The organism is Photorhabdus africana, from assembly GCF_035181445.1.
Lineage (GTDB): Bacteria > Pseudomonadota > Gammaproteobacteria > Enterobacterales > Enterobacteriaceae > Photorhabdus > Photorhabdus laumondii.
In genome coordinates, this window is the sequence record NZ_JAXBVE010000029.1 from 1 (window position 1) to 57,671 (window position 57,671).

35 protein-coding genes and 4 pseudogenes (1 of these 39 running past the window's edge) are annotated in these 57,671 nt (G+C 45.2%); 16 read left to right on the forward strand and 23 right to left on the reverse strand.

The window, feature by feature from the left end:
• Window positions 1-183: 183 nt before the first annotated feature.
• Window positions 184-699 (forward strand): hypothetical protein, encoded by a 516-nt coding sequence (locus tag SLS51_RS16015; protein ID WP_323839671.1) that lies wholly within the window; start codon window positions 184-186, stop codon window positions 697-699.
• A gap of 287 nt (window positions 700-986) precedes the next feature.
• Here the strand turns inward: SLS51_RS16015 and tcaC are convergent, their stop codons facing one another.
• Complete coding sequence (gene tcaC / locus SLS51_RS16020) at window positions 987-5,444, reverse strand: insecticidal toxin complex protein TcaC (protein ID WP_323839672.1); 4,458 nt, start codon at window positions 5,442-5,444, stop codon at window positions 987-989.
• A gap of 766 nt (window positions 5,445-6,210) precedes the next feature.
• Between tcaC and SLS51_RS16025 the strand changes: the two genes are divergently transcribed.
• From SLS51_RS16025 to deoD, 6 genes and pseudogenes are all read left to right on the forward strand, one after another.
• Entirely contained in the window at window positions 6,211-7,038 is an 828-nt protein-coding gene (locus tag SLS51_RS16025) for a TatD family hydrolase (protein ID WP_323839673.1), read from the forward strand.
• 398 nt (window positions 7,039-7,436) lie between these two features.
• On the forward strand, window positions 7,437-8,702 hold the full coding sequence (locus tag SLS51_RS16030) for a NupC/NupG family nucleoside CNT transporter (RefSeq protein WP_323839706.1): 1,266 nt from the start codon (window positions 7,437-7,439) through the stop codon (window positions 8,700-8,702).
• Window positions 8,703-9,028: 326 nt separating this feature from the next.
• On the forward strand, window positions 9,029-9,808 hold the full coding sequence (gene deoC, locus SLS51_RS16035) for a deoxyribose-phosphate aldolase (protein ID WP_323839674.1): 780 nt from the start codon (window positions 9,029-9,031) through the stop codon (window positions 9,806-9,808).
• 32 nt (window positions 9,809-9,840) lie between these two features.
• Window positions 9,841-9,987, forward strand: a pseudogene (locus tag SLS51_RS16040) (thymidine phosphorylase); the annotation flags it as partial.
• Window positions 9,988-10,058: 71 nt separating this feature from the next.
• Window positions 10,059-11,282 carry a phosphopentomutase gene (gene deoB, locus SLS51_RS16045; RefSeq protein ID WP_323839675.1) on the forward strand — a complete coding sequence of 408 codons (1,224 nt, stop codon included), beginning with the start codon at window positions 10,059-10,061 and terminating at the stop codon, window positions 11,280-11,282.
• 82 nt (window positions 11,283-11,364) lie between these two features.
• Window positions 11,365-12,081 carry a purine-nucleoside phosphorylase gene (gene deoD, locus SLS51_RS16050; RefSeq protein WP_323839676.1) on the forward strand — a complete coding sequence of 239 codons (717 nt, stop codon included), beginning with the start codon at window positions 11,365-11,367 and terminating at the stop codon, window positions 12,079-12,081.
• A gap of 91 nt (window positions 12,082-12,172) precedes the next feature.
• On the opposite strand, the gene SLS51_RS16055 is transcribed toward deoD, so the two are convergent.
• The 8 genes from SLS51_RS16055 to movA all read right to left on the reverse strand — a co-directional run bounded on the left by SLS51_RS16055 (window position 12,173) and on the right by movA (window position 19,219).
• Window positions 12,173-13,327 (reverse strand): trans-sulfuration enzyme family protein, encoded by a 1,155-nt coding sequence (locus SLS51_RS16055; protein WP_323839677.1) that lies wholly within the window; start codon window positions 13,325-13,327, stop codon window positions 12,173-12,175.
• 17 nt (window positions 13,328-13,344) lie between these two features.
• Window positions 13,345-14,712, reverse strand: a complete 1,368-nt coding sequence (locus tag SLS51_RS16060; RefSeq protein ID WP_323839678.1) for a pyridoxal-phosphate dependent enzyme — start codon at window positions 14,710-14,712, stop codon at window positions 13,345-13,347.
• A 329-nt stretch (window positions 14,713-15,041) separates the two neighbouring features.
• The gene (locus SLS51_RS16065; RefSeq protein ID WP_323839679.1) at window positions 15,042-15,584 is read right to left on the reverse strand and encodes a GNAT family N-acetyltransferase; all 543 of its coding nucleotides are present in this window, start codon (window positions 15,582-15,584) and stop codon (window positions 15,042-15,044) included.
• Window positions 15,545-16,774, reverse strand: coding sequence for an MATE family efflux transporter (locus SLS51_RS16070; protein ID WP_323839680.1), 1,230 nt, complete (start codon window positions 16,772-16,774; stop codon window positions 15,545-15,547). The genes SLS51_RS16065 and SLS51_RS16070 overlap by 40 nt, the downstream gene beginning before the upstream one ends.
• On the reverse strand, window positions 16,743-17,249 hold the full coding sequence (locus SLS51_RS16075) for a hypothetical protein (RefSeq protein WP_041379898.1): 507 nt from the start codon (window positions 17,247-17,249) through the stop codon (window positions 16,743-16,745). Before SLS51_RS16075 ends, SLS51_RS16070 begins: the two co-directional genes overlap by 32 nt.
• Window positions 17,224-18,003, reverse strand: coding sequence for a multinuclear nonheme iron-dependent oxidase (locus SLS51_RS16080; protein WP_323839681.1), 780 nt, complete (start codon window positions 18,001-18,003; stop codon window positions 17,224-17,226). Before SLS51_RS16080 ends, SLS51_RS16075 begins: the two co-directional genes overlap by 26 nt.
• Before the next feature lie 3 nt (window positions 18,004-18,006).
• Window positions 18,007-19,083: a multinuclear nonheme iron-dependent oxidase gene (locus SLS51_RS16085; protein ID WP_323839682.1), complete on the reverse strand. Its 1,077-nt coding sequence runs from the start codon at window positions 19,081-19,083 to the stop codon at window positions 18,007-18,009.
• A 58-nt stretch (window positions 19,084-19,141) separates the two neighbouring features.
• Window positions 19,142-19,219 (reverse strand): methanobactin-like peptide MovA, encoded by a 78-nt coding sequence (movA, locus tag SLS51_RS24695; protein WP_434086436.1) that lies wholly within the window; start codon window positions 19,217-19,219, stop codon window positions 19,142-19,144.
• A 219-nt stretch (window positions 19,220-19,438) separates the two neighbouring features.
• Between movA and SLS51_RS16090 the strand changes: the two are divergent.
• The 3 genes and pseudogenes from SLS51_RS16090 to SLS51_RS16100 form a co-directional block, all read left to right on the forward strand.
• A pseudogene (locus SLS51_RS16090) lies at window positions 19,439-19,941 on the forward strand (transposase); the annotation flags it as partial.
• Window positions 19,942-20,134: 193 nt separating this feature from the next.
• Window positions 20,135-20,779, forward strand: a complete 645-nt coding sequence (locus SLS51_RS16095; protein WP_323839683.1) for a hypothetical protein — start codon at window positions 20,135-20,137, stop codon at window positions 20,777-20,779.
• A gap of 127 nt (window positions 20,780-20,906) precedes the next feature.
• Window positions 20,907-21,170, forward strand: a pseudogene (locus SLS51_RS16100) (transposase); the annotation flags it as partial.
• Between the two features lie 1,645 nt (window positions 21,171-22,815).
• Here the strand turns inward: SLS51_RS16100 and SLS51_RS16105 are convergent.
• The 12 genes and pseudogenes from SLS51_RS16105 to SLS51_RS16155 all read right to left on the reverse strand — a co-directional run bounded on the left by SLS51_RS16105 (window position 22,816) and on the right by SLS51_RS16155 (window position 47,582).
• A complete protein-coding gene (locus SLS51_RS16105; RefSeq protein ID WP_207631934.1) occupies window positions 22,816-23,064 on the reverse strand; it encodes a hypothetical protein in 249 nt (82 codons plus the stop codon).
• A 187-nt stretch (window positions 23,065-23,251) separates the two neighbouring features.
• Window positions 23,252-23,455 carry a hypothetical protein gene (locus tag SLS51_RS16110; RefSeq protein ID WP_323839684.1) on the reverse strand — a complete coding sequence of 68 codons (204 nt, stop codon included), beginning with the start codon at window positions 23,453-23,455 and terminating at the stop codon, window positions 23,252-23,254.
• Window positions 23,456-23,459: 4 nt separating this feature from the next.
• The gene (locus tag SLS51_RS16115; RefSeq protein ID WP_165578880.1) at window positions 23,460-23,606 is read right to left on the reverse strand and encodes a hypothetical protein; all 147 of its coding nucleotides are present in this window, start codon (window positions 23,604-23,606) and stop codon (window positions 23,460-23,462) included.
• 176 nt (window positions 23,607-23,782) lie between these two features.
• Window positions 23,783-24,223 carry a DUF6392 family protein gene (locus SLS51_RS16120; RefSeq protein ID WP_228903144.1) on the reverse strand — a complete coding sequence of 147 codons (441 nt, stop codon included), beginning with the start codon at window positions 24,221-24,223 and terminating at the stop codon, window positions 23,783-23,785.
• Window positions 24,223-26,787 (reverse strand): hemagglutinin repeat-containing protein, encoded by a 2,565-nt coding sequence (locus tag SLS51_RS16125; RefSeq protein ID WP_323839685.1) that lies wholly within the window; start codon window positions 26,785-26,787, stop codon window positions 24,223-24,225. The genes SLS51_RS16120 and SLS51_RS16125 overlap by 1 nt, the downstream gene beginning before the upstream one ends.
• Before the next feature lie 184 nt (window positions 26,788-26,971).
• Window positions 26,972-27,343, reverse strand: a complete 372-nt coding sequence (locus SLS51_RS16130) for a DUF6911 family protein (protein WP_323839686.1) — start codon at window positions 27,341-27,343, stop codon at window positions 26,972-26,974.
• A gap of 1 nt (window position 27,344) precedes the next feature.
• Window positions 27,345-28,283, reverse strand: a complete 939-nt coding sequence (locus SLS51_RS24700) for a cytidine deaminase-like fold-containing protein (RefSeq protein WP_439126889.1) — start codon at window positions 28,281-28,283, stop codon at window positions 27,345-27,347.
• Window positions 28,284-28,397: 114 nt separating this feature from the next.
• Window positions 28,398-30,911, reverse strand: a pseudogene (locus SLS51_RS16135) (hemagglutinin repeat-containing protein); the annotation flags it as partial.
• A 142-nt stretch (window positions 30,912-31,053) separates the two neighbouring features.
• Entirely contained in the window at window positions 31,054-31,284 is a 231-nt protein-coding gene (locus tag SLS51_RS16140) for a hypothetical protein (protein ID WP_011144920.1), read from the reverse strand.
• On the reverse strand, window positions 31,281-44,816 hold the full coding sequence (locus tag SLS51_RS16145; protein ID WP_323839688.1) for a hemagglutinin repeat-containing protein: 13,536 nt from the start codon (window positions 44,814-44,816) through the stop codon (window positions 31,281-31,283). Before SLS51_RS16145 ends, SLS51_RS16140 begins: the two co-directional genes overlap by 4 nt.
• Before the next feature lie 59 nt (window positions 44,817-44,875).
• Window positions 44,876-46,540, reverse strand: a complete 1,665-nt coding sequence (locus SLS51_RS16150; RefSeq protein ID WP_323839689.1) for a ShlB/FhaC/HecB family hemolysin secretion/activation protein — start codon at window positions 46,538-46,540, stop codon at window positions 44,876-44,878.
• A 397-nt stretch (window positions 46,541-46,937) separates the two neighbouring features.
• Window positions 46,938-47,582: a YtjB family periplasmic protein gene (locus SLS51_RS16155; protein WP_112876412.1), complete on the reverse strand. Its 645-nt coding sequence runs from the start codon at window positions 47,580-47,582 to the stop codon at window positions 46,938-46,940.
• 115 nt (window positions 47,583-47,697) lie between these two features.
• Here SLS51_RS16155 and serB point away from each other — a divergent pair, with 115 nt between their 5' ends.
• The 4 genes from serB to SLS51_RS16175 all read left to right on the forward strand — a co-directional run bounded on the left by serB (window position 47,698) and on the right by SLS51_RS16175 (window position 52,874).
• Entirely contained in the window at window positions 47,698-48,675 is a 978-nt protein-coding gene (gene serB, locus SLS51_RS16160; protein WP_323839690.1) for a phosphoserine phosphatase, read from the forward strand.
• 146 nt (window positions 48,676-48,821) lie between these two features.
• Window positions 48,822-50,204 (forward strand): DNA repair protein RadA, encoded by a 1,383-nt coding sequence (gene radA / locus SLS51_RS16165; protein WP_323839691.1) that lies wholly within the window; start codon window positions 48,822-48,824, stop codon window positions 50,202-50,204.
• Between the two features lie 13 nt (window positions 50,205-50,217).
• Entirely contained in the window at window positions 50,218-51,453 is a 1,236-nt protein-coding gene (gene nadR / locus SLS51_RS16170; RefSeq protein WP_323839692.1) for a multifunctional transcriptional regulator/nicotinamide-nucleotide adenylyltransferase/ribosylnicotinamide kinase NadR, read from the forward strand.
• Between the two features lie 674 nt (window positions 51,454-52,127).
• Window positions 52,128-52,874: an ABC transporter ATP-binding protein gene (locus tag SLS51_RS16175; protein ID WP_323839693.1), complete on the forward strand. Its 747-nt coding sequence runs from the start codon at window positions 52,128-52,130 to the stop codon at window positions 52,872-52,874.
• 38 nt (window positions 52,875-52,912) lie between these two features.
• On the opposite strand, the gene ettA is transcribed toward SLS51_RS16175, so the two are convergent.
• Window positions 52,913-54,580, reverse strand: coding sequence for an energy-dependent translational throttle protein EttA (gene ettA / locus SLS51_RS16180; protein ID WP_323839694.1), 1,668 nt, complete (start codon window positions 54,578-54,580; stop codon window positions 52,913-52,915).
• 496 nt (window positions 54,581-55,076) lie between these two features.
• On the opposite strand from ettA, the gene sltY reads away from it, so the two are divergent.
• Both sltY and trpR read left to right on the forward strand, forming a co-directional pair.
• Window positions 55,077-56,993 carry a murein transglycosylase gene (gene sltY, locus SLS51_RS16185; protein ID WP_323839695.1) on the forward strand — a complete coding sequence of 639 codons (1,917 nt, stop codon included), beginning with the start codon at window positions 55,077-55,079 and terminating at the stop codon, window positions 56,991-56,993.
• 59 nt (window positions 56,994-57,052) lie between these two features.
• On the forward strand, window positions 57,053-57,373 hold the full coding sequence (trpR, locus tag SLS51_RS16190) for a trp operon repressor (protein WP_011144939.1): 321 nt from the start codon (window positions 57,053-57,055) through the stop codon (window positions 57,371-57,373).
• A 35-nt stretch (window positions 57,374-57,408) separates the two neighbouring features.
• Here trpR and yjjX read toward each other — a convergent pair whose 3' ends face one another.
• Window positions 57,409-57,671 carry the end of an inosine/xanthosine triphosphatase gene (yjjX, locus tag SLS51_RS16195; RefSeq protein WP_323839696.1) on the reverse strand. The gene runs 268 nt beyond the window's last position, so the window shows 263 of its 531 coding nt (coding positions 269-531); the start codon falls outside the window, past its right edge; its stop codon occupies window positions 57,409-57,411.

The window sequence follows — 57,671 nt, forward strand, 5'->3', positions numbered from 1 at the left end:
AGTAATAGATCAAAATTGGCGATTACCGTCAACCCCACCGATGTCATCAATACAAAAAACCTGTGTAAGATCACACTATTTTTAAATCAGAAATACGGTGCGGAATGACGGCTCTATGGTTTAATTTATAATACCGCGCTGAGTTATCCCAGTCTGATCAACCGACTCAGTTATATTGGTGTGATGACCTATGATTTAAGTGAAAAAGATTGTGGATTTATTGGGGGAGGTGAAACATATATTCCTTGTGACCTTCCTGGACAAGTTAAGTATTATTATGGTCAATATATTAATTGGCTTAAATCGGGCAATGAAGTTGTGACTTTCCATGTCAAACTGAAAGGAGCACGTAATTACGCACAGGCATCAGTTCAACCGCAAAAATTATTGGTTTTGCCGCCGATTACGGTTGGATTTGAAGTTGGTAGACCCGCAACCGGTAATTTACCGCTGACGAAGAGTGCTCTCAACAGCATATTAGATGGTACGATCAAATATGGTAAAACGGGTCTGATAATGTGGGATCTATTTAAGAATGAACGTTATGACGGTAGTCACTGGAAAGATGAGTGGGCAACACCTAATGATCTTTTGTCTACAGCTTGCAAAAAAATAGGGCTGACAGGAGAGCATTATAATTGTGATAGTTCTGTCCCGACACCTGATCCTGTTCCGGCTTTTATTAAGAAAGAACATTGACGTTGATATTTCATTTTTAATTCTGCAAGTATATACCCTATGGATTTCAAGATGCATCGCGACGGCAAGGGAACGAATCCCCGGGAGCATAGATAACTATGTGACCGGGGTGAGTGAGTGCAGCCAACAAAGAGGCAACTTGAAAGATGACGGGTATATATGTGGGTTTCCTTTAAAGGTGATTTGCATTATCAAAACGGTGGAACTTATCGGAAATGCCAAATCTTCAAAGTTGATAGATATTGCCCCGCAATATGCCGCGGGGCAACAGATAAAAATAGGTAAAACTATGGGTTTCTTGATGCTGTATCGTTTTCATCCTCACTGACGATAAACCACGGAGTGTACTGTTTTTCTCGCAAATATTTCTTAGCGGTGATGACTTTATATTCCCGTCCCAGTGGATCATAAAGGTGGGTATCGGCAAACAGGTCATCTCGTGCGCTGTCATCACTAACATAGCGCCAGTCATTCAGAAAATAGGGTTGATAAGTGCGCACAGGTTGGCCTTTGTCGTCATATTCTGTGCGACCGGAAACAGCCCATCGGGTGTCTGTAGCGGCACTGACCAGAGAGCCATTTGCATCCACAACCAGCCCACCGTCCTCTTTACGTTGCCAGGCATCACCGGGCTCATGACGGACTGAACTCTGGAGTAACCGGCCAAAACCGTCACTAAAACTCACGGTCTGTTGGTGCTGTTGTTGCGGATCGTTATCGTAGCGGTCAGTGGTGATCCCCAGTACATGTGGCGGTAAACGGGGAATACTTGCCAATAGCGAGATGAGTTGAATCGTTAGGTTCTGATGGCCTATTCCCCGTTTCCCGCCTAGCGCACACACTTTTCCATCTTCGGTAACCATATGAGCGGCACGCAGTTGCGCCCATAGCGCTTCTGCTTCTTCTGGTGACGGAGAAAGCTGGGACAAAGATAACGGCGGCATCCAGCTATCAACGGCATAGACTAAACATTGGGCAACAGGGAGTACTCCTGTTAACGCTAGCGCTTTATCTACGGAGTCCGGTGGTGTAAAGGGCTGGTTGGAATAGCCTGTGGCCTGCTCTGCCTCTGTGCCCCAGAAGCGGCTGGTGGTCACGCGACCTAGCGCGTCCAGTGTCACAATATGTTGATTATCATTAATATCTGTCAGTTGTACCGGCGTAAGGAAACGATAATCGTAACGGGCTTGCGTCGTTAATCCAGCGGCATCCTGAGTCTGTATTATTACACAATGATGGGTATCCCAGGTCAGTGAGGTTTTTCCTGTCAGCAACGAGTTACGCTGAGTTTGAGGCCGCCAGAACTGCGTGGCGTCACCGTAATCGGTATAGCCTTGCCGTGCCACCCATACCGGGCTTTCTGATCCGGTATTAAACAACCGCGCGACTTGCTGGTAACCGGCCTGTATCAGTGTGGTATTCAACTCTTGTTCTTCAATCACCCCTTCATACGCCTGTAATGAGGTATCGTCCATCATGGCGGTTTCTTGAAATGCGACCAAAGCCTGTAACGTGGGCTTTTCTAGTGCGACTTCCGATTGACCGGTGGTATAAAACGTCTGTTGTTGCCCCAGATAAACGGCTGCTTTTTCATCTGCTAGCAGGCCATCGGCTTTCAGCAAGACTTCAAGAGAAATCCCTTCGGCCGGAATTTTGGTTCGGTCATAAGTATAAACATCACGGCGTTGTGCATTTGGTAAACCTAATCGCCAGTTTTCTCCGTCAGTCAGGTGATGCCAGCTATTTTTTTGCCTCACCAGACGTAATTGTTGCTGCTGGTCATCATAGCTGCTGTCGAATAGTGTTTCCGGCAGGGTTGGCGGGTAGGGGCTTTCTGCCGGTTTTTCGCGGCGAGGCCAGGCAATATCGACACTTTGCAGTGATTGACCAAAGATATCGTGTTGCAGCCAGATACTTTGGCTGAGCTGTGGATCACTGATGATACGTTCATAGTGGTAGCTGCGATTTTCAATGGCGGTAGCCCAGGCAGATAATTCGGTTTCTTTATCTACGGCAATAGAGCGTACCTGATAGCGTGATTCACTGACGGTATAAGGCACTGTTTGATTATCTGTTCCGTCCAGGCCGTAGAGCTCGGTGCGTAGCAGTTGGCCTTTAAGTGCCCGTGTTAGCCAGCTACGTTGTGTCTCATTAGGAGTGAATGCTTGATCTGTCTGGTTGGTGTTATCCCAAACGGTATAACGGGTTTCAAATCCGCTATAAGCCTGAGTATCTGCCTGCCAATATTCCGTGGCTAATTGGCTGTCTACTTCATCTATCCCGGTGGCAAACCAGCTAATACTCAATGACGGTGCCGCCTGTTCGGGGGCGGTGCCGTGAGAAAATGTTGTGGTATCTGTCTGTTTGACGCAACCAAATCCTCTGAATTCCCGCTCTTTACCATCCCAGACACCGTGGCTGTAGCTGACTTCACTCGTGAGCCGGTTACCACTGATTTCATCCTGAATTTCGGTATGCCACAGCAAATGCATTGGAAACGGCAGGTAACAAGCCGGGGATTTGCCTGCTTTGGTGAGTTGTAATTTCTCATCCAACCAGAATTGCGCGGAGCTACGATAATGTAGAGTGTGATGTGCACCCCGGTTATTATTCATCACATTTAGTAACCAAGGTTTGGTTAGCGATAAATCACAACGCCAGTGATGTGGCGCCATATGTGGCACCGTCAGGATCAGACTGGCTATCCCTAATCCTTGAACATCGGCGACTTGGAGTTGACTGGTATTGTCAAATTGCACGCCTTCGGGCAAAGCTAATGTCAGCGGGGCATCAAACTGATTACCACTTTGGTTGAGATAAATGAGCAAAGAGCCGGATTGCGCATAGATAATGTCAGTGGTGCCGGAGCCGTCGATATCCGCCAAAAATAGCCGTTCGGGATTGAAGCTAGTTGCGGGCTGGTTAAATCCTGGCAGGGTCAGTGGTTGACCGAAACGGCCATGTCCCAGATTAGGCCAACAAGTGACGCGATTAGCCCTGATTTCCACTAGATGCTGTTGACCGGAACCGAGCATATCGCTGAAAGCCACCAGTTTGCGGGCGTCGGTTCCCGTGACGGGCAGAGTGATACCTGTGGATTGGGGAACATCTTGTCCTTTACGCCAGCCGTTTCGCTGGTTGGCGTACAGACGCACGCTTTTCGGCCCGATCAACACTAAATCGGATAAGCCTGCCCCGGTAAGGTCAGCGAACTGGATGCTTGGGTGAAAATATTCCACTGGCAAGGCATTGATTGGCGTAAAGTGCGTCCATTTTCCATCGGGTTGCTGGCTATGGTATCCGCGAATACCGGAGGCAGTGATTACCCAATCCAGTTGGCCGTCTCCGTTGATATCCATCAATGAGGCATTATCCTGCAAACTGGGTAGGGTAGGCAGTGGGGCGATTTTGTCGTAAGTGACGGCATTACTGTTTCCGCCTTCCTGACGTTGCGGCGCTTTATACCACCAAGCGCCGCGCTCTTGGTACAACATACCCGGCAAACCTTCTCCCCGTAGATCAACCAATTGGTAACGTTGCTGCGAGTTAAAATTATCTAGTGCATCAAAACGTTGCCATGTTGGCATTTTTTCTAGGTCGAACCGCTGCCAGGCCAACTCTAATGGTGGCAGAGTGATTGGGCTGCCGTCCGGTTCGTGACTCAATTGGCGGGCGGCAATCAATGTGGTGACGCTGGCATTTCTATCGTAATCCAGTATTAAGCGTCCAACCAGTTCCGGCGTGTCATTGGTACCGGCTTCTCCGGCCATGAGCGCGGTACGGTGAAACATCAGTACTTGTTGACATAAGCGGCGAGTACGCACTTCAAAACCGTATTCATAGCGAGAGAAGATATCCTGGCGTACAGGCCATTGTGCTGTACCTGCATCCCATTTCGGCACGGTATGAAGTGAAGTATCGCGCTCACCGTGGTCAAAGACCAGATGACACAGCCACTCTTCCGGTGTCGGAGGTGTGTTATCCAGTACGAACAGGCTGGCTTGTGGTTTGATGTTACCGTAGTTCACCTGTACCAGATAGCGCTGTGCGGTAGCATTGGGGTGAGCGGTTTTTTCATTGTCGTCACAGTGGGTTTCATCTTCGGCTCGGTATTGATAGCTGACATGTTCACCGGTTGGTGTCACGGTTTCTTCCAGCAACCACTGGGCGATTTGTTGATCATTTTGCGGATTTGCCAGACAGGCCTGTGCGGTTTTCCCTAAGATGTGCAGTTGGCCGTCCGGTGACGATATCAACCAGAAAACGCGACCTTCTTGACCGGAGGCAGGTTGCCAGTATTCGATTTTACTGAAATCCACGATCTGGCGGGCTTGATAGCGGGTCACGGTATAGGAGATTGGCAAAGTCACGCTTTGCAGCGTCTTAACGTCTTGACGGATATCTGGTTGCCCTTGGTTATTCAGGGCAATATTCATGACTTCGCCTTGTGGAGATAAGAACGTGTCGTCATTACCGTATTGTGGAATGCCATGTTGGGTACGTCGGCTGATAGTCATGACGCCACATTGCCAGCCGATACCGAAAGGCCCGTTACCTGCACTGCTGCTGTAAAGCAGCGATAATCCAGGCGCAGCCCCTCTGCTGGTCGAAAGGGGCAATGGCAGAGATAGAGTGGCCATTCCATCAGGGCCAGCAGCACTTAGCGCTTCTCCCATGCCATTGATAGCTCCGCCACCTTTGGGAAGTGACAGCGTTGTAATCGATACTTCTGGTGAATCCTGCATAAAAGTACTCCTTAATAACAGGCCCCTGATAGGGAGGGACCTGTGATCGACAAAGAAAAAAAATTTATGCGTCTCGAATGATGTAATTCAGATGCACAATGATGTCACTCAGATTGGCAACTAGCGCGTTTTGATAACCAGTGTCAAGCAGCGGCTGTTCGGATGTACCTGATAAAAATGATATTTTATTATTTTGCATAACAGTCACCATTGCATGGCTTAGAATTAGAACATCTTGGAAGGTTAGTTTCGAAAAGCGAGCTAGCTTTCTTGGTGTTACAATTCATAAATATTCCTTTTATTTCTATTTGTTTATTGCTGGTTCAATTAAGGTGATACAGAGATAAACAAAACGACCAGTATGAGAAATTTCATCCAATGTGCTGATAGCAAAAGTGTTATAAAAATGAAAAATAATTTATGATAATAGGCTAGTTCATCATTTATCTTAAGTATTTAGAATTATTTTCACTATTTGGTAAGGGTTGCTAATTGATGGAGACATGACTTTATAGCGTGGAAGCTTATTATGTTAAGCTCAATTTTTATTAATGTAGGAATAAAAAATTAATTTAATCACAGCGGTAAATAAACCCGTAACAGTTTCAACCTGAAAATAATCCAGGGCATTTCTGGTCTTCTGCCGAGTGACGGCTCCCTGCCCTATCGGCATAGGTATCTACACAACTTTCGTCAAAAATGGTATTGATATTCAGTATGCCCTCAATTTTTCTATCGTCAGAACAGATAAATAACGGATAGTTTCATGTTTATTGATACTCACTGCCATTTTGATTTCCCTCCGTTTCGTGATGATGAACAGCAGAGCCTGCAACGGGCGGCACAGGTTGGCGTGGATAGAATTATTGTCCCTGCTATTAGTAGCGCAAATTTGCAACAGGTATCTGAATTGGCTCGTTCTTATCCTGCGATTTATGCTGCATTGGGTTTGCATCCTCTGTATATCGATCAACATCAGGAAGCGCACCTTGCGGATCTGGAACAATTTCTAAAACAGAAACACGAAAAGTGGGTAGCGGTTGGGGAGATTGGGCTCGATCTCTATATGACTGAACCCCAATTTGAAAAACAGAAAGCGTTCTTGGGCGCTCAATTACGGTTAGCAAAGCAATATGAATTGCCGGTTATCCTTCATTCCCGAAAAAGCCATGATCAACTGGCAGCGATCCTAAGAAGAATTAACCTTCCCCGTACCGGTGTAGTACACGGATTTGCGGGTAGCTTATCGCAGGCGGAGGCTTTTATCGGTTTGGGATATTACATTGGGGTAGGGGGAACCATTACTTATGAAAGAGCGCAGAAAACACGTCGCGTAATGGCTGAACTCCCGTTAACGTCTCTGGTGCTGGAAACCGATGCTCCAGATATGCCGCTTTTCGGTTTTCAGGGAGAACCTAACCGGCCGGAAAAAATTGCCGGAGTTTTTGCTTCGTTATGTGAGCTCCGCCGCGAAGCTCCTGATGAGATTGCTCGCCAACTTTATCATAACAGTATTGAGTTATTTGGATTAGTTATACCCTATGGATTTCAAGATGCATCGCGGCGGCAAGGGAGCGAATCCCCGGGAGCATAGAGAACGATGTGACCGGGGTGAGTGAGTGCAGCCAACAAAGAAGCAACTTGAAAGATGACGGGTATAGATGTGAATATTATGGCAGAGTTGTTGTCTGAGAATTATAACCGCTACACTTTAGCTGCGCTTACCTGATAATTATTTCTTAATTGTTGATTATTTTGCCATTCCAAGATTCAATTATCTATTGAAGATTATTTCCGCAAATTTGTGTGATTCACATCACGTTTATCATTTTTTTATTGCTTTTTTCAGTAGATATTTGTGATGTCAATAGCTTGTTCATTCCGATGACTGAGTATAATCAGCGCCGACTCATCGTCAGTGAACGATTTACGTTCAACTGGCATATTTAATTTATTATTAAGTGAACAGGGATTCTTCCAATGCAACTCTTTATGAGCCTGGTCGGGATGGTAGTGCTGATCTTGATCGCAGTACTCTTTTCCAGTAATTATCGCGCTATTAAACTCCGTACTGTCCTTGGTGCCTTTTTGATTCAGATCGCTATCGGTGCTTTTGTACTTTATGTTCCCGCAGGTAAGAAAATATTAATGGGTATGTCTGAGGGAGTTTCTAGTGTTATCCAGTTTGGTCAACAAGGAATGGATTTTATTTTTGGTGGATTAGTTTCCCCCAAAATGTTTGAACTGTTTGGTGGTGGGGGATTTGTTTTCGCCCTGCGTGTACTGCCTATTATTGTTTTCTTCTCTTCATTGATTGCTGTGTTGTACTACATTGGTGTTATGCAGCTAGTTATCAAAGTATTGGGTGGTGGTCTGCAAAAGATTCTCGGAACTTCACGTACAGAATCTTTGTCTGCAACAGCGAATATTTTCGTGGGCCAAACTGAGGCGCCGCTGGTTGTTCGTCCTTATATTGCTACCATGACTCAATCTGAACTGTTTGCGGTAATGAGTGGTGGTCTGGCATCCGTTGCGGGTTCGGTACTGGCGGGTTATGCATCAATGGGTGTTCCTTTGGAATATCTGATTGCGGCTTCCTTTATGGCGGCGCCAGGTGGCCTGTTGTTCGCGAAATTGATGGTGCCTGAAACTGAAAAACCACGCGATACTGTTGATGCGATGTCACTGGTCGCTGAAGAGGAACGTCCTGCTAACATTATTGATGCAGCCGCCTCTGGTGCTGCTTCTGGTATGCAATTGGCATTGAACGTCGGGGCAATGTTATTGGCGTTTGTTGCCCTGATTGCATTGTTAAATGGTATTCTCGGTGGAATCGGTGGTTGGTTTAATTATCCACAACTTTCTCTTGAACTGGTGTTGGGGTGGGTCTTCGCGCCAATTGCTTACCTGATTGGTGTTCCGTGGAGTGAAGCAACGGTAGCCGGTTCTTTCATCGGTCAAAAAATAGTTGTGAACGAATTTGTTGCTTTTATGAATTTCGGTGCTTATTTGAAACCGGATGATGTGGTTGTGGCAGCGGGCTTGCAGGTGCTGTCAGATCATACTAAAGCAATTATCTCCTTCGCATTGTGTGGTTTTGCTAACCTTGCTTCCGTTGCTATCCTGCTAGGGGGTCTGGGCGGTATGGCTCCGAACCGCCGCGGAGATGTTGCTCGTTTGGGGATGAAAGCCATTATCGCAGGCACATTATCCAACTTAATGAGTGCAACTATCGCAGGCTTCTTCCTGGTTCTGTAACGTTGTTGAAATTAGGCAGGTGGGATAATCCCGCCTGCAATCTATTTTCCTACCGGTTTATCTTTAATTCGTGATGAAGAAGCAGCGTCTTTATACTCTTTATACTCTATTGTTTGTTGGACGTGAGTTATACCCGTCATCTTTCAAGTTGCCTCTTTGTTGGCTGCACTCACTCACCCCGGTCACATCGTTCTCTATGCTCCCGGGGATTCGCTCCCTTGCCGCCGCAATGCATCTTGAAATCCATAGGGTATATATTTTTTGTCGTGTATTATTTGGTGATAATCTAGCAGAAGCTAGCCGCGATAATAACGTTGGAGAGTTTTATGACCGATTTAACCGCAGCAGCGCAGCGTGCGCTGAGTTTGATGGATTTAACGACACTCAATGATAACGATACCGATGAAAAAGTGACGGCACTTTGTCATCAGGCGAAAAGCCTCGCGGGCAATACTGCGGCTATCTGTATCTACCCTCGTTTTATTCCTCTGGCACGTAAAGTATTACGTGAACAGGGCACACCTGAAATCCGCATTGCAACCGTGACAAACTTCCCACATGGTAATGACGATATTGACATCGCTTTAGCTGAAACCCAAGCGGCTATTGCTTATGGCGCTGATGAGGTCGATGTGGTTTTCCCATACCGTGCATTGATGGCCGGTAATGAACAAGTCGGTTTTGAGATGGTAAAAGCGTGTAAAGCCGCCTGTGCAGAAGCGGATGTGCTGCTAAAAGTTATTATTGAAACTGGTGAACTGAAAGAGGCATCTCTGATCCGTAAGGCATCTGAAATTTCAATCAACGCGGGTGCTGATTTTATCAAAACGTCTACGGGTAAAGTGCCGGTTAACGCGACATTGGCAAGTGCTGAAATCATGATGAAGGTGATTCATGAAATGGGCGTGGGTGAAACGGTTGGCTTCAAACCGGCTGGTGGCGTGCGTACCGCTGAAGAGGCTGCACAATATCTGGCATTAGCTGATCATATCATGGGTGACAAATGGGCTGATGCCCGTCATTTTCGTTTTGGGGCTTCCAGTTTGTTGGGCAGTTTGCTAACCACTCTGGGGCATCAGAATCAAGAGCAAAGCAGCAATTATTGATAATCGAGTACCGCATCAATCAGTGCGTAACGCTAGGGATGTCTGTAGTTTCCCTTGGGGGAGGGTGCCGTAAGGCAACAGATCGCATTGATTATCGTGTGGGGCTGAGCAATATCGTTGCTCTGGGTACAGAAGCCAAGCCAGCCACACCGATGGTTTATCGCCAAATTGGCGAATAATAACCATACTTATTATTAGATAATGGCGGCATTTTCGCATGGTTAGGGTGATTTGACGCAGGAGAAAATTTATGAAACGAACATTCATCATGGTATTGGATTCTTTTGGCATTGGCGCCAGTGAAGATGCCGAAAAATTTGGTGATAAAGGATCTAACACCTTGGGGCACATTGCAGAAGCGTGTGCTCGTGGTGATGCTGATGTCGGTCGCAAAGGGCCTCTGTATTTGCCGAACTTAAGCCGTTTAGGGTTGGGTAAAGCGGCTGAGGCGTCCTGTGGAACTTTCCCTGTCGGTTTAGATAAAGACGCGGACATTATTGGTGCTTACGCTTACGCCAGTGAACTCTCTTCCGGTAAAGATACACCGTCAGGTCACTGGGAAATTGCCGGTGTTCCGGTGCTGTTTGACTGGGGTTACTTCAAAGATGAAGAAAACAGCTTTCCGCAGGCATTGTTGGATAAACTGGTAGAACGCGCAAATCTGCCAGGTTATCTCGGTAACTGCCACTCTTCGGGTACGGTTATTCTGGATAAGCTGGGTGAAGAGCATATGAAAACGGGTAAACCGATTTTCTATACCTCTGCTGACTCAGTATTCCAGATTGCTTGCCACGAAGAGAGTTTCGGTTTAGATCGTCTGTACGAACTGTGCGAAATCGCCCGTGAAGAACTGACTGATGGCGGTTACAACATTGGTCGGGTGATTGCGCGTCCATTTGTTGGAGACAAAGCGGGTAATTTCCAGCGTACCGGTAATCGTCACGACATAGCTGTAGAGCCACCTGCTCCCACCATACTGAAAAAATTGGTCGATGAGAAAAATGGCGAAGTCGTTTCTATCGGTAAAATTGCCGATATCTATGCAAACGTCGGCATTACACAAAAAGTGAAAGCGACCGGCATTGATGCACTGTTTGATGCAACGCTGGTGGAAATGGAAAAAGCGGGTGACAACACCATCGTATTCACTAACTTTGTCGATTTCGACTCTTCTTATGGTCATCGTCGTGATGTCCCGGGTTATGCGGCGGCATTGGAACTGTTTGACCGTCGTCTGCCTGAAATGCTGAAACGAGTGAAAGATGATGACATTTTAATCCTGACTGCCGACCACGGTTGTGATCCAACCTGGTCTGGTACTGACCACACTCGTGAGCACATTCCGGTGCTGATTTATGGACCAAAAGTGCAACCTGGTTCATTGGGTCACCGTGAAACTTTTGCTGATATTGGACAGACAGTCGCTAAATATTTTGAACTGTCGCCAATGGATTATGGCAAATCAATGCTCTGACCCCACTTATTTGGCTGCTTTTCTTTTAGGCAGCCATATATCACTAAAATAACCATTAAATAAAAAAATAAGGAATTTAATTATGGCCACGCCTCATATTAATGCTGAGATGGGTGATTTTGCAGACGTTGTTCTGATGCCAGGCGATCCATTACGTGCGAAATATATTGCTGAAACTTTTCTGGAAAATGTGCGGCAGGTAAACGACGTGCGCGGTATGTTGGGGTTTACCGGTACTTATAAAGGCCGCCCAATTTCTGTGATGGGGCATGGTATGGGTATTCCATCCTGCTCTATCTATGCGAAAGAGCTGATCACCGATTTTGGCGTTAAAGTCCTTATCCGGGTAGGTTCCTGTGGCTCAGTACGTCAAGATGTTCAATTGCGTGATGTGATTATTGGCATGGGGGCATGTACTGATTCCAAAGTTAACCGTATACGTTTTAAAGATCACGATTTTGCGGCGATTGCTGATTTCGATCTGGTCCGTAACGCTGTTGATGCGGCTAAAGCAAAAAACATCAATGTGCGCGTAGGTAACATCTTCTCGGTTGAGCTGTTCTATACCCCTGATCCACAACTGTTCGATGTAATGGAACAATATGGCATTCTGGGCGTAGAAATGGAAGCTGCGGGTTTTTACGGTGTTGCGGCTGAATATGATGCAAAAGCACTGACTATCTGTACCGTTTCTGACCACATCCGCACTCATGAAAAACTGACCGCCGAGGAACGCCAGACGACTTTCAATGAAATGATTGAAATCGCACTGGAATCCGTTCTGTTGGGTGATAAATAATCCCGGTTCTACATTTGCTTTTGATGGCATAAAAAGAGCCACTTTTGATTTAAATGCCAGCCAGTTGAAAGAATTGGCTGGCATTGCGCTTTTATTGAGTGGCTTTTTCCAACGCTTGAGCCAAATCGGCGATAAGATCCTCTGTATCCTCTATACCCACGGAAATGCGTATCAACTGTGGTGTGATCCCGGAAGCAAGGCGTTTTTCTAATGGAATAGACGCGTGAGTCATACTAAATGGTTGGCTGATCAGACTCTCCACCCCGCCTAGGCTTTCTGCCAGTGTCAATAGTTTTAGCTCTTGAATTAACCGGCGGGCATAATCATCATCACCTTTTAAGTGAACAGAAATCATACCACCAAAGCCCTTCATTTGACGTTTCGCCAGTTCATGTTGTGGATGAGAAGCGAGGCCGGGATAGAAGACGGTTTCGATCTGAGGCTGTTGCTCCAACCAATGTGCGATCTTTGATGCACTATCGATGTGGCGCTGCATACGTAGGGCAAGTGTCCGCATTCCGCGCAGCACCAGGAAACTACTAAAGGGATCGAGCACGCCACCGACAGAGTTTTGCAGAAAACCAAGTTTTTCTGCTAGTTCTGCATTTTTTCCGACGACGGCCAGTCCTGCGATCACATCAGAGTGGCCGTTTAAATATTTAGTGGCGGAGTGCACGACGATATCAAATCCCAAATCAACTGGGCGTTGGAGATATGGTGAAGCGAAAGTGTTATCTGCAACACTAATAATACTGTGACGTTGCGCTATTTGTGCGATAGCCGTCAGATCTGCCAGTTTCAGCAACGGATTGGTAGGAGTCTCCACCCAAATCATTTTTGTGTCGGGACGAATGGCTGCTTCAAGGCCGGAAATATCATTGGCTTCCACGTAAGTGACACGCAAACCGGCGGTGCGGCTACGTACTTTTTCGAGTAGCCGGTAGGTACCACCGTACAGATCATCGACTGCCACCAAATGGCTATCTTTATCCAAGAGTTCTAGCACTGTGGAACTGGCGGCCAGTCCTGAACTAAAAGCGTAGCCTCGGCTACCATTTTCCAGTTCGGCTATCGCGCTTTCCAGAGCATCACGTGTCGGATTGCCACTGCGGGAATATTCATAACCAGTGTGTTGGCCGGGGGCTGATTGGGCGTAAGTTGATGTTGCATAAATTGCTGGCATTACCGCACCCGTGTGATCTGGTGTGTAGCCAGCGTGAACAGTTTTAGTATCGAACTTGGTCATAAAGTCACTCCTAAAAATCAATTAAGTTGCTGACGCCATGCGTTCAGCACATCTGTGCGAGTTACCAGCCCAAGAAAACGGCCATTATCGACGATCAGCGCCACATGTCCGGCGTCGAAAGTTGTCATCAATTGTTGTAAAGAAGCGTTCTTATCCAGTGTTTTCACTTGATGAGTCATGGCGTGGCTAACGGGCAGGCTAAAATTATGTGGATCAGCTTGCACGGTGTGCATCAAATCCCACTCATCGATAATGCCAACGACTTGCTCTCCTTTCAGCACCGGTAATTGTGAAATCTCATATAATCGCATGCGGGTATGCGCGGTTTTCAACGTATCTTCTGGCGATATAAAAACCGTAGCGCCATCCTGATAGCGGTAAGTAATATAATCGCTGAGATCATGCTGTTGCACACGTGATTGGAATCCCTGTTCCAGCATCCAATAATCGTTAAACATTTTTGACAGATACTTGTTTCCGCTGTCACACGCTAGCGTAACCACACGTTTGGGGGTGGTTTGCGCACGGCAGTAGCGCAGTGCGGCGGCGAGCAAGGTTCCGCTGGAAGAGCCCGCCAGCACACCTTCCTTTAGCAACAGATCACGGGCACTGGAGAAAGCTTCTGCATCACTGACACGGTATGCGTGGTGCACTCGACTAAAATTGCCCAGAGGAGGGACAAAATCTTCGCCGATGCCTTCCACCTGCCAACTCCCGGCCTCACCATATTTGCCGTGTTCGATATAGTCCACCAAAATAGAACCATTTGGGTCTGCCAGAACAAACTCAGTTTCCGGCGCAACTTGAGCGAAATAGTGGCTCAAACCGCCAAGAGTACCACCGGACCCGACACCGATCACCACGGCATCGACATTGTGGTCCATTTGCTGCCAGATTTCCGGTCCGGTAGTGGTCGTGTGCGCTGCTGAATTAGCCGGATTATTGAACTGATCGATATAATAAGCACCGGGGATCTCTTGCGCCAGACGTAGGGCATAATCTTGATAGTACTCTGGATGACCTTTACTGACATCAGAACGAGTAAGACGTACATCGGTACCCAGAGCACGCAGATGAAACACCTTCTCTCGGCTCATCTTATCTGGAACAACCAGAATCAATTTATAACCTTTCAAGGCAGCGACCAGTGCCAACCCGATGCCGGTATTACCAGCAGTAGCTTCGATAATTGTCCCACCAGATTGAAGTAGCCCCTGCTCTTCCGCCTGCTCGATCATAGAAAGAGCAACGCGATCTTTAATAGATCCGCCGGGATTTTGATTCTCCAGCTTAATAAATAATTGACATGGACCGGTATTCAGATGCGTTAACTCCAGCAATGGGGTATTACCAATCATATCGAGAACAGAGCGTGATGTGGTCATATCATATCCAGATAATCCGTTGTATTCAGATAGTTATGGAGGATAACGCTGTATATGTATTTGTTTGAAAGAATGAATAGCAACCATATATATCCAAAAAGAATATATTAGTTTTGTTTTAGATGTTAAGACGTATAGACGTTTAGATTTCCTAATTTATTAAAGTGTGAGGTATACCCGTTATCCTTCAAGTTGCCTCTTTGTTGGCTACACTCGCTCACCCCGGTCACATAGTTTGCTATGCTCCCGGAGATTCACTCCCTTGCCGTCGCGATGCATCTTGAAATCCATAGGGTATATTGTTCCTTCCACAAAAAATCTTAGCTTAATCACCGGTTGTTTGCCACATTGTCTATTACTGTTTCAGATATTCCTTTAGTCATATAGTATTCATCTATCAGTTCACCATTTATAAATAGTGAGCTAGTTCTGATACCAGAAAAAATAAAACCTGATGACAAATACAGCTTTATTGCCAATGTGTTTTTTATTGCAACGGTTAATTCAAGTCTACTAACTCCATTTTTCCGTGACCAATCTTGCGCTTTGTTGAGTAGGGTTCTTGCTATGCCTTTATTTCTATATTCTTTTTTTACTCCAAGAACAATAGAACCCAGATGCCTGTTCCTATTGAACACCCCTCTAGATATAACAATAAAGCCAACAATGTTTTTGCTATCTTCGCATATTAACATTTGCCTGTCTTTTCCGAATCCTTTTATTATATCCGTTTGTTCTTCAACACTTGTTTTTCTTTCTTCCGGCTCAAGCAACATAAATTCCGATGTGTTATCCAAATCATTAAAAAAAACAATGAGATTGTTTGCATCTTCTACGTTAACTTCTCTAAAAATAAAGATTTCTTTTTCCATAGCGAGTACCATATTAATGAGATTAGCGTATACAGTATATTACTGCATACAAAAGTCAATAAGATTTCGAATGATGTCGGGCTAATTAATGTAGAGGTGACTACAAGTACGGTGGTAATGGGAATCACCTTAAGATATACAGATTTTGAATTTGGTGATTTGCTCCTTATTCTGTTAATAATAGATACGGAAATCAAGTCAAAGAATATGACTAATGCACAAGTTATTATATCTATTGTTTCTGTTAGCGTATTGAATACCATCAAACTGATTAATGGTGAGACGGTTGAAAAGATAATAAGGTAAAATAAGTTGGTACCTATAGCTATATTTAAAAAATTGTTTTCATCACTTCTGTAATTTGCAGCCAATGAAATAACAGCAGAAAAGCCCGTGACAAATAGATAATTCATAACCCCCATGTAAACAAATAACTTTGATAATTCTATGTTTGAAATTAATGTCGATACAAACCTTATTAAAATAGACATCAATATTACTAATGATGTAGATGTTAAAGCCTCATTTATTCCTATATTCACAATATCCTTAATGTAAGGTAAGTCAACTTTTTTCCATTTTATAAATTTTATTAATGGGATTGACGATGAGATGGCCATGTATGCCCTTGAGATACTGATAGCAAGAGCAATAGAAAATATTAAATCACCAGTAAATAAGTATAATGCAATCAGGGCGAATACATTTGTTAATATACTGAATGAGTTGACTTTTACCATGTACCTTTCTTGTTTTGTAGACTCTAGAATTGCGCAGTTAACAGAATATATACATAATGGTATAATTCCGATTGATAGTATCCATGCTATTTTTTTCGTTACTGTATGGTCACTGTAATAATGTATTGATACCACAGATATTAGAGTTATTAATAAGCCTATTACAGTCCCTGTTATTAGAAGCCAAGTGTAGTTTTCGTAAGTGTAGTTTTTATTTTTAATGTCTGATTTTATATTAATGCCGATGAAAAAGGTACATGAAGCAACAACAAATATCTGAACCAACTGTGATGATAGTAAAAAAAATCCGGCATCGTCTGTAGACAATTGATATATTAGTGCGGTAATAATAAGTTGCATTGCCATGTTTAACATTCTACTCTTAAACATTGTTATCGATGGCAATATAATACCCTTGTCAAATATATATAATTTCTTTTCTTCCATCATGATGTCCATTATCCATAATATCAATCTTAGCTATGTATAACTTTCTTGCAATTGACGCTTTTTTTGACTTTTTTGCTATAAACTTATATCCTTCTTTAATCTTGGAGTATATTATTATCTCTTCTTTCTCGCTTTTATCAAAATAAGTCCATTGGCTTGCTGAGAAGATTAATAAATCATTCATCATCTCATCTGTAAGGTGCTTTTTACTTTCATGTCTGAAAGATAAAAAGTATGCAAATATTCTCCAATCGAGATGATATTTCCTTTTGTTTGCCCAACGTATAAATTCTTCTACTTCTTCAAAAGAAACTTCAGCTTTAGATCTGCTCAGAGGGTTGTTTAGTACATTAGTTATGTTATAAATCATGAGCTTAGATAGAGAGTCTGATTTGTTTTTTGGTAGTTCTAATGCGGATTCTCCAGTTACAACATAAGAGTAACAATTTCTATTGTCTGCATAATTCGATGTCATTAATCCAGTCTCCTAATACAAAATTATCATCTCTTTCAACAGATAGTGATGTAAGATTGTCCTTACTTTCTGTTCCCAATTTATTAAAATACTTTAATGAAAGATTAGATATTCTATCTGCATGAGTGTCAACCAAAAAACTAGGGCGTAATGATGTTTCTGCATAACCACCAATGTGAAGATGGTTCATTTCTATATCAAGCCATTCTTCAAATGGGGTTCCCGTGTTTTCTTGTGCAATTACAGCATTTGATATGTCAAACAAAAGTCCATTACCGCATTTTTTTGTCATTTCTTTAAAAAAATCTGGTTGTAGCTTGGCGTTTTCATCAAGTATTGAAGGGAAGTTTTCTAAATAAATTTTTTCGCCAATTATATCTTGCCAAAGGCTTACTGAATCGAAGTATTTATCTTTTTCAGAAGAGTAATCTATTTCACCCATTGTTGGTAAAGGATAGCTATTATGATAAAAAATACCAACATGATCAGATATATATATGGGGTTTAGTTCTTTTTGGAGTAATCTTATTCTTTTCCCTATACTCTCTAAATCTTGTTTGCTTCTGTGCATATATTTAGAGTTCATGATATGAAACGCTATCGGTAATCCTTTGCTTATGCCAAGTATTGAGTCAGGAGTGCACTGCAAAAAGTTATCTATTAATATCTCTATGAAATCGACCTTTCTTAATGATATTATCTCCTTTAGAACGCTTAGTTCTCTATTTTCCGACCAATTGGTTCCTATTTTCATGATTCACCTATTCACAAAACTTTCGAATGATTTTAAATAATGAACTGAATTTATAGTTTCATCTTCCTCTTCTTTTGTTAGGCATAGGTTTACTTCACTTTCTTCTATACTTAATATCCAACTAGATATAAGCGACTCAATGTTTTCCGACTTAGCGATTTCAATTTCCTTCTTGTTTTTTATGGCTGCTAGCAGAGTTTTTGATAGGTATGATTTCGCATAATTGCTCATGTTGGTATTTGAGGGTTTACTTGTTTCTTTATTTTTTAATAATATTGAATTCAACTTTTCAAAGTCATTATTATAACCAGATAAGTTCTTTAACCAAGAATTTTCTGTGTGCTCAATATTTATATAGCAATTTTCTTTGATTAATTTACTGGAAACTATTTTCTCAAAAGAATCCCAAACAATATGATGAACTCTCTCTGAATGTCCATCATGAAATGCCTCATCCTTTCCCTCAATTATTCTTGATAGATGAACTTCGACTACATTATCCCAATTTATCATTCCAATAAATATAAGAGGATCAACTTTTGCATTTACTGAATTGATGATTAGATGAGCTAGGTCAACTATTTGTTTAGAATTACTTTCTTTACTTATGTAATTCGCGCTTATTATCGCGTTAGAGATCTCACTTGGTTCACCAGAATAAAAGTTTGAATTTTCTATCCATGTATCTATCTGATATGTGTGAGAAACCCTTTTTAAGAAATTTATAGCATTTCTTTCTTTCCTTTTACTTCTTTCATAATGGGGAGTAAAACCATACTTACCAATGTTATCTTTTCTACTTCCACACAAATGAAAACCAATGCTAATTGTTTTTTCCGTGTTGATTATTCGTGGCATAATGTTATTAATATAGTTACAGCCTGATTGAATATCTTCTGTTATTGCACTTCTGGCGATGTGAAGAGAGAGTTTTCCATTGTATCTTTCGAATGGAGTTATTTTTTCTGCAACTGATAAAATATTGTATGCAGTAATCCCTAATTCTATCATCGATACTTTACTCGGTATGTGTATTTCACCGCTAAGAAAATTAGGATTAAAACCACATGCTATTCTCATGTCTGCTTCCTTATGTAGAACATGGCCAACCAAATTGGTTAGCCATACGCCAATATTTTTATTTATTGTATGAACCGCAGGTCATTTCTTTATCTTCAACTTCGACCTCAATTTCAACAGATGTTTTCTTTTGCATGTTTATATCCTCGATTTAATTTTAAAAATGACTTTTCATAAAGTCACCTCACTATATAATTTATAATATTCACAGTGTCTTTTTATTTTCTTTTTAATTGTGATTTATATCACAATAAATGTTAATGATATGTTGCGGTCAGGTTATTGACAAAGTTATGATTTTTCAACCCGCAATTTGCTTTAATTAAGCTCCGTTCACCAAACGGGGTTTGCGGCCATGTTAAGAACACCCCCTCTCCAGACTTTCTCACCAGAAACGCTCTTGTTTGACGAGCTGGCCCTTAAAAATCATTTGGTCCGTCAAGTCGATGCCGTCATTGATTTCGAATTTATCCGCGAATTAGTAGTCCCATTGTATTGCCACAATAATGGCTGACCGGCTATCGATCCAGTTATGTTGCTCAAGATGATGTTACTGGACTATTTTTATTTGGTATTTCCAGTGAACGCTGTCTGGTACAGGAAATTCAGGTTAATGTGGCTTACCACTGGTTTCTGCGCCTCGGACTGACAGAGAAGGTCCCCGATTCCTCAACCCTGAGTCAGAAATGTCGTCGTCGTTTCAGTCACAGCGAGGTCTTCCGGCAAATTTTTTACAACATTGTTGAGTAAGCGATTGCCAAGAGATTGGTCGGTGGACGGGTACTCTGTACTGACAGCATCTGTCTGAAAACCAGTGTCAATCTGCACAAATCAAGGAACGAACAGCGAGCTGTGCCCCTGTACCTATTAAAGCAGTATCATGGGCACCATTAGGCCCGTTTTTGTGGGTTGCTGAAAGTGAAAATACAATGCCTTTTGGTAGCAACAGTTCAAAATATCAAGCAGATAGAGTTGCTGATCGCAAGGCTTTATTATTTTTATCTGTGGATGGGGGAATATTCAGTGTAGCAGGGTCCAAAATGGCATTTGGGTGAGTGCTCAGACCAGCTTAGTGAGAAAAAATGGACACAGCATTTTTCATAATGAAAAAAACAAACCTCATTATTTTGAATGGGGTTTGCCAGCGGTCTGTAAAGCAGTTCACTTTTTTTATCTTTCCGACCAGGAATATGACATAAAAGGATTTATTGATAAATTTGAAGAAAATAGCAAATTTTTATGCAATGTTTTTTCTGCGATTGTGGGATTGCATATTAAAAGAATTTTTCTAAAAGAGCTTGAAGAGAATTATGAAATAGAACCTGAATTTTATAATTCACGAATTTATTTATCGGCAAAAAAACGTAGTAATATAATTGATGCTTTTGAAACAGTTTTGCCCTATTACTTAGCGCCTAAACAGAATAGTCAGTATGAACATATTTATCTTCAACCAAGGGGAGATGATTTATTGTATTTTGTATCACCATGCAATTCACCTAATCAAACGATTGCAAAAGAGAACTTAATTTACAATATTCTGACTATGGATAAAGAGGGAAAACAGATAAATGCGATGGAACAAAATATCACATCTATTTTCCTACGTTCTTTTACCAACGATATATTAAGGTTAAGGGAGGTCAGTAAAAGCTCTTTATTTGAGAAAATAGCTAAGATATACATTGAAAACTAGGTGGAAATTAAAAGATTTTCTCTGAAAAAGCGGAAGGATTATACTGGCGGCACCGAGGCCATGCTAAAAGTCACGGTGCCATCTTTTCCTTCGAAAGGGTACTCCCGCCGACATAAAGCTGGAGAGGAATAATTGGCAAAAGTAGAAACGCAAAATCCAGAGCATACATGCCCGTATCGCAATATCCGCAAAGATTACCTTCATAAAGTCACGATGACTATCAGCGAAAACCACCAGCGAAAACCACGCCATGATCGTCATTGAGGACTTAAAGGTGAAAAACCTGTCAAAATCAGCGGCGGGGATGGTTGAACACCCCGGGCGCCACGTCAGGGCAAAATCCGGATTAAATCGCGCGATACTGGATCAGAGCTGGTATGAAATGCGCCGCCATTAGGGGAAAAAACATAATGAACGATTTTCAAGAGGTCAATTAACTCTTGAAAAAACCTTAGTGTTTACGTATCCCTGAACTGATTCAAAACATTTAACAGGATTAACCGGATTTTAAAAATCATTTAAAAAATAGACTTTGATCTTAATGCCATTATTTGATCTGTTACCTTCTATGGTTTTAAACCTGAAAAATAAAATAAAGAATAAACTGAATGCAAATTTAATGAAAATGGGGAAGATAAATAGGGGATATAAAACGTAAATACCATTTATTAAATCTTTTCTAGTGATAATAAAATCCTTTTTATCGTTGATGAGTCAGCTAAGGGGTAAAAACAGGTACTCCATTAATGCCAGATTTTTAAAAGGTATAGAGTGATTAAAAACGGCCTATTTACGGCCATAATCATTTGAAAATACGAGTGCGGATAGATTAAAATATTTATATAACATTTTGATTTAACATAATAAATGCTACTTTTTAGCAGGATAGTTAATGACATTTAATCGAAATTTATTAACCATTAATGGCAAGTTAAAAAGCAATCAGCACGATAGAGAAAGTTTTTTAATGAACTGAAAGTGAGATGTTTTCTCACCGTCATTTTAAGGCGTAAGCTATAAAAATAATGCAATAAAAAAGAGATAAAACGGTTAATCTGGTCGGATTTAAGCTTTTTAAAAAAAGAGGGGTTATCGGAGAAAACATCAAGGGATATCTTTAATATCGTCAGGCTATTTACCGACTTATTGATAAAAACCACTCAGGATTACCAGTAAAACAGAGCCAGTAAAAATAAAATGTAGAAAGGATGAAAATAACGGTTAAAACCTTATGCCGATTAAAACCAGAGATTAAAAAAATGATTTTTAATAGTAGTTTAGAAGCTGTCTATCATAAATCTTTCAGTGAAAAATAAGAAAAAAATTGGTTTTGCTAATGTTTATGTTTCTGGAAAAGAGGGAATATGATCATATGAGTAATTTAATCAAACAATCTATTTTCCCAAAGGAGCAGACTTTAATAATTTTTTTAAATGGTATAAATTTTTCCATAAAACCAGTTAAATAATCTGTCATAAAAAAGTTCAAGTGAATGATTTAACAGAATACGAATCTGGTTAATTACAGTGTTATTATTTTTCATTTATTATGTAAAACTGTAAAATACGCTGGATTAAACGGCTTTACACTGTTTTAATCAGTTTAGTCTACGATTTGATTTAAACTATGCTGCTTTTTATGTCTTTAATGTGATCTGGGATTAAAATCAGTTAATACCGTTACTTTCAAAACTATTTTCGTGCTCTGTTAACGCTTAAGTACTTGTCAAATTGTATCACTTTTCTGGCTGATTAATCTGCTAGGCTTTTTACCCTTGCTAGTGTAATGAGGTATTATTCGATATTGAAAAAATTATCAACCGATAAATATGCTATCTTAAATGTTCGGTGATGCGACAATATGATGTATTTTAAATAGGTTTTTCAGCAACGTGAGATCCCAGCTAAAAATTAAATGGCCTGAATCTGGTGGAGTTACTGACTCAGGTATCATTAGCCGCTTAGTGTAAACTGTCCAGCTTTATTGGGCACTTCATATTGGTTGGGAGCCCATTTAAATTTGCTATAAATTGTATATTATCTGCAATCTGTTATATCTATTTTTATATTCTCTCCATCAGAGATATTCCGTATTTGCAGAGCAAAATTAGCTTTAATTCTCATGGCTTCAAATGATCGCGATAGATAAAGATTCTCCAACTCATATTTTCCTCCTGCAACGAAGGGAATTTTTGGTATTAAATGATAACCAGATTGAATAGGTCCATTAATTTTTTGCCAGGAATGCGCTAAAGAACACCCTGTTAGGACTTCGTAATCTTCCAATATAATTCCACGCCATTCATTTATGCTTTCAGCCAATTTATCAAATAAAGCTGTTTCAGGATCGAATGCATAGATACAATCATCTTTTAAACAAAACTGATTTCCAAAGATGTCTTCTGCAAAAAAAGAGCGTTTTTAACCATATCGTCATATGAATTAATCCATAGTTCACTGTTATTCTAGCCTATTAGGCCGATTTTTTCGCCCACTTTTTCATATGGAAAAACTTGTAAGGCTGACTTAAACCCATAAAATCCATTTTTTTCTTTAATAGATAACTTAATTCATCTACTAATGATGGCCCATAAACAGAAGCAATGTATTTTTCTGGCTTAATAGAAGAAATGTCATTACTACAAATAGATAATAACTTGTCAGTTAAAGGCCGCATTTTTTTATTTCTCCGTCTGACATACAAAAGGGTATCTTTCCACACAGGATAAGGCACTGGTGATATCCCGGTCTGCCAGTGTAGAAACGTGGTCATGGCCTTGAATTTTCCCGCCGAGGTTGGTGATGTCCTGCTGGGTGGTTAAATCCACTTTACCACCCTGAATAGAGCGTAAGCATCTAGTTATCGTATCTGGCTGTAGAAAGATAATATAGAGCAATTTTGCATTTAAACTTGAGCAAATATTTACTGTAATTCTTTATACAGAGCTTTCCCCTACTTATTGGGTGTCCAACTTTCGGGGAGGGCATATGATCGGGATTAATGTTATTTCAGCATTAGAGAAAGCTTACTTATGAAGTTGTTTTTATTGAATTCAATATGTAATACGTAATTATCTCTTACATATTTTATCCATCGGTTAATGTATCCCAACAGCATATCTGGTTTGCCTCCTCCGCTTGAAGTTGGTGTTCCCATGATTTCAATAAATTCGGACTCTTTTCCCTTTAGCTCTATACCTTCTGGTAGCTCGCCGATATAACCAGTAAAGCCTTCACTAGGTTCTATAAAGAAAGTAATTTGATCTATAATATTATTCTCTAGCAAAAGTAAAATTCCTGAACTATAAAAAGAATAATAAATCCTTTCTCCTAAAATATCAGGGGAAACATCAGGCATCTCATTAATTTCTTGAATTAATAAAACAAAACGACGATCGAGCTTCGAGCACCCAAGCAAAGCTATAATTTCTTGTAATTTCAACATTATTTCATTACTCCTTTACTTCGATTACGTTCTACGATCTGTCGTACCGCATCATCAACTAATTTAGGGTCATAACCACGTTCTATCATATTACGTCTCAAAGCTTCGGTATCACGGCATACAGCACCACAAAGATCCTGTGCGTCTTTCTGAACTTGAGCTGGAGTATTTTTACCTCCATAAGTCGGGCTGGCTTTATGTGCATCCCGTGGAATTTCAACGGCCGTTGCATTTTGATATAAAGTTTTTTCCTCTGCGGGGGTTAGTTTTCTTCCCAACTCATTTTCTTTTGCTTTTCTAAGTGCTGCAAATGACGGAATATGATCATGCTCTAGTCCATCCCCCACGACTGCACAAGATTTTAATTCCTTGTAGGAGTTAACGTTGAGCACCTTAACAGCCTGGATCTCATCATTGGCTTTGTTAATTAACTTAGAGGCTTCGGCAACATCCCCTTTCACTAAGGCTTTTTCTGCCGCTTTAATGGCTTTGCCTGCGGCATCACCTGCAACAGGCACTAAACCGACAACTGCCGCTAGATAGTCTATCGCACTCTGGGCTTCTGCAAAACTCTTGATATCACCAGCAATCGGAACGAAGTCAATTCCGAAAGAAGTCGCTCCTTTAAAGAGTTCTGCCCGGTAGGCATCTATTTTGGCCGAACAAGCATCAGAGCTAAGCCCCGCACAGTGCTGTACCTTAAGCTCGGCCTCTGCCGTTTCAATCTGTTTTAATGCCTTTTGGTATTTGTCAGCTTGTGATTCGCCAGATAACTGACGTTCGACAATATCACTTAGTGCATTATTCTCCACCGCATTCTTCCCGGCCTGGGCACCGGTGACGGCGCTGCCGGTGGAGTCACCAGCAATGCCGCCGGCCAGACCCGCGGCCAAAGTAGAAAGAGTGCTGATGGTCTGTTTTTCCTCTTCACTTAAGTCGCTGACTTTAGCATTTTCGCCGTGAATATGCTTCATCAGTTCTCGGGCAGCCAGTTCACCGCCCGCCGCGCCTGCCGCACCCGCCAGCGCATTGTTACCACTGACTTCGGCGGCCACTGCCCCCAGAATGGCATGGGCCAGAGTATTGGTGACGACATCGACCTTGTGAGTTTCTGGGTCGGTAGTCAGGTCTTTAATCACCCCGGCCAGATAAGGAGAAGCGCCACCTGCCAGCGCCTGACCGATATTTCCGCCCGCGAGTCCCTGAATGGCCGCGGTAGCCGCCTGTAAAGCGGTGTGGTATTTCCCACCGGTGCCCAGACCAGACTCATTCAATGCCGCGTTATAGGCGGTCTTGTAAATCTGGTCTTTAATGAGCGCCGGGGTGATGTCGGTTTTACCTTTATCCTTTAGTACTTTTATGGCTGCTTCTCTATCCGGGTCACTGATGTTCTCCAGTTTGGCGTTGGCCGCTTTGGTGGCGATAATGGCCCCTTCGGTGCCGGCGATATCAATCACCTGCGCACTGATTTCGCCAATCAGTTGGGCCTGTTTCAGCCGTTGCTGCTCTTTCTCTTTGTCAAAGATAGGGCTGAGAGCATTATTGGCGTGGTCGGTATCCCGGCTCAGGGTGGTGACATCCTGTTGCTGGTTGTCTTTATCCCGGATAATCAGGGCACCGTCACTGACCGCGGCGTGAGTGGTGCTTTGGTCATGGCCTTCCCGGTTAGCGCCGCCCAGGGTGTTGGCTGCCAGATTACTGAGGAACATGCCGCCGACTGAACCGCCGGTGCTGATACTCACGCTATGGTGCTCGGTTTTAAAATCCGCTTTGTTTTTGATATCGCCAAAGCCCAGCGTGCCGGTATCGAGGGTGTTTTTGTCTTTATCTGCGGTACTGGCAATGACTGCGCCGTCAAGCTGGGTGTGTTCACCCACTTTTACCTGATAGCCGCCTTTGCCGGCAAACAGTCCGGTTTGTTCCTGTACGGAGTCAAAGTTGCTGTGGATTTTGTCGCGGCTGGCGCTGAGGTTCAATGAACCGCCTGGTTGTGGACCGAGAGTAACACTGACACCGGCACTGGCGTTCTGCTGCTTCATATCGTAGCGGTTGCTGTCCTGCTCGCTGCTGAGTGTCAGGTGGCGTTTGACGTCGGCAGTAATCTGTTCGCCGCTGACCTGAGCGCCTTTGAGCGTCGCATCCCGGCCGGCGTTGAGGGTGACGGTTTGTCCTGCATCCAGCGTAGTTTCGTTATGGCTGACGCCGTTGCCACTTTCACGGCCTTTGCCGCGGTTGGTGCTGGCGGAGAGATTGATTCCCGTGCCCCCCGGTCCGGCAGTGAAACCGACGCCCAGTGAGCCACCGCGACTGCTGTTTTTGCCGGTGGTCTGTTCGGTGTTCTGGCTGGATGAGAGCTGGATATCCCGGCTGGCATTGAGTTGCAGGTCTTTACCCGCCTGCAATTGACCGCCCTGAATGCGGATATCGCCGTGCTGGTCTGGTGTGCCGGAAGCGGTGAGGGTGAGATTATCCCCGGTCGTCAGGCTGCTGCCCTGTTGAGTGGTCTGGTGCTGTTTCAGTTCTGACCGGGAGGACTGGCTGCCGTAGGAGAGGTTGACGCCCACCAGATTATTGTTGGCTTTGTCGCCACCGCCTTTAGCGTCGGCCAGACGAGCAGCCTGGACTGCCTGTATCCCATTAAGAGCGGCTTTGGTTTCATGTAATGATTTGAATTAATTTAACATTATCCTGCCGGATTAATGCTGGAGGTAAAAATAACCCCGGTTTTGGAATGGCCGGGGTGGTCGCTTAATTTAGAAGTTCTTTTGATACATTGCCAGTATCAAAAAATTCTTTGAATACTTTAACAACAAAATCGAAATCTTTTGTGAGTTGGCGAGCAGGCCAATAATCACCTAAGATATTAATTTTTTGATCTGGTCCTTCTGGGTCCCAATAAGAACGAACATTATATTCATCTTCCACTATTTCACCTAATGTGAGCAAATAGTCTCCTTCCTCAGTTCTTACCTGTAACTCAGTTTCATTATGGATGACACTTAATACTAATACTCCTGATTTACCTTTTAAATTTAATAGAATCTTCTCGACATCCAGCCAAATAGGAAATTTTGTTTTCCCCCCTTTCCCATTTAAAATCCACTTGATAGAAAAATTCATTTTAATTTTTCTCCTTTATCGATTTCATTCCAGGAACCCAGTATAGTGTGCTGCCTGATTTTTCTTCATATATTGTAAGTGATTTTAGCCCAGCTTTATCAGCCATTGCTGCAATATCTCCCTTACAGTAACCACAGATATAATCTCTCGTTACTTTCAGCTCCATATCTCGGCCCATAGTTAAGCCATTCTCATAAGCTTGCTGTATGGCTCCAACCTCGGCATGCGCTGTTGCCATATTTCTATTAGGGAGATCTTTATTAGGCCGTTTTTCTATTTTGGCTTGTATCCGACCATTAATCAGAGTAGGGCGACTTTGATCACCAAGATAGTAATCTGGCCGATTCCCCTGATTGGTATCAGTAAATTTTTTCCCGGTTTCTTTATCAGTTAACTCTGCTGTGACCTTAGGAATGGAGGTATGAGTTTTTTTATCTAAAACTCTACTGCTTTCCTGAATTGTGAGTTTATCTGGTGAGACGATTCCTTCTGTCGGCTTGGTTATGGCTTTATTACCGGCAACACCTCCAAATATAGCCAGTGAACCCAGACTCATATTTGCTACGCCACTACCATATTTGCCGTCAATAACCTGCCCAATACCCGTACCCGCCTGATATGAACCTCCGGCAACAATGCTTCCCCGAATAAGTGTTCCTGGTGTGCCGGGTAATATCGTTAATGCATCCGTTCCGAGAGCAGCTTGTCCTGAATGTACGCTGTACGTTTTCAAATAGCTTAATGCTTCATTATAGGCTTTCGCATCTGCGGCAGCCGCAACAAATGCTCCCCCGTTAACTAAATTCTGAATTGCAGCCGCAGCTTTTTTTCCTGGGAAACCATATTCTGTCTGCAATTCATAGCCATATTGATTGAGCAAAACAGACAGCTCCTGTTTTCCTTTCTCATCTAATGTACCTTTGCGATATTTGTCTAACATCACATTACTGGCTTTGTCTTCATTGGTGAGTCTGACGATATTTTGTGAAGCTTCCAGGAGGTTTTTACCTGCCTTTTGGTCGTCAAGGGCTTTGATCAATGCATCATTCTTTTTGACAGTCAGGAAGTTGTTCTCCACTGCATTCTTCCCGGCCTGGGCACCGGTGACGGCGCTGCCGGTGGAGTCACCGGCAATGCCGCCTGCCAGCCCGGCCGCCAAAGTAGAAAGAGTGCTGATGGTCTGTTTTTCCTCTTCACTTAAGTCACTGACTTTAGCATTTTCGCCGTGAATATGCTTCATCAGTTCCCGGGCAGCCAGTTCACCGCCCGCCGCGCCTGCCGCACCCGCCAGCGCATTGTTACCACTGACTTCGGCGGCCACTGCCCCCAGAATGGCATGGGCCAGAGTATTGGTGACGACATCGACCTTGTGAGTTTCTGGGTCGGTGGTCAGGTCTTTAATCACCCCGGCCAGATAAGGAGAAGCGCCGCCTGCCAGTGCCTGACCGATATTTCCGCCCGCGAGTCCCTGAATGGCCGCGGTAGCCGCCTGTAAAGCGGTGTGGTATTTCCCACCGGTGCCCAGACCAGACTCATTCAATGCCGCGTTATAGGCGGTCTTGTAAATCTGGTCTTTAATAAGCGCCGGGGTGATGTCGGTTTTACCTTTATCTTTCAGTACTTTTATGGCCGCTTCTCTATCCGGGTCACTGATGTTCTCCAGTTTGGCGTTGGCCGCTTTGGTGGCGATAATGGCCCCTTCGGTACTGGCGATATCAATCACCTGCGCACTGATTTCGCCAATCAGTTGGGCCTGTTTAAGCCGTTGCTGTTCTTTCTCTTTGTCAAAGATAGGGCTGAGAGCATTATTGGCGTGGTCGGTATCCCGGCTCAGGGCGGTGATATCCTGTTGCTGGTTGTCTTTATCCCGGATAATCAGGGTGCCGTCACTGACCGCGGCGTGAGTGGTGCTTTGGTCATGGCCTTCCCGGTTAGCGCCGCCCAGGGTGTTGGCTGCCAGATTACTGAGGAACATGCCGCCGACTGAACCGCCGGTGCTGATACTCACGCTATGGTGCTCGGTTTTAAAATCCGCTTTGTTTTTGATATCGCCAAAGCCCAGCGTGCCGGTATCGAGGGTGTTTTTGTCTTTGTCTGCGGTACTGGCAATGACTGCGCCGTCAAGCTGGGTGTGTTCCCCCACTTTGACTTGATAGCCGCCTTTACCGGCGAACAGTCCGGTTTGTTCCTGTACGGAGTCAAAGTTGCTGTGGATTTTGTCGCGGCTGGCGCTGAGGTTCAATGAACCGCCCGGTTGTGGACCGAGAGTAACACTGACACCGGCACTGACGTTCTGCTGCTTCATATCGTAGCGGTTGCTGTCCTGCTCGCTGCTGAGCGTCAGGTGGCGTTTGACGTCGGCGGTAATCTGTTCGCCGCTGACCTGAGCGCCTTTGAGCATTGCATCCCGGCTGGCGTTGAGGGTGACGGTTTGCCCCGCATCCAGTGTAGTTTCATTATGGCTGACGCCGTTGCCACTTTCACTGCCTTTACCACGGTTAGTGCTGGCGGAGAGATTGATTCCCGTGCCCCCCGGTCCGGCAGTGAAACCGACGCCCAGTGAGCCACCGCGACTGCTGTTTTTGCCGGTGGTCTGTTCGGTGTTCTGGCTGGATGAGAGCTGGATATCCCGGCTGGCATTGAGTTGCAGGTCTTTACCCGCCTGCAATTGACCGCCCTGAATGCGGATATCGCCGTGCTGGTCCGGTGTGCCGGATGCGGTGAGGGTGAGATTATCCCCGGTCATCAGGCTGCTGCCCTGTTGAGTGGTCTGGTGCTGTTTCAGCTCTGACCGGGAGGACTGGCGGCCGTAGGAGAGGTTGACGCCCACCAGATTGTTGTTGGCTTTGTCGCCACCGCCTTTAGCGTCGGCCAGACGGGCAGCCTGGACTGCCTGTACCCCGCTAAGGGCGGCCTTGGTGCCCTGTAAGGCTTTGATACGGCTGTCACTTTCATTGTTAGCGGCTTGAACCGTTTGAACGGCGGAATTCAGGGCCCCGCCTGCGGTGCCGGACAGCGCCACGGTCAGGCCGCTTTGTTTCTGTTCGGTTTTGGTGATAGCGGTGTGGCTGTTTTCCGCACTGGTGATGTGAATGTTTTGGCCGGAAAGTTGCGTATCGCGGCCCGCCACGACATCACTGCCGTGAAGGTTGAGCTGTTTTCCGGCGCTGAATGTTACATTGCCCTGGCTGCTGCCGACCGTGCTGCCTTTGTTGAGGTTGCTGTCGATATCGGTAGTGGATTTTTGGCTGGCTTTGCCGACGGAGAAGCCGATACCGCCGGTCCCCATCAGACCGGATTTTTTCTCTTGCTTGAAGTGCGTTTCATGACGGGCTTCATCAGCGGTGGTGATGGTGAGTTGATTGCCTGCGGCCAGATTAACATCCTGAGTGCCTGCCACGTTACTGCCGATGATGTTGAGGTCATTTCCGGTTTGTAGGGTTACGCGGTCGCCGCTGAGCGTGGTGCTTTGTGCCCGGCGTTCATGCACTTCGTCGTGGGTTTCGACGGAGGATTTGGAGAGTAAGCCTTTACTGGTCTGTTTGCTGTGTTCTGTCAGGTCTGATGAAACGATGTCCGCTTAAATGTGAGCAAACACTTGCTGTAATTCTTCATGCAGAACTTCCCCCTATTTGTTGGGTGTCCAACTTTCGGGGGGTAGTTCACTTTAGTTGGGATCTTTTTAACATTATGACGACATTAAACTTTTCCTAAAATCTTTTATGTTGAAGATAATTTATCAAACAAATAACACCACCTAGGAATATCCCCATAACAACACCTATTCCAATAGCCTCAACAATATCTTTATAACCGATGAAAAACACGCCAGTTTCAAAATAAAGAACAAATTTAACTAACAGTTTTACCGCCATGACCGTGATGAACACACCTATGCTCTGAACTAAAGACCAATATAAAAAATAGATTATAAATTTCATTTTTTATCCTTAGAGCTTAACTCATCCATGATTACTTTATTTGCAGTTTCAGAACCAACAGCTCCTACTGCACTACCAACAATGCCAGGAGCAGGGGATACTAACGGTGGTGCAGATATCGAAGGATTGATTAAATTGAATCTTTCTTTAAATCCATTTGACCAAGGATTCATTTTATTATCCAAATAGTTAGTAGTTCCCTTTGTCACTCCATAACCTACTGATGATCCTACAAACGCGCCTCCCATTGGTAACCACGGAGAATTTCCATCAATTACGCTAGAAACACCTGCTCCTAATGTATTAGTCGCAGCAGTACCCCAATACCCCATTCCTGCCGTTGCACCGCCTGTAATCAAAGATGTCCCGAAACTGGTATAGCTAAAGTTTTCTTGAGGATTGTTGTAGATGTTGTAACCTTGCATTCCTAGGTTGGCTAAGCCTGTAGTACCTACACCTATAGCTCTGTTTGCAATAGTCGTACTTCCAATCCAATTAGTAACAGCAGGTGTAGCCGTTTTAGCTAATGTCGGTAAGGCTAGAGAAATTGTTGCAATTACTGCCCGTGGGATATTATTGCTTTTCTGCAATGTATCGTAATTATCAATTACTGGACTAATCTGGTTAAGGCTATATTCTGTTAATTTTGTACAGTCAGCGTCACAATTTGGTGATTGAATAAGCTTGATCAACTCTTCCTGTTGTTTCATCAGATAATCTTTTGAAATCTTAGTTTCAATAGCTTTCTGTTGCTGATCTTGATCAGCTTTACTAGCAACCTCAATTAAACGATTCTTTTCTTCATCAGTAGATGATGCTTTATATTTTTCCAACCATGAGGTGATCTGACCTGCCTTCAGGAAATTGTTCTCAATCGCATTCTTCCCGGCCTGGGCCCCGGTGACGGCGCTGTCGGTGGAGTCACCGGCAATGCCGCCGGCCAGTCCCGCGGCCAGGGTGGAGAGGGTGCTGATGGTCTGTTTTTCTTCTTCACTTAAGTCACTGACTTTAGCATTTTCGCCGTGAATATGCTTCATCAGTTCCCGGGCAGCCAGTTCACCGCCTGCCGCTCCTGCCGCACCCGCCAGCGCATTGTTGCCACTGACTTCGGCGGCCACGGCCCCCAGAATGGCATGGGCCAGGGTATTGGTGACGACATCGACTTGATGGGTTTTCGGGTCGGTAGTCAGGTCTTTAATCACCCCGGCCAGGTAAGGGGAAGCGCCGCCTGCCAGTGCCTGACCAATATTTCCGCCCGCGAGTCCCTGAATAGCCGCGGTAGCCGCCTGTAAAGCCGTGTGGTATTTCCCACCGGTGCCCAGACCAGACTCATTCAATGCCGCGTTATAGGCAGTCTTGTAAATCTGGTCTTTAATAAGCGCCGGGGTGATGTCGGTTTTACCTTTATCCTTCAGTACTTTTATAGCCGCTTCTCTATCCGGGTCACTGATGTTCTCCAGTTTGGCGTGGGCTGCTTTGGTGGCGATAATGGCCCCTTCGGTGCCGGCGATATCAATCACCTGCGCACTGATTTCGCCAATCAGTTGGGCCTGTTTCAGCCGTTGCTGCTCTTTCTCTTTGTCAAAGATAGGGCTGAGAGCATTGTTAGCATGGTCGGTATCCCGGCTGAGGGTGGTGACATCCTGTTGCTGGTGGTCTTTATCCCGAATAATCAGGGTGCCGTCACTGACCGCGGCGTGAGTGGTGCTTTGGGCGTGGCCTTCCCGGTTAGCGCCGCCCAGGGTATTGGCCGCCAGATTACTGAGGAACATGCCGCCGGCTGAGCCACCTGTGCTGATACTCGCACTATGGTGTTCGGTTTTAAAATCCGCTTTGTTTTTGATATCGCCAAAGCCCAGCGTGCCGGTATCGAGGGTGTTTTTGTCTTTGTCTGCGGTACTGGCAATGACTGCGCCGTCAAGCTGGGTGTGTTCACCCACTTTTACCTGATAGCCGCCTTTGCCGGCAAACAGTCCGGTTTGTTCCTGTACGGAGTCAAAGTTGCTGTGGATTTTGTCGCGGCTGGCGCTGAGGTTCAATGAACCGCCCGGTTGTGGACCGAGAGTAACACTGACACCGGCACTGGCGTTCTGCTGCTTCATATCGTAGCGGTTGCTGTCCTGCTCGCTACTGAGCGTCAGGTGGCGTTTGACGTCGGCGGTAATCTGTTCGCCGCTGACCTGAGCGCCTTTGAGCGAGGCATCCCGGCCGGCGTTGAGGGTGACGGTTTGTCCTGCATCCAGCGTAGTTTCGTTATGGCTGACGCCGTTGCCGCTTTCACGGCCTTTGCCGTGGTTAACACTGGCGGAGAGGTTGATACCCGTGCCCCCCGGTCCGGCAGTGAAACCGACGCCCAGTGAGCCACCGCGACTGCTGTTTTTGCCGGTGGTCTGTTCGGTGTTCTGGCTGGATGAGAGCTGGATATCCCGGCTGGCATTGAGTTGCAGGTCTTTACCCGCCTGCAACTGGCCGCCCTGAATGCGGATATCGCCGTGCTGGTCTGATGTCCCGGAAGCGGTGAGGGTGAGATTATCCCCGGTCATCAGGCTGCTGCCCTGTTGAGTGGTCTGGTGCTGTTTCAGTTCTGACCGGGAGGACTGGCTGCCGTAGGAGAGGCTGACACCCACCAGGTTGTTGTTGGCTTTGTCGTCACCACCTTTAGCGTCGGCCAGACGGGCTGCCTGGACAGCTTGTACCCCGCTAAGGGCGGCTTTGGTGCCTTGTAAGGCTTTGATACGGCTGTCACTTTCATTGTTGGCGGTTTGAACCGTTTGAACGGCGGAATTCAGGGCCCCGCCTGCGGTGCCGGACAGCGCCACGGTCAGGCCGCTTTGTTTCTGTTCGGTTTTGGTGATAGCGGTGTGGCTGTTTTCCGCACTGGTGATGTGAATGTTTTGGCCGGAAAGTTGCGTATCGCGGCCCGCCACGACATCACTGCCGTGAAGGTTGAGCTGTTTTCCGGCGCTGAATGTTACATTGCCCTGGCTGCTGCCGACCGTGCTGCCTTTGTTGAGGTTGCTGTCGATATCGGTAGTGGATTTTTGGCTGGCTTTGCCGACGGAGAAGCCGATACCGCCGGTCCCCATCAGACCGGATTTTTTCTCTTGTTTGAAGTGCGTTTCATGACGGGCTTCATCCGCGGTAGTGATGGTGAGCTGATTGCCTGCGGCCAGATGAACATCCTGAGTGCCTGCCACGTTACTGCCGATGATGTTGAGGTCATTTCCGGCCTGTACAGTCACGCGGTCACCGCTGAGCGTGGTGCTCTGTGCCCGGCGTTCATGCACCTCATCGTGGGTTTCGACGGAGGATTTGGAGAGTAAGCCTTTACTGGTCTGTTTGCTGTGTTCTGTCAGGTCTGATGAAGCGGTACCGGCATTCAGGGTGATGTTGTTCCCGGCCTGAGCGGTAAGTTGTTGACCGGCGTTCACGTTAGCCGCGGTAGCATTGAGGTTATTGCCCGCTCTCAGCGCCAGGTTCCCGGCGGTGGTTATCTGGCTACCGACGTCATGTTGTTGTGTCAGATGGCGATAGTTGTCGCTCCCCCAGTCACTGTTTTCTGTGCGATGGATACGCAGGGTATCCAGAGTCAGGTCGAGGCCCGCTGTTATCTCTGTCTGACCGTCTTTGCCCGCATTTTCCACGTCACTGGCAGTGAGATGGATGTTGTTGAGGGCTTTCAGCGACAAAGTACCGTTGTCATTCTGGACATAAATGCCCGCTGGCCGATCCTGCCAGCGGTCAGCACCTGCTCCGCGCAGGGTAGAGGCACTGGTGATATCCCGATCTGCCTGTGCAGAAACGCGGTCACGGCCCCGAATTTGTCCGCCGAGGTTGGTGATGTCCTGCCGGGCGGTTAAATCCACTTTGCCGCTTTGGATAAAGCCGCTGTTGGTCAGATTGCTGGCTGCCAGTTGGGTGACTTCACGTCCGCTGATGGTGCCGCTGTTGGTAATATCTCTTCGGCTATTTATTGTCACGTTTTTACCGGAGAGTAGAGCACCGTCACCGGTCAGATCGCCTTTATTCACGCGAGCGTAGACCTGTGGCACGGTCACGGTCTGTTTTGTGCCATCTGCCAGAGTCACGGTCCGGTTGGTCAGCCAGATAATGTCTGAGGTGAGCAGCGCCATCTGCGATGGGCTCAAGGCGATACCGGGGGTGAGTTGTTGCTGTTTGCTGAAGGCAACGCCAGCTTCCATTAACGCTTTGAACTGAGTTTCATCATTGTGGTGACCCGCCAGATAACGCTGGCCGGTCAGTTGGGTGATTTGATCACGCACCAGGCGCTGTTCGTAGAACCCATCTCCCAGGCGTTTGTGTGCCAGTACCGGGTCGTGGGTTAACTGTTGTTGCATGTAATCCGTGCCTAGCCACTTTTTATATTGGGTGAATTTAGGGTCGGTCTCCACTAAATAATGGCTGTCACTGCCCGGCTGTACGACAAACAGGCTGTTGTCCGGCAGGCGGGTATCTGGAGCAACGATACGGATAAGAGGTTCGACGCTTTGACCTTGGACGGTATCAGACGGTAGCGTTAGTTCAAATTGTTGGCCTGTTGGTAACACCAGCGGGCGCTCATCTAATGGACCACTGTTGGGTAGGGTGACCGTCACCGGGGGGAGTACCCGTTCAGTTTGTTGAACGGGTGGAAGTACCGGGTGTTCAGTGAGTGCATCTCTGTTTGGTAGTACTACTGCTCCGGACGATAATACCTGCTCAGTCTGTTGACCTGTAGGTGAAAGTATTGGGTGTTCAGTGAGTGCATCTCGGCTTGGTAGTGCCACTGCGCCGGACGATAATATCTGCTCAGTCTGTTGGCTCGTAGGTGAAAGTATTGGGCGATCAGTCGGTATGTCCCTGTTCGGTAGTGTGATGGCGTTGATAGTGGCATTGGTGAACGTAACTTCACCGGCTTCCGCCATTCTTGAGGTCAGATTAATCCCGGTTGGTGTACTTTGAACACGGCTTGTCTGCCTGTCACCTATTGTTATGCCGGTAGAGTTTGGACGAGTGTTGCCCTGCCAGGCTAGGGCTTTCAGGTCAATGGTTTCGGTTATCGGTGCTGGGTTATAGTCGTCCCAGTCTTTTCCTTGGGAGGTTTTGGTTCCTCTGAATCGACGTTTTTTCTTTTTGGCATACCAACGGATTTCGCTACCTTCATCCGTAATGATACGTTCACCTTTGGTGGCGTTATTGTGTAGCTCGTCAATATCACCCCCGAGTATTCCACCTGCTACGATCTGACTGTCGTCATTGGTCAGCATCGCGCTATTGATGGTCATATTACCCCCAGACAAAATTTTACCTGGATCACTCTCTTTTATCTGGGTTTCATTGATGGTACGGGTATATCGGTACTCGTAAAATTCCTCACTTCCGCTGCCATCCGGCATGACGGCTCTGTGCACGCCGTATTTGTTGCGACGGGAAGTATTCACTTGTGACCAGTCATAGCGGGTAGTGTGGCCGCTCAATACGGCTTCATGACGCTGGGATTTTTCTGTTTCGACGATATGGGTGACCAAACCGTTGTTGGTATTTTTGATAATAGCGGCATCAATCTTTAGGTTACCCCCGGCCTCAATGGTTGCCGCGTGATTGCTGAGTCGGCCAGCTTGACTAGTCGCAGCCAGGTTCTCATCCAGTTGTCCACCAATGCGCATGTCACCCACGCTGTAAATCAGGGCATGGTTACGGTTGTTGAGGGTTCCGGTGCTGATATCTAATCGATCTCGGGCGGCAATGACGGCGGCTTTATCATCTTTTGCTGTGTTATTGAGAGTGTCAGTCTTGAGCGCTATTTGGTCACCGTAAATACGTCCGGTTCCGGTGTTGTCCAGTACTTTGGTGGTGAGATGGGTCAGTTCGCCGTCAATGAGCCCGGTGTTGGTCAGCGTGTTTCGGACGTTGACTTCGGTTTGCTTGGCTCTGATTTCCGCAGCTTGGGTGTTGGTGAGATTTAGGGCTTCCAGGTACGCCTGTTCGGCTTTAATTTTGCTGTCATTGATAATGTTGCCGTCGGTTTCCAGAGACAGCTTGCCATCGGCGGCGATGTTACCGGTGTTGTGGAAGTCTTGTTTTAATTTCACCTCTATATCGCCCTGCGATAAGATTTGGCCGTCACCGCTCAAGGCGTTGGCTTTAATTTTGACCTTTTCACTCCCAGTCAGTGTGCCTTGCTGGTTATTCACCGTCAGTTTCTGGGTTTTATCTTCGATGGTGAGTTGTTTTCCACCGGAGATTAGCCCTTGTTCGTTTTTCAGAGACTGATTAATGATAGCTTGCAGGCGGTTGGCTCCCTGTAATGTTCCCTGGGTGTTATCTATCTGTTGAGCTTCAATTATCAGGTCTTGGGCTTCGGTACCCTGGTCAGGGTGATGAGTCTCCCGGTTAATGAGTTCCGCTGTTTTTAGTGTCAGTTGTTGGTCACTGTGGATAAGGCCGCCAGTATTGTTCGTTTGTTTCGGCGCGTTAATCGTCGCGTTACCTATGGCTTTGACCTGTCCGCGGCGGTTGTCGAGCTGTAGGGTATTCAGGTTCATGGTGTCTGTTGACAGCAGCTTACCGTCTTGGTTATCCGTATCGGCTTGCCCGGTGTCGATGGTGAGTTTTTTACCCTGAATGTGTCCGTGTTGGTTATTCAGTTTGCCACTGGTCACGGTGGTGTTGTCATCGCCAATAATACGGCCATGCTGGTTGTCCAGTAGCTGCCCATTTGTGTCAATATTGACGGTTTTTGCTGACTTCAATGAGCCATTGCTGTTGGTAAGCGTCTGGCTATGAATCTCCAGTCCACTGTTACCAGCAATCAGTCCTTTTTTATTGGTGAGGGTTGTACTGGTAATCTTAGTTTTGCCATCCGCGGCGATAAAGCTAGCGTCGTTGTTTAATTCTCCGATATCCAGTGTCAAATCTCCGCGAGCAGAGAATTCGCCTGATTTATCTTTGTCGCCGGTGTTATTCAGGCGTTGGCCTTGAGTGTTGAGATTCAGGTTGCCATCAGAATGGACCTTGCCTTGTTGGTTATTAAATGCTTGGGTAATCAGCTTTATCTGTTGGGTGCCAACAATGGTGTCTTGAGTATTATCTACGTTTGCGATTTTGCGATTGGTAATTGTACCAGCCTGATTATGTAAATCACCGCTGGTAATTAATATTTCGTCCTGGCTGCGGATACCGCCCCGATCACCACTGTTTTTATTAGTTAGTGAATGGCCGTGCGTATTGATAGTGAGTTTGCTTGCGGATTGCAACAGGCCGCCGCTGTTATCAGTTTGGTTCACTGATAATGTTAGAGCATCTTTTTCGCTGATGAGGGTTCCGCCTTGGTTTTTCAGTTCACCCGCAGTCACTGTCGTTGCTCCTGTACCGATGATAGCACCATCCTGATTGTCGATTTCACCGGTAGTCAGGGCCATCGTTCCTTTACTGATAACGCCTCTGGTATCGCCGCTTTTGGCGGTGGTCAGTTTTTTTCCGTGAGTATCTATCGTCATGTTGCCGTCAGACTTTATTAGTCCACCGGTACTGTCTAACTTGCCGCTGTCGAGTTGTAGGTTTTTCCTACTGACTATGGTGCCAGTTAGGTTGCTTAATGTTTGTTGATGAGAATTGATGTGAGTTTCATCGCCACGGATATATCCGAAATCATTGATGAGTTCACCTGTAATCAGTTTTAGGCTATCCAGTGCGAGGATTCCGTTAAGTTCTCCGCTATCGGTATTCGTCAGTTTCTGCTGTTGGGTATCCAGTTTCAGACTGGCTGAGGATTGTATCAGCCCACGTTGGTTGTTGACGGCTTGTGTTGTCAGATCAGCTTTTCCTTTCGAGAGGATTTTACCGTCAGTGTTATCAATTTCACCGGCTTTTAGGGTTAGGTCACTGTCGCTGCGTATGCCGAGGTCATCCCCGCTTTGCGTATTAGTCAGCTTTTGGCCGTGGGTGTTAAGAGAAAGGGTTGTTTTGGATTGCAGCAAACCACTTGTGTTATTCAGTTCACCGGTATTCATGGTGAGTTGTTGATTCTGGCTGACTATTTTACCGCTGGTATTATCAACGGTTCCTGTTGATGTCACGTGGAGTTGTTTATCGGCGATGACTCTTCCCTGTTGGTTATCGATAGCGCCCGCAGTTATTGTCAACTCTCCCTGGCTTGTTATCCCCTGTTTAGGTTGGCTGTTGCGGTTGGTTATTTTGCCTTGTTTCCCATCTAGAGTCAGGTTTTTATCCGCATGGATCCAGCCAGCTTCATTATTGATGCCTTGAGCAGTCAGTTTGACATTGCCTGCACTAATTATGCCCCCGGTCTTGCCACTGTTGAGGTTAGTCAGTAGCTCACCTTGTGTATCGAGTGTCAGATCACCTGCTGATTTCAACAGGCCGCCGCTGTTATCGGTTTTTTTCACGGTCAATGTGAGCGAGCCGGTTTCACTGGCAAGGGTTCCGCCTTGGTTTTTCAGTTCACTGCCGGTAACGGTGGTTGTTCCTGTACCTTTGATAAAACCATCTTGGTTGTCGATCTCGCCAGTGGTAAGGGTCATTGTCCCTTTACTGAAAACACCACCGGTTTTGCCGCTTTTGGCGGTGGTTAGTTTTTCCCCGTGCGTGTTCAGTGTCATATCGCCGGTAGACTCTATTCGTCCGCCGGTACTGTTGAGTTCTCCACTGTCGAGCTGTAGGTTTTTCTTACTGAATATGGTGCCAGCCAAGTTGTTTAGTGCTTGCTGATGAGTGTTAATGTGGGTTTCGTTACCACGAATATCGCCGCGGTCATTGATCAGTTTGCCGGTAGTCAGTTCCAAGGTATCTTCTGCGATGATCCCGTTTTTACCGCTATCGGTGTTGGTGAGTTCATGCTGTTGGGTATCCAGTTTCAGACTGGCTGAGGATTGTATCAGCCCACGTTGGTTGTTGACGGCTTGTGTCGTCAGATCGGCTTTTCCTTTCGAGAGGATTTTACCGTCAGTGTTGTTGAGGTTTTGGCTGGTTAGCGTGGTTTTGCCTTGTGAGTCTATCTTGCCAGCGGTGTTATCAATTTCACCGGCTTCCAGAGTCAGGTCACTGTCGCTGCGTATGCCGAGGTCATCCCCGCTTTGCGTATTAGTCAGCTTTTGGCCGTGGGTGTTAAGATAAAGGGTTGTTTTGGATTGCAGCAAACCACTTGTGTTATTCAGTTCACCGGTATTCATGGTGAGTTGTTGATTCTGGCTGACTATTTTACCGCTGGTATTATCAACGGCTCCTGTTGATGTCACGTTGAGCTGCTTATCGGCGATGACTCTTCCCTGTTGGTTATCGATAGCGCCCGCGGTTATTGCCAACTCTCCCTGGCTTGAGATCCCCTGTTTAGGCTGGCTGTTGCGGTTGGTTATTTTGCCTTGTTGCCCATCTAGAGTCAGGTTTTTATCCGCATGGATCCAGCCCGCGTCATTATTGATGCCTTGAGCGGTCAGCTTGACATTGCCTGCACCGATGATGCCTCCGGTCTTGCCGCTGTTGAGGTTAGTCAGTAGTTCACCTTGTGTATCGAGTGTCAGATCACCCTTGGATTTCAACAGGCCGCCGCTGTTATCGGTTTTTTTCACGGTCAATGTGAGTGCGCTGGTTTCACTGGCGAGGGTCCCGCCTTGGTTTTTCAGCTCACCGCCGGTAACGGTGGTTGTTCCTGTACCGATAATCACACCGTCTTGGTTGTCAATATCGTCAGTGGTCAGCGTCATATCACCGGTAGACTCTATTCTCCCGCCGGTACTGTTAAGTTCTCCGCTATCGAGTTTTAGGTTTTTCTTACTGGCTATGGTGCCGGCCACGTTGTTTAGTGCTTGATGATGAGTGTTAATGTGGGTTTCACCACCACGGATAGATCCGTGGTCATTGATCAGTTTACCGGTAGTCAGTTCCAGGGCATCTTCTGCGACGATCCCGCCATTTTTACCGCTATCGGTGTTAGTGAGTTCATGCTGTTGTGTATCTAATTTCAAACGGGTTGCGGATTGTATCTGTCCACGTTGGTTGTTGACCGCTTGTGTTGTCAGATCGGCTTTTTTCCGTGAGAGGATTTTACCGCCGGTGTTGTTGAGGTTTTGGCTAGTTAGCGAGGTTTCACCTTGCGCATCTATTACGCCAGCGGTGTTATCAATTTCACCGGCTTCCAGCTTCAGATCACTGCCGCTGCGGATACCGCGTTTTTCTCCGCTCTGTGCGTTAGTCAGTTTCTGGCCTTGGGTGTTGAGCGACAGGGCTGTGCCGGATTTCAACAAGCCACCGGTGTTGTCAACTATCCCGGATGTTACGGTGAGTCGTTTATCAGCTTCTACAGATCCTTGATGGTTATCAATAGCACTTGCCGTCAGCGTCAAGTCTCCTGAGCTACGAATACCTTGATTAGGCTGGCTGTTGCTATTGGTTATGGTTCCTTTCTGCCCGTCAAGGATCAGGTTTTTACCCGCATGGATTAGGCCCGCATCGTTGTTAACGCCTTGGGTCGTCAGCTTCATGTTGCCTATGCTGATGATGCCCCGGTCTTTGCCGCTGTTGGTGTTGGTTAGCAGCCCACTTTTCGTATCCAGTGTCAGATCACCCGCGGATTGCAGTAGTCCACCGCTGTTGTCAGTGTTGTTTACCGTTAATGTCAGGGGACCGGTTTTGCTGACAAGTTTTCCTCGTTGGTTGTGGAGTTCTCCACCCGTTATCGTTGTCGTTCCTGTACCCGTGATGGTGCCATCGTGGTTGTCTATCTCGCCTGTTTTTAAGGTGAGCGCTCCCTTACTGGTCACGCCACCCGTGTCACTGCTTTTAGCGGTGGTGAGCTTTTTCCCGTGGGTGTCTAATGTCATGTCGCCATCAGATTTTATTTGTCCACTGGTACTGTCGAGCTCTCCACTGTCAAGTTGCAGATTTTTCTTGCTCTCTATGGTGCCTTTTTGGTTGCTTAGCCGTTGTTCATGGGTATCGATGTGAATGCCATGACCAAGGATAACGCCCGCATTATTAGTCAGGTCACCGCTGGAAATGCGTAATGAGTCTTTGGCAATGATACCGCCAGTTTTGCCACTGTCGGTATTGGTCAGGGCTTGGTTTTGGGTATCCAACAACAGGCTTGACTCTGATTGGATCTGTCCACGAGTGTTATCTAATGCTTGTGTGGTCAGTTCCGCCATCTGTTGTGATAAGAGTTGACCGTCGGTATTGTCAACGTTACCGGCGTTAAGGGTGGTTTTTCCTTTAGCGGAAATAATGCCGGCGGTGTTGTTGATATCACCTGTACGGAGTTCCAGATTACCGCTGCTTAATATGCCTTTTTTGTTTTTGTCATCACTTTTGGCGTTAGTCAGTCTCTGTCCATGAGTATTGACTATCATGTCACTGCCAGATTGTAACAAACCAGACGTGTTATCCAGCTCACCGCTGTTTAGGGTGAGTTTTTCTTTGGCAATAACTTGTCCTGCGGTGTTGGTGAATTTATCTCCTTTGGTTTGGCTGTCTATCTGCTGAGCCAGTAATGATCCTTGATGGTTATTCAACGCCTGACTTTTTGTTGTGAGCTTTGTTTTGGCTTCGATTCGTCCGTCAACGTTTTCAATGTTTTTCGCAATGATCAGTTCTGTGCTGCCACCGGTTGCAGCGATTTTACCTTTACTGTTATCCAAGGTGGTGGCATCGATTTTCAGGTTGCCATTACCTTTAATCTCGCCATCTTGGTTATTCAGCGTCTTGGCAGTGAGGGACATCTTATCTTTGCCATTCTGCTGCATTACTCCACTCTGATGGCTTAATGTGTCTGTTTTTATTGTAATCTTGTCGGCGGTAGTGACTGCTTTTTTGTTTAGTTGCAGGTTGTGGGCTTGTATATCCAGCTCGCCATTGGAGAGTAGTTTGCCTCCGTCACCTATCCACTGATGGGTGTTGAGTGACAGTTTACCTTTGCCGGCGAGTTGAATTGTCCCTCCTTCCGTGTTGTCCGCTTTCTTGTGGACGGTTAGGTTCAGGTCATTCCCGTTATTGGCGATTTTTCCATGATGGTTGTCCAGCGTTCCTGTGGTGATAGCCAGTCGTTTTCCTTCATTGAGAATGGTTCCGCTTTGGTTATTCAGTGTTTGGGTGTTCAGTACCAGCTCGCCGTTGCCGGTTTGATTAATTTTTCCCTGATTGTTGGATAAGGCTGGAGTCGTTAAGTTGATTTCTCGTGCTACCAGTGTGCCGCCGTCGTTGTTAAATTGGCCTGGTGTTTTAGCTGTAAAGCTGTCAGCGGTGACTGTAGCGTTGGCGGTGCTAACCTCTTGCTGACTGGCAGTGAGTTGAATGTTGTTAGCAGAAGTTTGGCTGCCGCTGAGATCAATCTTTTTACTCTGTACTGCCAGAGTATTGGTTGCCAGATTTTTTCCATTGGCCTGAATGTGCTGTTTGGCGGTCAGTGTCAGCGATCCGGGCAGCGTGGCTTTTCCTTTATTATCAATACCGGCGGATAGGGTGCTGCCGCTGGCGCTTTGTATCGACTCCGCTTTGATTATGGTATTGCTTCGTGCGGCAATGGTGCCACTATTCTCAATTAGTCCATCAACTGTGAGGCGAACTTCACCGGCGGTTGCTCCGATGTGGCCGGCGTTACGTACCCCTACACCAAATTCGGTACCCACCAGCATGATTTTATTGGCGTACATGCCACCGAGTGCGGCTACGTCCAGCGTAAATGAGGGATTCTTGCTGCGGTCAGCAGTTTTTTTCTCAATATTCTGGTGAGCTGCATCAACGATATTACGTCCGGTGGTGATTTTTAGATCTTTCGCGTGCAGTTTGCCGTTGATGACCACCGAGCGGGCAATAATTTCGGTGTAATTTTGTTGTGAGCTGTCCAGTCCCAGCCCTTCTATGCGGACTTCTCCCCGGTCAATATCAAAGCCTTTCAGTCGGCCTTGTTCCATCATGGCCTGTCCTGTGGTGAGTGTTGCGCGATGGGCGTTAATGAATCCGCAGCCGTTGCAAGTGATGCCCGCCGGGTTGGCAATAATAACGTTGGCTTTTTGTCCGGCGACTTCTATCCAGCCATTAAGTTTACTGGCGTTAATACTGTTCACTTCATTGAGAATGATTTTGGCTTCTGCTTTGGCAAGCCAAGGATTGCCTGCCACCATACCGCCCAGTTGAGTTTGGACAGCATTGTGACTGTTGTTAAGGATGACGCCTCGTTTATCGATATCGAATTGGCTGTAGGTATTACGCGAGATACCTGCGGCGTTAGGGGTTTGAATATCGATTTGTGGCGTACCGTTTGCACTGTTCAGGATAGTCGGTTGCTGATTACCCGGTGCTTGTCCGTCGGCCACAATATTGGCTTGCGCTGTTAGGGAGATGCAGCCGGTTGCCAATAACAAACTCAGTCGTAACGCTGTTAACCGGCAAAGGCATTGTGGTGATTGCCGACGACTGCGGCGGCGTACCGTACTACCTTGCCCAGAGGTGGCAATATCAGCCACGACCATCAGCATGTTCCGGGCTTTGTTAAAGATAATACGATACAGATGCTTGTTCATTGTTTTTCTCCACTAACACTTTTTATCTGCGATAACTTTGGCTGCGTTGTTATTTTGAATTAGTACTGCCAGTACAAACTGAATCCGGTTGTGACTGATGAGGTTTGAAAGCCATCCGGTTTGGATAACGGGATACCAGCAAACAGGTCATAGCTCACGCCTTTGAGACTGCCGCGACAGCCCAGAACGCCACCCGCCAGATGTTTTCCCAGTCGCTGCTCATTCCCCGGCCCGCCAATTTCGCCATAATCCATGCCCATATACAGGGATTGACCATTCAGTGGCGTTTGCCATTCCAGTTCGTTACGGCTGTACCAACCATGATCTCCATTCAGTGTGCGTTCGCCGTCAAATCCGCGTACGGTCCAGCGGTTGCCAATTGAAAATTGATCCTGTGGCGTTAACGTTCTGGCGCTTATTTGACGCAGGTACTGGGTTTTGTAGATGAATGGCTGAGAAAATAGGGTAAATGGCGCAGAAAGTGCCGCAGAAAACTGGGTTGTTTTAAGTAAGGCAGTGGCTTCACCGCGGACCTCTTCTGGTGCGGGTTGTGCCCCAAACCAGCGAGTTCCTCGCTGGTAAGTCACTCCGGCATCCAAGGTGGCACTACCGATGTAGTGACGATGAGATAATCCTAATTTCCAGCCAGCCGTTTCTCGGCGCTGTACGTCGATTTCCAGGTCATTAATGAAACTTTTGGATGTGCGACGATAAATTTCGCCGTTAACCGAGGTTTTTTGACTGGCGTTACGATGCAAGATCCGGCTGAGTTGGACATTCAGATTTTTGCTTTCGCCGCTGTATTTGTCGTCTTTAGTTGGCCTGGCTACCTTTTGGTTGTAATCGTAATTACTGGCAGTGATGCCTGCCATCCAGTATCCCACTGGTAGGGAGTAATGGATGGTGTAGTTTTTGCTGCTGCGACCAGAAGGAGAGCGAATATCGCGCCCACCGGAGATATAAAATAGATCACTCAACGCAAGAGGATTATCCAGATATAAAGTTAATCCGCCTTGGTAACGCCCGGTACTTTTAGAACCCGAATCGTCCAGATAGCTAGCGAGTCGCCAATGTCTTGATTGACGCCAGTTCAGCACGATATCGCTTTCGCCTAACTGTTCATTCGGTACAATTTCCATGTCGGCTTGAACAGTAGGAAAACGTTGTAAATTTTCTAATCCTTGCTCAATATCCCGTAAGTCAAGTAGCGCTCCTTCGCGGGGAGGAAATGTGGTTATCCGTTGAATATAATTGCCACTTTCAGCGGTATAGCGAATATGCCCAATTTTGCCCGGTATGATCATGAGTTTTAAGGTCTTGGAATTAAGATTCTGACTGGGCGCTAATACTCGGCTAGTGACATAGCCATGATTAATTAACCGGTTTTGTATCCGAGTCATTAATATATTAATCCCCTGAGTGCCCAGACATTGGTTTTCTCCCTGTTGGGATAAACGCTTTAAAGGTAACCAGTGAGGAAAATGTTCCGTGCCTTCAAGAACGACTCGCGTAATGGGAAAGCAGGGCGTATCGACGGGAAATTTAGAAGGTACTGCTGTTTCAGGAACAGACAGACGAATATCCGCTGGTGGCGGCGCTAATTGGGCTTCCAGTGCTTTCTGTCGTTCTTGTTGATGAATGAGTTGCTGATCTGATATTTCGGCGGCTTTAACATCGGTAGTAACAATAAGAAAGCTAGTAAAAATAATAACCTTTTTTTTCATTATTCTTTGGCATCCCGCATGCGTCATATAATTTTTGGGGCGCTATTAGTCATTAATTTGACTTAATAATCAATATGTGGATTTACCTAGTGATATGATTGAAAAATATGGCTTGTTTTAAATTTATAATAAAAACAAATAGATATATTTTTGTTAGAAAATGATCAGGAGTGAAAAATACGTTGTTAATTAATGAGTTATGTAACTAACGTCAGGTATTTTTAATTTAATTCTATATATTGATAAATATGTGATATATGTCACTAAGAATATTATTATGTAATTAAGGTTAAAGTAACATAATAAACTATTACTTTAGTTATTAAATAATGGGATGGTAGAAATAATCGCATTTATTGGTTTCGATACCAAAATGATTGAGTAAGAAATTTTCGCTTTATTTCTCTTCTTCTTCATTTGCACTTGATTTACTGTTGGCTGTCAGTAAATAAGGTGATTGTTGCCATCGACTTGGCGTTAATTGCAATAGGTTATGTGCCAGAATAAAACCAATTGCTAAAGCGAGTAAGATCATGATCCGAAGTAAGTTAGTCGTGTTATCCACCTGTTTGGACTCAGTTGCCAATTTGTGGGTATCCAGCGTCAGGCGCAGAAAGCCTTTGGGTTCATCTTTTCCTGGGATGGGGACGACTATCTGGTAGTTAAAATAGCTGCCCGCTTTTTTACCATCCAAAGACAGACGATCCCGCACGGATACGTTCTCCCCGCTATGAGCAACCTGTGTCCCATTGTTAAGATAAACACTGGCATCAAGTATGCGGCTGTTTGTCGTCAGATGATGCAAATTAGCCAGTATCCGCTCATTATTAAGATCTTTGCTGCCACTCTCCATATAATCAGATAAGCTGAATGCGACTTGTTTTGCCAAGGTTTTTGCCAATTCCTCAAATTGATCCATCTGGGCTTGTTGGTGAGAACGGCTAAAATAAGAAACGCCCTGCATTAGAAATACTAATAAAGCAATGCAAATCAAGATAATAGCTGTTTTATGCAGTCGGAATTTTAATTTAGCTTTGATCATCGTTATCTCTTCCAAGCTTTGGTCAACGCAATGTTGCCAGATGCAGTACAGAGAGGATAGTTTGAAGCGCAATTTTTTGCTGTCAAATCATGTGGGATTACAGGAGTAGGGATTAATGTCTAATAACCTGGCTTATCACTATTTGCCGGAGGAGGTCCATAAGTGGCCGGGATTACCACTTTCGTTAAGTGGTGACGAAGTGATGCCGTTGGATTACCGAGCGGGTGACAGTGGTTGGTTGATATATGGCCGTGGCCTGGATAAACAACGTATTAGTAATTTTCAACATCGGCTTGGCGCTGCTATTGTCATCGTTTCTTCATGGCGTATTGATGATTATCAGGTAGTACGTATTGCCGGAAATTTGACTGCTCGTATTAAACGGCTGGCTGATGAGTGTCGGTTAGATGTGGTTCCTTTGGGGCAGATCCCTCGGTTGCGGTCACCAGGTTTGCTGGTGATGGATATGGATTCAACGGCAATTCAAATTGAATGTATTGATGAAATAGCTCGTTTGGCTGGCGTAGGTGACAAAGTGGCCGAAATTACCGAACGGGCAATGCAAGGAGAGCTGGATTTTTCTGATAGTCTGCGGGAGCGAGTTGCTCAGTTGGCAGGGGCTGATGCTGATATTCTGCGACAGGTTGTAGAAAATTTACCACTTATGCCGGGGCTGACCAGTCTGGTGCGTAAGTTACAATCCTTTGATTGGCATGTGGCCATCGCATCGGGTGGTTTTACCTATTTTGCTGACCATTTGCGCCAGAATTTACGTTTGGTGGCTGCGGTAGCCAATCAGTTAGAAGTCAAAAATAGTCAGTTGACAGGTAAGGTTATAGGACCGGTTGTTGATGCTAAATATAAGGCTGCTACATTGATGAAACTGGCAAAAAAACTGGATATCCCATTGGAGCAAACTGTCGCCATTGGTGACGGCGCTAATGACTTGAAGATGATCCGCAAAGCAGGGTTAGGTATTGCTTACCATGCCAAGCCGAAAGTTTATGCACAGTCGAAAGTGACCATCCGTCATGCTGATCTCATGGGAGTATTGTGTGTGTTAAGTGGTGGTCTCAAACACGAAGAGCGTTAATATACCCTATGGATTTCAAGATGCATCGCGACGGCAAGGGAGCGAATCCCTGGGAGCATAGCAAACTATGTGACTGGGGTGAGTGAGTGCAGCCAACAAAGAGGCAACTTGAAAGATGACGGGTATAGAGTTTTTAGGAGTGCAGAGTGGCTAAAGCAGCAAAGCGGGCATTTGTCTGTAATGAGTGTGGGGCGGATTATCCGCGCTGGCAGGGGCAATGTAGTGCGTGTCATGCTTGGAATACCATTACGGAGGTGCGCTTAGCCGCAGCACCTTCCTCCCGTAATGACCGGTTCAGTGGTTATGCGGGAGATGCTGGTGTCAGCAGGGTTCAGAAATTATCAGAGATCAGTCTGGAAGAACTTCCTCGTTTTTCTACCGGATTTAAAGAGTTCGATCGGGTGCTTGGCGGTGGTGTTGTTCCCGGTAGCGCGATTCTGATTGGCGGTAATCCGGGAGCAGGGAAAAGTACCTTATTGTTGCAGACGATGTGTCAGTTGTCTGCACAGATGAAAACTTTATATGTCACTGGGGAAGAGTCGTTACAGCAGGTGGCAATGCGTGCGCACCGGTTGGGATTGCCGACTGATAATCTGAATATGTTGTCAGAAACCAGTATTGAACAAATTTGTTTGATTGCGGAGCAGGAGCAACCAAAGTTGATGGTGATTGACTCCATTCAAGTGATGCATATGGCGGATATTCAATCTTCGCCGGGGAGTGTCGCTCAGGTCAGAGAGACTGCCGCTTATCTTACTCGGTTTGCTAAGACTCGTGGTGTTGCCATTGTTATGGTTGGTCATGTGACCAAAGATGGCTCGTTGGCGGGTCCGAAAGTGTTGGAACACTGTATTGATTGCTCAGTGATGCTTGATGGTGAAGCGGATTCCCGTTTTCGCACTTTACGTAGCCATAAAAATCGGTTTGGAGCCGTTAATGAGCTTGGCGTATTCGCCATGACCGAACAGGGATTGCGCGAGGTTAGTAACCCATCAGCGATTTTCTTGAGCCGTGGTGATGAAGTTACCGCTGGCAGTTCTGTCATGGTGGTGTGGGAAGGGACTCGTCCTCTGTTGGTCGAGATTCAAGCGCTGGTGGATCATTCTATGATGACCAATCCACGACGGGTGGCTGTGGGTTTGGAGCAAAACCGGTTGGCTATTCTGTTGGCTGTCCTTCATCGTCATGGTGGTTTGCAAATGTCCGATCAGGATGTGTTTGTGAATGTGGTGGGTGGAGTTAAAGTTGCGGAAACTAGCGCGGATCTCGCTTTACTGCTCTCTTTAGTCTCCAGTTTTCGGGATCGGCCGTTACCCCGTGATTTGGTTGTATTTGGAGAGGTGGGGCTAGCAGGGGAAATCCGTCCTGTGCCCAGTGGACAGGAGCGCATATCCGAAGCCGCTAAACATGGTTTTAAACGGGCGATAGTGCCTTATGCCAATATGCCAAAAAAAGCGTTGCCAGAGATGCAAGTTTTTGGTGTGAAAAAGTTGGCGGATGCGTTATCTGTTATGGAAGATTTTGATTAAACAGGGAGGAGATATGGGCCAATTTGACTACCTTAAAGAAGCGATTAAACAGACAGGTTATACGTTGCAACAGGTTGCTGATGCAAGTGGTATGACCAAAGGTTATCTCAGCCAATTAATTAATGACAAAATTAAAAGTCCCAGCGCCCAAAAACTGGCTGCTCTCCATCACTATCTGAGGTTGCAATATCCTGTGCAAAATAAAACTGTTGGAGTGATATTCGGCAAATTCTATCCATTGCATACTGGGCATATCTATCTGATTCAACGTGCCTGTAGTCAGGTGGATGAGTTGCATATTATCCTTTGTCATGATGAGCCTAGAGATCGGGAGCTGTTTATGAGCAGTTCCATGTCTCAGCAACCCACGGTGAGTGATCGCTTGCGCTGGTTGCTTCAAACATTTAAGTATCAGAAAAATATTCATATTCACTCTTTTGATGAACAGGGAATTGAACCCTATCCACATGGTTGGGATGTGTGGAGTGACGGCATGAAAGCCTTTATGTCAAAGAAAGGCATTAATCCAACTTATATATATTCCAGCGAAACTCAGGATTTTCCCCGATATAAAGAGCATTTAGGAATTGAGACAATTCTTATCGATCCACAACGTTCGTTTATGAAAATCAGTGGTCGGCATATTCGCCAGGACCCATTCCGTCATTGGGAATATATTCCTACGGAAGTGAAACCTTTCTTTGTTCGTACCGTAGCGATTCTTGGTGGAGAGTCCAGTGGTAAATCTACGTTAGTTAACAAATTGGCAAATATTTTTAATACGACAAGTGCTTGGGAATATGGTCGTGATTATGTTTTTTCTCATTTGGGGGGAGATGAGATGGCGCTACAATATTCGGACTATGACAAGATTGCATTGGGACAAGCCCAATATATTGATTTTTCTGTAAAATATGCAAACAAGGTTACATTTATCGATACCGATTTTGTCACTACCCAAGCATTCTGCAAGCGATATGAAGGACGTGAACACCCGTTTGTTCAGGCATTAATTGATGAATACCGATTTGATTTGGTCATTCTACTGGAAAACAACACCCCTTGGGTTGCTGACGGTTTGCGTAGCCTTGGCAACGAGCAGGATCGTAAAGAGTTCCAGCAATTGCTGGAGGATATGCTGAAAAGTAATAATATTGAATATGTCAATGTGGATTCACCCGATTATGATCAGCGTTTCCTACGTTGTATTGAACTCATTCAGCAACTTTTAGCGGCTAATCCTAAATGATAGGTCAATTGAATCGTTTATAACTAGATTCATATATAATATTTTATATGATAAATTAGTAAATATATATCTAATCACAATATGTATTGTGGCTGGATATTTTTATTTCCTGTAAGTAATAAAATATATAACGGCTATTAATATTTTTGATACTTCTATTGATTATTTATTTCTTGAATAAAGTCAAAATTAATAATTAAATACTTCCCAGTTGATTTTTAAATAAAAGTTTTTGTGTTTTTGATTAGTTGGGGAATAAGAGAATCTTGATTTTTTATTAATAATTTAATGTTCGAAGTATCATTGTTATTATGGTAATTAAATATTAATTTTAACATGTTGTTATGATATTAAGGTGTTTTTATCTATAAAAAATTATTTGTCTGATGTTATTTTTTTATTTGTACTAACAAGATAATGGTTTGTTGCTAATGAGTGGTTGATAGGGATGGGCTGATCTTGTTTAGTAAAATTTTGATTTTAGCATACAGATAGTCATTTGAAATAGTCACTAGTAGAAATATTGATATACTTTCAATTGAGATATTTCTTATATGATTTTCCCTCGTTTGTGTAATCTTATAATGATGAATATCTGTATTTTTACGGATTGCTCTGGCTGTAAGAGTTACTGATAATGCCAGATTTCTTACACTATTAATTATGCTGAGATAATGAATTTGAATCAAATCGCTACGATTGAAGCCATTGATATTTCATATGGTTTTTCGAACAGTAAAGCTAACCAGAAAATGATTTCAGACATCACTCTTTCTATTTTTCCAGGTGAATTTACTTTGATTAATGGGGATCTCTGTTCAGGAAAAAGTACTTTGCTGGCAATGATTTCTGGGTTATTGCCTCTCGATGGAGGAAAAATATTAATTGCTGATAATGAGCTGGGAAGGCTGAATAACTTCGAGTTAGATAGATTCCATTTGATAAATTGTGGTTTTATCTTTCAAAGAATTAATTTATCTAATGAACTTACGGTCTTGGATAATTTGCTATTATCTCTCTCTTGTGGAATCACGACTTCTCATCAGGAAGCAATAGTCAGGGCAACTAAGGCACTCAATATTGTTGGCCTGAAACACAAGAAAGATATATATCCCAAGGAATTGCGTGATAATGAAAAACAACGGCTGGCAATAGCCTGTGCCATTGTGAAAAGCCCTCGGTATTTGTTTGCTGACGAGCCAACCCGTCATCTTAATAATTATGAATGCCAAACAGCTATTGATATCTTAAGTTTTATTGCTCATCACCAAAGAGGTACGGTTGTTGTGGCTTCACAGGATAATAGGCTTATTAAACATGCAGATCGTATTATTACTTTGAAAGAAGGAAAGATTATCCATGATACGTATCTTACACATAGCATAATGAATAAGACTATGAGTTTATATCTAAATAATTGAGCGGAAAACGGCCTGTTACCAGGCCATTTTCAATATGATTATTTGCTGATTCTCTTATATTTAATGCGATGCGGTTCCAGTGCTGCTGCTCCGAGAGTCCGCTTCTTATAGTCTTCGTATTCACTAAAGTTACCTTCAAAGAAAGTGACTTCACCTTCATCTTGATAATCAATGATGTGGGTTGCGATACGATCAAGGAACCAACGATCATGGGAAATAACCATTGCACACCCTGGGAACTCCAGCAAGGCGTTTTCCAGTGCGCGCAAAGTTTCAATGTCCAGATCGTTGGTTGGTTCATCGAGCAACAGCATGTTACCGCCGACTTGCAGCAGTTTAGCCAAATGCAGCCGTCCTCTTTCACCACCAGACAATTCACCGACACGTTTACCTTGATCAACACCTTTGAAGTTAAAACGGCCAACATAGGCGCGACTCGGTAGCTCAAAGTTACCGATACGCATGATATCCTGGCCGCCGGAGATCTCTTCCCAAACGGTTTTCTTATCATCCATGTTGTCACGGAACTGATCGACAGAAGCGAGTTTGACGGTTTCACCTAACGTGATGGTGCCGGAATCGGGTTGTTCTTGGTTGGAGATCATACGGAACAGGGTAGATTTACCTGCACCGTTAGGCCCGATAATCCCAACAATCGCCCCTTTGGGCAGAGAGAAGTTCAGATTATCAATCAGAACTTTATCGCCATAGGATTTGGTTAGATTTTCCACTTCCAAAACTTTGTCGCCCAAGCGTGGCCCAGGTGGAATGAACAGTTCGCTGGTTTCGTTACGTTTCTGGTATTCAACGCTATTTAATTCTTCAAAACGGGCCAGACGCGCTTTACCTTTTGCCTGACGGCCTTTCGGATTTTGGCGAACCCATTCCAGCTCTTTCTCAATGGATTTACGGCGTGCGGCTTCTGTTGCGGCTTCTTGAGCCAGACGAGCATCTTTCTGTTCCAGCCATGAAGAGTAGTTACCTTCCCACGGAATGCCTTCACCGCGGTCAAGTTCCAGAATCCAGCCAGCAACGTTATCAAGGAAGTAACGGTCGTGGGTAATTGCAACAACGGTACCTTCGTAATCGTGCAGGAAGCGTTCCAGCCAAGCGACAGATTCGGCGTCAAGGTGGTTAGTGGGTTCGTCCAGTAGCAGCATGTCGGGTTTTTCCAGCAGTAAGCGGCAGAGTGCCACACGGCGGCGTTCCCCTCCAGATAGGTGCTCGATTTTTGCATCCCACGGCGGCAGACGCAGGGCATCAGCGGCGCGTTCAAGCTGGTTATCAAGGTTATGACCATCGTGGGATTGAATAATCGCTTCCAGTTCACCTTGTTCTTTAGCCAGTTTGTCAAAATCAGCGTCAGGATCAGCATAGGCTGCGTAGACTTCATCCAAACGAGTCAGCGCGTGTTTTACCTCGCTAACCGCTTCTTCCACTGCTTCGCGGACAGTGTGCTCAAGGTTTAATTTAGGCTCCTGCGGTAGATAGCCAATTTTAATTCCTGGCTGTGGGCGAGCTTCTCCTTCGATATCTTTATCGATGCCGGCCATAATGCGCAATAAGGTAGACTTACCGGCGCCATTAAGACCAAGAACCCCAATTTTTGCTCCCGGAAAGAAACTCAAGGAGATATTTTTCAGAATATGGCGCTTCGGGGGAACAATTTTACCAACCCGATGCATGGTGTAGACATATTGAGCCACGTTGCTATAAGCCTCGCTATCTCTGATGGTGATAATGCCTGTGTTGCGAAGCAAGTCGCATGGACAGGGCGCGTTGATACCTGATTATATCCGTTTAGATTGTTGATGTTCATCTGAATATGATTTGTCATAGTTTACCCGATTTAAGTTAATAAACTCTATACCCGTTATCTTTCAAGTTGCCTCTTTGTTGGCTGCGCTCGCTCACCCCGGTCACATAGTTTGCTATGCTCCCGGGGATTCACTCCCTTGCCGTCGCGATCCATCTTGAAATCCATTGGGTATATAACCCAATTGCTCGAATAAGATGATCCTAGGCTGAATTTGTTAAAGTGAATCAATTTATTGGATAAAAAACTTACCTGTTCTGGATATGTAGTTAGATATTTCATCATAGGGTGAATTAATGTGGTAAGCGGTGGTAATTATATTATTATGCTGTTGATGCATTCGTAATATTAACCTATTTGATTTGATCTCCGGGAGGAGCGTGATAATGGCTAAATGGCAATGCCTTGTGATGGCTATAGGGTTGGTTTTTATCTCTGTAGCAGCAAATGCTGATTCTTTGGAAAACCAGCGGCAGCGATATCAGCAGATTAAGCAAGCGTGGAATGTCAGTGATAGGGCTGAAGTTGCGAGACTGATGCCAACATTGAAAGACTATCCTCTTTATCCTTATCTGCAATACCGGGAACTGACTCAGGATCTGTCACTTGCCACACCAACGCAGATCCGTGATTTTATTGATCGTCACCCTCATCTGCCTCCCGCGCGTTCTTTATCATCCCGTTTTATCAATGAACTTGCACGCCGCGAAGAGTGGCGCGGGGTACTGGCGTTCACTCCTACTGCACCGAAATCTATTACCGCCCGCTGTCATTACTATTTTGCTAAATGGGCTACAGGTGAGGAGCAGGTTGCCTGGCAGGGAGCGAAAGAAGTTTGGTTGAATGGGCGTTCTTTGCCAGACAGCTGCGATAAATTATTTGATGTTTGGCAGCAAACAGGCCATTTATCAGTGAAACTGATATTACAGCGTATTAGTCTCGCGTTAAAAGCGGGCAATACGTCACTGGTCAGTTACCTCGCTAAACAATTACCACAGGGATACAAAAGTATCAGTGAAGGTCTGATCAAGTTGCAGAATGATCCGGTTACCGTAGCGGACTTTGCTGCTCATACCGGACCGACGGATTTTAGCCGTGTAGCCACTTTAGCGGCTTTTTCGCGTTTCGCACGTCAAGATCCGGAGCAGGCAAGAGTGATCATCCCATCAATTGTCAGAGTGCAAAAGATGAATGCGAGTGAACGTCAGCGATTAAAAGATATTGTTGCCTGGCAGTTAATGGGCGATGTGAGTGATGAACAGGAGAAGTGGCGTGATGATGCGATCCGCGATAGTCAATCTGTTGCATTGCTTGAGCGTCGTGTTCGTTTGGCGTTGGGTCATGCAGATGAGCGTGGTGTGGCTCAATGGATAAACTTGCTACCGTTAGAGAACCAAGATAAAGAGGAATGGCGTTATTGGCGAGCTAACATCCTGTTGGCGCAGGGTAATAAAAGCGAAGGTGAGGCAATATTGCGTCAGCTGACGGAAGGCCGTGGTTTTTATCCAATGGTTGCTGCGCAGAAACTGAATGTCAGCTATCCGCTGATGATGAATACCGCAAAAAAGCCAGATGCGGCTATTGCTTCAATACTCGAAGTACAGAGAGTAAGAGAGCTGCTATATTGGCAAATGGATAGTCTTGCTCGCATAGAGTGGAGCTATCTGGTCGCCAGCCAAGATAAATTAAAACAACAGCAACTGGCGCGTTATGCTTTCGATCAAAAATGGGCGGCGCTTAGTGTACAGGCAACAATAACCGGAAAAATGTGGGACTACCTTGAAGAGCGTTTTCCATTGGCATGGCGGCGGGAATTTAGTCACTTCACTGCAAATAAAGGAATTTCTCAAAGTTATGCAATGGCGATAGCCCGCCAGGAAAGTGCCTGGAATCCGCAAGCTAATTCGCCAGTTGGGGCAATTGGGTTGATGCAAGTGATGCCAGAAACGGCGGAAGATACGGTTAAGCAAAATGGAATCCAAGGATATGTAAACAGTAGCCAACTTATAAACCCGCTGACGAATATCGAAATTGGTACTGCTTATCTCGAATCGGTTTATCAGCGCTTTGGTAATAATCGGATACTTGCCAGCGCTGCTTATAATGCCGGACCAACTCGTGTAGATCGCTGGTTATCTAACAGTGGTGGGCGATTAGATGCGATAGCTTTTATTGAAAGTATTCCATTTTCTGAAACCCGCAATTATGTCAAAAATGTTTTGGTTTATGATGTCTTCTACACTCATTTCATGGGTAAGTCATCAAATGTATTGACTCATGCTGAATGGCAAAGGCGTTATTGATTTATAGCAAACTATGTTATGCTGATGTACTAGTTAAATAGTATGATGACTGATTAATTATGACGACAAATCATCTGACAGACCCGGCACTTTCGCCGCAAGATCATGAAGATTGGCAATGTTTCGTGACATTACTCCAACAGGCTTTTGCTGAAAATCTACAGCATCCGATTTTGCAGTTATTATTGACACCAGATGAACGGACAGCACTGGCTACCAGGGTACGCATTATCAAAGAGTTGATGAGTGGAAAAATGAGCCAGCGTGAGCTGAAAAATGAACTTGGAGTGGGTATTGCGACGATTACACGCGGCTCTAATAGCCTGAAATTTGCTTCAAACGATGTTAAGGCTTGGTTGGAACAGCAATTACTGAAATAGCAGGCCGCCAATTGCGGCCTAGGCGGAATACTTGTTTAACGGGCGTTCAGCTCTTTATAAATTTCATGATGTACGGGCACTAAAGCCAATATCAGAGCTTGGTGGTACACGCTGGTACGAGTCAGGATGCCATCAGTGAAAAAGCCTATTGCACCCTCTTTTTGCTTGATGTTATCAATGCCTGTAAGGTGAGCCATTTCATGGCCTAATTCCCGACCTTCGCGGATACCATCAAGAATTTTTTCTGGGAGCATCAGACTGGCTGAACGAGATTCTCCGCGAATTTGCTGATATTCCA

Bases quoted from the DNA above. Each gene is read 5' to 3' on its own strand.
- SLS51_RS16065 (WP_323839679.1), bottom strand. From the start codon at position 15,584: ATGGAAAAAGAAATCTTTATTTTTAGAGAAGTTAACGTAGAAGATGCA.
- SLS51_RS16140 (WP_011144920.1), bottom strand. From the start codon at position 31,284: ATGAAATTTATAATCTATTTTTTATATTGGTCTTTAGTTCAGAGCATA.
- serB (WP_323839690.1), top strand. From the start codon at position 47,698: ATGTCTAATAACCTGGCTTATCACTATTTGCCGGAGGAGGTCCATAAG.
- SLS51_RS16130 (WP_323839686.1), bottom strand. From the start codon at position 27,343: ATGAATTTTTCTATCAAGTGGATTTTAAATGGGAAAGGGGGGAAAACA.
- SLS51_RS16150 (WP_323839689.1), bottom strand. From the start codon at position 46,540: ATGAAAAAAAAGGTTATTATTTTTACTAGCTTTCTTATTGTTACTACC.
- SLS51_RS16070 (WP_323839680.1), bottom strand. From the start codon at position 16,774: ATGATGGAAGAAAAGAAATTATATATATTTGACAAGGGTATTATATTG.
- SLS51_RS16085 (WP_323839682.1), bottom strand. From the start codon at position 19,083: ATGAGAATAGCATGTGGTTTTAATCCTAATTTTCTTAGCGGTGAAATA.
- trpR (WP_011144939.1), top strand. From the start codon at position 57,053: ATGACGACAAATCATCTGACAGACCCGGCACTTTCGCCGCAAGATCAT.
- SLS51_RS16025 (WP_323839673.1), top strand. From the start codon at position 6,211: ATGTTTATTGATACTCACTGCCATTTTGATTTCCCTCCGTTTCGTGAT.
- sltY (WP_323839695.1), top strand. From the start codon at position 55,077: ATGGCTAAATGGCAATGCCTTGTGATGGCTATAGGGTTGGTTTTTATC.
- movA (WP_434086436.1), bottom strand. From the start codon at position 19,219: ATGCAAAAGAAAACATCTGTTGAAATTGAGGTCGAAGTTGAAGATAAA.
- SLS51_RS16145 (WP_323839688.1), bottom strand. From the start codon at position 44,816: ATGAACAAGCATCTGTATCGTATTATCTTTAACAAAGCCCGGAACATG.
- SLS51_RS24700 (WP_439126889.1), bottom strand. From the start codon at position 28,283: ATGTTAGACAAATATCGCAAAGGTACATTAGATGAGAAAGGAAAACAG.
- deoC (WP_323839674.1), top strand. From the start codon at position 9,029: ATGACCGATTTAACCGCAGCAGCGCAGCGTGCGCTGAGTTTGATGGAT.
- SLS51_RS16175 (WP_323839693.1), top strand. From the start codon at position 52,128: ATGAATTTGAATCAAATCGCTACGATTGAAGCCATTGATATTTCATAT.
- tcaC (WP_323839672.1), bottom strand. From the start codon at position 5,444: ATGCAGGATTCACCAGAAGTATCGATTACAACGCTGTCACTTCCCAAA.
- SLS51_RS16110 (WP_323839684.1), bottom strand. From the start codon at position 23,455: ATGCGGCCTTTAACTGACAAGTTATTATCTATTTGTAGTAATGACATT.
- SLS51_RS16120 (WP_228903144.1), bottom strand. From the start codon at position 24,223: ATGTTGAAATTACAAGAAATTATAGCTTTGCTTGGGTGCTCGAAGCTC.
- SLS51_RS16075 (WP_041379898.1), bottom strand. From the start codon at position 17,249: ATGACATCGAATTATGCAGACAATAGAAATTGTTACTCTTATGTTGTA.
- deoD (WP_323839676.1), top strand. From the start codon at position 11,365: ATGGCCACGCCTCATATTAATGCTGAGATGGGTGATTTTGCAGACGTT.
- SLS51_RS16055 (WP_323839677.1), bottom strand. From the start codon at position 13,327: ATGACCAAGTTCGATACTAAAACTGTTCACGCTGGCTACACACCAGAT.
- deoB (WP_323839675.1), top strand. From the start codon at position 10,059: ATGAAACGAACATTCATCATGGTATTGGATTCTTTTGGCATTGGCGCC.
- nadR (WP_323839692.1), top strand. From the start codon at position 50,218: ATGGGCCAATTTGACTACCTTAAAGAAGCGATTAAACAGACAGGTTAT.
- SLS51_RS16015 (WP_323839671.1), top strand. From the start codon at position 184: ATGACCTATGATTTAAGTGAAAAAGATTGTGGATTTATTGGGGGAGGT.
- SLS51_RS16030 (WP_323839706.1), top strand. From the start codon at position 7,437: ATGAGCCTGGTCGGGATGGTAGTGCTGATCTTGATCGCAGTACTCTTT.
- SLS51_RS16155 (WP_112876412.1), bottom strand. From the start codon at position 47,582: ATGATCAAAGCTAAATTAAAATTCCGACTGCATAAAACAGCTATTATC.
- SLS51_RS16080 (WP_323839681.1), bottom strand. From the start codon at position 18,003: ATGAAAATAGGAACCAATTGGTCGGAAAATAGAGAACTAAGCGTTCTA.
- SLS51_RS16060 (WP_323839678.1), bottom strand. From the start codon at position 14,712: ATGACCACATCACGCTCTGTTCTCGATATGATTGGTAATACCCCATTG.